Source organism: Pseudomonas sp., assembly GCF_030147005.1.
GTDB lineage: Bacteria > Pseudomonadota > Gammaproteobacteria > Pseudomonadales > Pseudomonadaceae > Aquipseudomonas.
Genome location: NZ_JASLAW010000046.1, coordinates 1 through 55,296, shown reverse-complemented (window position 1 = coordinate 55,296; position 55,296 = coordinate 1). Strand labels below are relative to the sequence as shown.

Below are 55,296 nucleotides of genomic sequence, written 5' to 3'. Positions count from 1 at the left end.
TCGCTGATCGGCCGTGGTAAGAAGCTACTTTCAATAGTGAGGACGGTTCATGAGCAAGGTGCGGGTAGGGATTATTTTTGGCGGCCGTTCGGCCGAGCACGAAGTGTCGTTGCAATCGGCGCGCAACATCGTCGACGCCCTTGACCGTTCGCGCTACGAGCCGATCCTGATCGGTATCGACAAGGCCGGGCACTGGCATCTTAATGACACCTCCAACTTCCTGATCAACCAGGAAAACCCGGCCTTGATTGCCCTCAACCAGTCCAACCGTGAACTGGCGGTGGTGCCCGGCAAAGCCAGCCAGCAGGTGGTTGAGACGTCCGGCCAGGGCTTGCTCGAACACATCGACGTGATCTTTCCCATCGTCCACGGCACCCTCGGCGAAGACGGTTGCCTGCAAGGCATGCTGCGCATGGCTGACCTGCCCTTCGTCGGCTCCGACGTGCTCGGCTCGGCAGTCTGCATGGACAAGGACATCAGCAAACGCCTGTTGCGCGACGCCGGTATTGCCGTCACCCCGTTCATTACGCTGACTCGCAGCAACGCGGCGCGCACGTCCTTTGCGACGGCCGTGGGCAAGCTCGGTTTGCCGATGTTCGTCAAGCCCGCCAACCAGGGGTCTTCCGTGGGCGTCAGCAAAGTCGACAGCGAGGCCCAATACCACAGCGCAGTCGAACTGGCCTTGGGTTTCGATGAAAAAGTGCTGGTTGAAGCCGCCGTTCAAGGCCGCGAAATCGAATGCGCGGTGTTGGGCAATGAGCACCCCATCGCGAGCGGTTGCGGCGAGATCGTGGTCAGCAGCGGGTTCTATTCCTATGACAGCAAATACATCGACGCCGATGCCGCCCAGGTCGTGGTGCCGGCGCCTATCAGCCATGAGGCCAGCGAGAAGATTCGCGGCCTGGCGATCGAGGCGTTCGAGGTGTTGGGGTGCGCAGGGTTGGCGCGGGTCGATGTGTTCCTCACCGACGACGGCGAAGTGCTGATCAACGAAATCAACTCACTGCCCGGTTTTACCCGCATCAGCATGTACCCCAAGTTGTGGCAGGCGGCGGGCATGAGTTATAGCGAACTGGTAAGCCGCTTGATCGAGCTGGCGCTGGAACGGCATGCAGGGCGCAAGGGTTTGAAGATCAACCGCTGAGTCGCCCTGCGTGGCGAGGGAGCAGGCGCCCTCGCCACGCAGGGCGGATCAGTCGCCCAGTGCTTCGCCTTCGCGTCGCGGGTCGGCGCCGCCGCTGAGTGTCACCTTGCCCTGAGCATCACGTGTTCGAATGATCGCCTGGACGCCGCTGGTCATATCGATTTCGCTCAGCTCATGGCCTTGATTCTTCAACGCCTGTTTCACGCCCGGGCTGAACAACCCGGCTTCCAGTTCGGTCGCGCCGTTGCGGCTGCCGAAATTGGGCAGGCCGATGGCCGCTTGCGGATCGAGTTTCCAATCGAGCATGGCCACCAGTGACTTGCTCACGTATTCGATGATCTGCGAGCCGCCCGGCGACCCCACCGTGGCCAGCAATTCACCGCTATGGCGATCGAACACCAGTGTCGGTGCCATCGCCGAACGCGGACGCTTGCCGGGCTGCACACGGTTGGCGACGGGCTGGCCGTTTTCTTCGGGGATGAACGAGAAGTCGGTCATCTGGTTATTGAGCAAAAAGCCCTGGACCATTAAATGCGAGCCGAACGCCGCTTCCACCGTGGTGGTCATCGAGACTGCGCCGCCCTGGTCATCCACGGCCACCACTTGCGAGGTGGAGATGCGCAACGGCGAACGGTCTGGCGCGTAGGCTAGCTGCAGGCCCGCCGGTTGGCCTGGCTTGGCAACACCCATGCTGCGTTCACCGATCAGTGCCGCGCGCTGGGCCAGATAATCGGGCGCGACGAGGCCGGCAACCGGCACCGGCGTGAAGTCCGCATCGGCCACGTAAAGTGCGCGGTCAGCGAAGGCCAGGCGCCCGGCTTCGGCGATCAGGTGCACGGCTTGCGGCGTGGGTTCCAGCCCTGCCGGCGAGGTGCTCCGGATCGGCGTCATCGGCGCGATGGCCAGGCGTGGGTCGCGCGTTTCCAACGCTTGCAACGTGCCGAGGATTTGCGCGACGGCGATCCCACCTGACGATGGCGGCGGCATGCCACACACCTTCCATTGTTTGTAGTCGGTACATAGCGGCGCGCGTTCCTTGGCGGCGTAGCCCTGGAGGTCGGCCTGGGTCAAGCTGCCGGCATTACGATTGCCCTGCACTTTGCGTGCGATTTCATCGGCAATCGGGCCTTGGTACAGCGCGTCCGGCCCTTCCTTGGCGATGCGTTTGAACACCTTCGCCAGCGCCGGGTTTTTCAACAGCGTGCCGGTGGCTTTTGGCGACCCGTCGGCATTCAGAAAGTAAGCGGCCATGTCCGGCGATTGCGCGATGAAGCGGTCCGCAGCGATCAAACTGTGCAAGCGCGGCGAGATCGCGAAGCCCTGTTCGGACAAGCGAATCGCCGGTTCGAACAGCTTGGCCCACTGCAAACGGCCGTTCTTCCTGTGCGCCATTTCCAGTGCCCGCAACACCCCCGGCGTGCCCACCGAACGCCCGCCAATCTGGGCATCGGTGAATGCCATTGGCGTACCGTCGGCGTTCAGGAACAACCGCTCTGTCGCCCCGGCCGGCGCCGTTTCACGGCCGTCATAGGCGTGCACGTTTTTGCCGTCCCACAGCATGATAAATGCGCCTCCGCCGATGCCGGAGGACTGCGGCTCCACCAGCGTCAGCACCGCTTGCATGGCGATCGCCGCGTCGATTGCCGAGCCGCCCTGGCGCAATATCTCGCGCCCGGCTTCGGCGGCCAGCGGGTTGGCGGCGGCAGCCATATGGCGCTCGGCGTGGCGGGGGGTGAGATCGGTGCGATAGCCCGAACCCAACTCCGGTGCGGGCGGTTGTTCATTGATCTTGGTGTGGCAGCCGGCCAGGGCGAGCGTGATGGCCACTAGGGACAGTTGACGGCGGGAAATAAAAAGCACGCTGAACTCCGTTCATTTTGAGAATGATCTGGTCTTCCTGTCGGCAGACTTTAGCGCAGTAGATGAGGGGTGGGGCGGGTTGACTGGTTTTTCCGGTTTTTCCAGCTGCGCCGTACTCAGTCATACGCGAAAGCAGGTCGACGTCGAGTACGGGGTGAATGCGGATGAACTTGAATGATACGTTGAGCGACCTGCCTCGCCACAAGCTGACGATTGACCTGGCGGACCAGCGCATTAGGGCGCCAGCTTCCAACGCGTCAAGGCAAGCCGCAGGGTAAAAAAAGCAGCTTGCCTTCGGGCAAGTCGTTTTTTAAAGGTAAAGCACGCCCTGCATATAGAGCACCGCCTTACCGGCAATAATCACCCGGTCACCCTGAAGCTCACAGCGCAACTGGCCCCTGCGCTTACCCCCTTGCTCAGCGCTCAATTGCGACTTGCCCAGGCGCTCGGCCCAGAACGGCGCCAGCGATGTATGGGCCGAGCCAGTCACCGGGTCTTCATCGACCCCTACATTCGGGCCGAACCAGCGCGAAACAAAATCAAACCGCGTGCTTTTGGCGGTGACTGCAATCCCACGCTTTAGCAGGCCCCTGAGCCGCGCGAAATCCGGTGTAAGCGCGGCCACCTGCGCTTCATCTTCCACCAGCACGATGTAGTCATCGGTGCCGAACACCTCTGCGTGTTCAAGGCCGAGTGCGCTCAACATGCCACTCGGCGGCTCGCAGCGTTCAGGTTGTTTGGCCGGAAAATCCATCGCCAACTCGTCGCCATTGCGCGTCACCCGAAGCTCGCCGCTGCGCGTGGCAAAGCGCAACACTGAAGGCGCGCCCGTCAACTTGTGAATCAACACCCACGCCGCTGCCAATGTGGCGTGGCCGCACAGGTCGACTTCGACTTGCGGGGTAAACCAGCGCAATTCATAACCGTCACCAACGGGTACGAAAAACGCGGTTTCCGAAAGATTGTTTTCAGCGGCGATATGTTGCAGCTGCTCGTCGCTCAGCCACTCGCTGAGCGGGCAGACCGCCGCCGGGTTGCCGCCAAAAGCATGTTCACTGAAGGCGTCGACTTGGTAGATGTCCAGTTGCATCGGGAGCACTCCGTGGTGAGGGAGGCCGGACACTAACAGTGGGTGTGAAGGGCGTCAAAATACAGATGGAGCGTATTTTTGAGCGCATACCTCAGCGGTACTTTCCTGCGGGCATAAAAAAACGGCCTACCTTTCGGTAAGCCGTTTTTAGTACTTGGTGGCTACACAGGGACTTGAACCCCGGACCCCAGCATTATGAATGCTATGCTCTAACCAACTGAGCTATGTAGCCAAGTGGCGCGCATTATTCGCGTAGAACGGGAATGCGTCAAGGGGTTTTGTTAAGTTTTTTTCTACGCTTTCAACTGTTTAACGTAAAACAGGCTAGATCGCGACGAGTGGCGGGGTGCGGCGGGGCGATCTTCAGGCTGCGGGTCTTTTGCCGCGGCGCGCGTAAAGAGTCGATCGCGTTGGGCAGATATCCTTTTTGCCCAACGGTTTTTCTATAGCGGTGTTTAAGGCAACAAAGGGTTGTGAGTCACGCGTTTAAGCTGTTCGCGCGCGCGCGACAAGCGTGAGCGTACCGTGCCGATGGGGATGTCCAACGCATCGGCGGTGTCCTGGTAGCTACCATCGGTCTCGAGCGAAGCGTAGAGCGTTTTGCGCATTTCCACGGGCAGATGGTCGATGGCGCTCAGGGTTTTTTCCAGGCGTCGGTTGACTTCAAACTCCCAGTCCAGGCTGTTGCGTTCTTCCTGGCCATGCCACAACGATTCATCGAACTCGCAATGCACGGGCTTGGAATACATGCGTCTGAAGTGGTTGCGGATCAAGTTCTGAGCAATCCCGCACATCCACGTGCTGAGGGTGGCCTGGCCGCTGAAACGCTCCCTGTTGCGCCATGCTTCCAGGTAGGTCAATTGCAGAAGGTCGTCCGCATCTTCGGGGTTGAGTACGCGTTTATGGATGAAGCGTCGCAGTTTCTTTTGCTGGTCGTCCGTCAGTTGGACCATGAACTGAGGCGAACTGCCGACGAGGTGAGCGAGATCACCAATAGGTATTTTCATGTTGCTTTTCCTCCGGGAGGGCTCTATCGAAATGGTTTCGATAGGGACCCCTTTTGCACTGGCTGTGCCAAATGGGAAAAACACATAACTAATTGATTTATATAAATATATATATTTTTATGAGGCTTCTTTTTGCCGTAATTTGCAAAGACTGCGATGTAGGTGTGCAGGTATTTTCACAGCCGTCGCAGTGAAACGTCTTGATGGAACTGAATCGCAAAGGCTAGCCACATAGGGACACAAACTTCCCATTCTGGCCCGCCCATGAAAGTCGAATCCTTCAACGATGTGCAGCAGATCCAACCTGCGGACAAGCCCATTGTGAGCACTGTCGAGACGCCAGTTCGTTCGCAGGGCTTAGATGACATTGCGCAGATTTTCAGCGAAGAAGTGGCGCTCAACGCGCAGGCCCTGGGCCGGCGATCCATTGGCGCAAAAGTTTCGCCTGTGGCGGAACTCGTGCAGCTTTACGAACAACTCGGTCACCCCGGCCAAGCCACGCTGGAAACCGTCGTTCGTCGGCTTCGGTTCGAGTTGCTGCGCAAGCCCACTGTCGAAAAACTGGTGAGCCTGGCCGACAGTGACCCCGCGCGCGCCTTCGTGGTGCTTCAGTTCATCGCCAACGAAGCGACAACCCATGGGTTAGCGGTGGAAGAGGGGCTGGCACGCGCAGCCCTGAAAGAGCTGAAGCGGGATTTCGGCGGGTCGATCCAGGCAGGTCTGAACATCGCCTTGGCGTTGAAAGAAGCCAGCGCCGACCCGCAGGAGCGTCAGGATGTGCGCGCGCTTTATTACGCCTCCGTGGTCGTTCGCCAATCCTTGGCGTTGATGCTGCAAACGCTGTTAAAGATGTACGGCTTAACGGAGTTTTCCAAAGGCGTTGACCTGATGACTCAGGCGCTGAACGGCGATATCGCGGCGCACACGCAGTCTGTGCCCACGGAAAAATTGCGTCTGTTGCTAAAGGGCTTGGCGGAGTGTCGTGAATTACGTTCGGTGTTGGGCAATTGCGAGGCGTTGATCCTGCGCCTGAACGTCGATCACGACCCGGTGAGTTTGCTGCAGCGTTTTCTAGGTTACGCCAGTACCGGTATCGATGCGGCCGAGGTGCAAAGGCTGGCCAGCGAATTTGGGGGTGCGCTGCTTGCCGCCCGGCTGCGGTCGCTCAATGAATTGTCCACGGAAATAAAAGCACTCCCCAGGGCCTGGTGGCTTGATGCTCAATCCCAGGCTTCTGCCGTGAAAGCTTTCAAGGACGTCATGCTTGAGTGGGCCCGCGAAGAGCGCGGCCACCTGAAGTTTGCCGGCGAGACGAGGACGTTCGGGTGACACTGCTGTCATCGATCAATGGCGTACTGCTCAAGGTGGCGCGGCGTGCCGAAGTGCTCGGCGCGGTGGTGGTCATGGCCATCGTGTTTATCTTCATTGTGCCGCTGCCCACTTGGCTGGTGGACATCCTGATCGCATTGAATATCTGTATTTCCTGCTTATTGATCGTACTGGCGCTCTATCTCCCAGGGCCGTTGGCGTTCTCGTCGTTTCCATCGATTTTGCTGCTGACCACCATGTTTCGCCTGGCCCTGTCGATCGCCACCACGCGCTTGATTCTGCTGGAGCAGGACGCGGGCGACATTGTGGAAGCATTCGGTAATTTCGTGGTGGGCGGCAACCTGGCGGTGGGTCTGGTGATTTTCATGATCCTGACCATCGTCAACTTCCTGGTGATCACTAAAGGTTCGGAGCGGGTCGCCGAAGTGGCTGCCCGCTTCAGTCTGGACGCGATGCCGGGCAAGCAGATGTCGATCGATAGCGACTTGCGCGCCGGGTTGATCGACGGTGTGCAGGCACGGGACAAGCGTGAGCAGTTATCCCGTGAAAGCCAGCTGTTCGGTGCCATGGACGGGGCCATGAAGTTCGTCAAGGGCGACGCCATTGCCGGTTTGATCATCGTGGTCATCAACCTGCTGGGGGGCTTTTCTACCGGCATGTTCCAGCATGGGATGAGCGCGGGTGAGTCGATCGCGTTGTATTCGGTACTGACCATCGGTGACGGCCTGATCGCGCAGATCCCCGCGCTGCTGATCTCCCTGACTGCGGGCATGATCATTACCCGAGTGGCGCCGGACGGGCGCAAGGGCGTCAGCAACATGGGCGCCGAAATAGCCCGGCAGATGACCAGCGAACCCAAGAGCTGGATGATCGCGTCGGTGGGCATGTTGGCCTTTGCCGCGCTTCCGGGCATGCCCACCGTGGTGTTCATTCTGATTTCGCTGATGACCGGCACCCTGGGTTACTACCTTATGCGCCAGCGTCAGCGCGAGGACGCCCCTGAGGCGCCGGACCAGAAAGCGGTACGTCCGGAAGAGAACGGTAATGAAGACCTGCGTGGCTTCGACCCGTCACGGCCCTATCTGCTGCAATTCAACAGTCAGATGTACGGGGCCCCCGAGGTCATCGACATCGTTCAAAAGATTCGTCAGGCCCGAAATGCACTGGTCGCCAATATCGGTTTGACGCTGCCGCCGTTCGAAGCCGAGTTCAATGAGTCGCTGGCTGCCGATGAGATGCGCTTTTGCGTGCATGAAGTACCGGTCGTGACGGCAACCCTCAGCGACCGGGTGGCGGTGGAGTATGCCTCCCTGGCGCAGCCTCCGGACCGTGGGCAAAGAGGGCTGTCTGAGCGCGACGAAGCGGACTGGTTGTGGCTCGCCCCGGACGATCCGTTGCTCGACGACCCTCAAGTCGAATATTTCAGTGCCCAGAGCCTGATCATCGAACGCATGAAGCGGGCAATGCTGCTGAGCGGGCCGCGATTTCTCGGGATCCAGGAAAGCAAGTCGATCCTCAGTTGGCTTGAGCACAACCAGCCGGAATTGGTGCAGGAACTGCAGCGCATCATGCCGCTTTCGCGTTTTTCTTCAGTACTGCAGCGCTTGGCGGCCGAGGGCGTGCCATTGCGTGCCGTACGGTTGATCGTCGAATCGTTGATTGAGTACGGCCAGCATGAACGCGAACCGGATGCCCTGGCCGATTACGCACGTATTGCCCTCAAGTCTCAGATTTTCCACCAGTACAGCGAGCCCGATGGCCTGCACGCTTGGCTATTGTCGCCGCAGACCGAAAACATCCTGCGCGAAGCCTTGCGCCAAACCCAGAGCGGGGTGTTTTTTGCCCTCGATAACGACAGCAGTGCCGCCCTGGTCGGCCTGCTCAATCAGGCGTTTTCGCTGCGGCCGAAAACCAAGAGCGTACTGCTGGTAGCTCAAGACCTGCGCAGTCCCTTGCGCGCTTTGTTGTTGGATGAATTCAACCATGTGCCGGTGATGTCTTTCGCCGAGCTGGGCAGCAATTCCAAGGTCAAGGTGTTGGGCCGTTTCGACTTGGGTCAGGACGAACCGATGCGTGGAGCCGCGGCATGAGCAACTTATTCCGTTCCGGTTCGAGGGAGGCTCCATGATGTTCGAGCTGCGGGTGCTGGATGGTTTGCATCAGGGCGCTGCGCTGCCGTTGTTTGGTGAACAGTGGAGCCTGGGTGCCAACCCGGACGCTGATCTGCTGTTAAACGATCCCGGGGTTCTCGAGCATCACGCACGTTTGCGTTTGGCCGATGGCTGTTGGTCGGTGCAGGCCGAGGCAGGACTGCTTAAAGACAGTGGTGGGCAAGCGTTGGCGCAGATCGGCGACCTTGCGCTCAATACGGTCTTTTTGATTGGCTGCGTTCGCTTGTGCGTCAGCCCGGCCGATCAGCCTTGGCCGCAGGCCCCGGCTCCCGCGCCGGCACCGCCACTCTCCGAACCGGTGGTGCAAGCGCCGCTCGCGTTGAAACTGTCGGCCATTTCATCGTCCCAACAAAAGCGTTTGCTCAGCCTGGTACTCGCGTTTGCCGTGATCATCGCGGCGGCCGGGATTATCTTCAGCGGAGAGCGCAATGCTCAGGCGTCGCTGATGTCGCCGGTGATTCAAAAGCCTGAACTGGGCTCGCCGTTCGAGGTGCGCCAGCAGTTGCTGAAAATGCTCAGCGAACGTGAATTGAGCCAGCGGATCACTTTGCAAGTGATCAATGGGCAAGTTGCGCTCAGTGGCGACGTTTCACAGGATGAAGTGGAGCTGGTCGCGCGCATGCTCAGCCGTTTTGGCGAGCAGTTCGATAGCGCAGTGCCGGTGATAAGTCGTGTGCGCGCACGTGATGGAGCCCTGCCCTTCAAAATTGTGCAGATCGTGGGCGGGCCGAATGGTCACGTGGTTTTGGAGGAGGGGAGCCGACTGTTTGTCGGTGATGAAGTGGACGGCCTGCGCCTGGTGCTGATCGACAACAGCAAAGTGGTCTTCGATGGCGTACAGCGTTATGAGGTGCGCTGGTGAGCGCGGAGCTGCAAGCGCGCCTCGACGCCTGGCAGAAGCGCCAGGCGGGATCGTTGGCCAGTTTCTCGCCCGTGACGATGCGGGGGCGGATCCAGCGCGTAAACGGCATGTTATTGCAATGCCGGCTGCCTCAGGCGCGCATCGGTGATTTGTGTCAGGTAGAAAAAAAGCCAGGCGACTACATGCTGGCGGAAATCATCGGTTTCGATCAACAGGATGCCGTGCTCAGTGCCCTGGGCAACCTTGAAGGGGTGCAGGTGGGGGCTGGCGTGGAGCGTCTCGGGGTCTCGCATCGGGTGCAGGTCAGCGAAGCATTGCTGGGTCAGGTACTGGATGGTTTTGGCCGGCCGATCACCGGAGAGGGTGCCAGTGCGTTTGTCGAGACGCACGTGTCTGACTCGAGCGCAGTGTTGTGCGAGGCGCCGTTGCCCACTGAGCGGCCACGCATCAATCGCGCGCTGGCCACCGGGGTGCGTTCGATCGACGGCTTGCTGACGCTGGGCGAAGGCCAGCGTGTAGGCCTGTTCGCCGGTGCAGGCTGCGGCAAGACCACGCTGTTGGCCGAGATCGCCCGTAACGTTGATTGCGATGTCATCGTGTTCGGCCTGATCGGGGAGCGGGGCCGGGAGCTGCGCGAATTCCTCGATCATGAACTCGACGAGCAACTGCGCTCCAAAGCGGTACTGGTGTGTGCAACGTCCGATCGTTCCAGCATGGAGCGGGCACGTGCAGCCTTTACGGCCACTGCATTGGCTGAAGGCTTTCGGCGCAAGGGGAAACGGGTATTGCTGTTGATTGACTCCCTGACCCGTTTCGCCCGGGCCCAGCGCGAAATCGGCTTGGCCGCCGGCGAGCCCCTGGGCCGCGGCGGCCTGCCGCCTTCGGTGTACAGCCTGTTGCCGCGACTTGTAGAACGCGCGGGGTTGACCCGCGATGGGGTGATCACTGCGATCTATACCGTACTGATCGAGCAGGACTCCATGAACGATCCGGTAGCCGACGAAGTTCGCTCGCTCCTGGACGGGCATATCGTGCTGTCACGTAAGTTGGCCGAGCGTGGGCACTATCCGGCGGTGGATGTACTGGCGAGCCTTTCGCGAATCTTGAGCAACGTCGCCGAGCCTGCGGATATCCACGCGGGTACGGCCTTGCGACGCCTGCTGTCGGCCTATCAGCAGATCGAACTGATGCTCAAGCTGGGGGAATACCAGCCTGGCAGCGACGCGCTGACCGACCTGGCCGTGGACAGTCGCCAGGCTGTCGATGGTTTTTTGCGCCAGGACTTGCGTGAGCCCGCCTCGATGGAAACCACCCTGGAATACCTCAAGGAGCTGACGGCCAATGTCCCATTCGGACGTGCTGCTCGGTGAAGTCGAGACGCTGCGTCGCCTGCGCCGACACCGGGCTGACCGGGCCGAGCGTGCGCTGCGTGAAGCGAAGCGGGCTCAGCAGTCTTTGCTTGCCCATATCCAGCAGGCTCAGGATGCACTCGAGCGCACCCGGCAGGAGGAGGCGCGGCAGAGCGCGCAATTGCTCAACCAGCATCAGGGGCAGGTTATTACCTTGCAGGCCCTGAAATCCTGGGGAAGTCAGGAGCGTTCGTTGTCTGCCAACACCCTGCGCGAAATAGGGCAGTTGGAGGCATTGAATGAGCAGCGGGAAGAAAAGCAGGCCCGCATCGGCAATGCTCAGAAACAAGTCACCGAATGCTTGCGGCAGGTGGAAAAACTCCAGGAGTTATCCCTTTTACTGACGCAGGAGCTGACATGAGCCAGGTTTCCGATAAGCCTTCTGAACGTTCACGTCTGGGTGACACACGAGAGAATCGTGAGCCGGGAACCGCGGGGATGGTGCCCGCGGAGTTGATGCGGGTATTTGCCCAGCTGTGGACGGATGACAGTGATGGCTCAGGTGCGCAGGCTTCGCTGTCGGGCACGAAGGGATCGCACGGTGTTGCGATGATCGAGGCGCTTGCCGAACAACTGGCGCCGCGTATGGACGCAGCCTCGCAGTGGCCGCTTCAGGCGGTGTTGTACTTGCCTCGCCTGGGACGAATCAACGCCCGCGTGCGCCGCGAACACGGCGCCTGGGGCATTGACCTGGAGGCGCAAGAGCACGAGACGGCGCGCTGGCTCAGTGGTATGCGGCAAGCGTGTGAAGATCGATTCGCGATGGTGCTGGGGCAGCCGGTCAGCCTGCACCTGCCCACTGTCGGCGGCCCATGATAATGCGGCTGTTGAGCTTGCGTTCAGTCAGAAGCGACACGGTTGCGGCACGTCATCGACTGGGGCGTGGCCTGTGCCTGCCGTTTCAGGTGGCCGCCCAGCGTGGCGAATTAAGGCTCGAGCCGGGCCGTGCTCCCGCCACTGGCGAGGTGGTGTGCTTTGAAACCTCGTGTGGTGTGCTGGCGCTCGCCGAGGCAGGGCCTTTGCTCAGTCTGTTGGGTGAGTGCCCGGTCACGTTGGCCCCGTCCGGCAACGATCCGGAGTCCTGGTTCTGGGCACTGTTTCAGCATCACCTGAGCCCTCAGGTAAGAACACTGTTGGGGTATGTGCGGTTGCTTGACGTCCCGCGCCCCAAGGCGTTTGGCTGCCGACTCACTGTGGCCCTGGGGGCTGCCCGGGTCGAGGGGTATATGTGGCTGGCCCCCGAGAGCTTCCTGGCGTTGTGCGCTGCCGGGCCATGGCGCGCCACGGCCCGGCCACTGCCAGCGTCGTTTCCACTGGCCATTGCGGTGCCCCTTGGGCGTTTGCAGCTATCGATCGAGCAAACCCGCAGCCTGCGGGCCGGTGATGTGCTGATTCTTGAGCAGACGTTTTTTCGCGGCCAGGGAGATGGCTACCTGCAGGTTGGTACGCAGCGACTGCACGGACGCATTGACGATGACAGCGGGCCGTTGTGCCTGACCCTTACTTCAATCGAGGACGCGTCTTTGGACGAAGAATTCATAGCCCCCCATTACCCTGGGGATGAGGAAGACGAGCCCGTGGTGGATGTGTTCGGCCACGAGCCGTTCGATGAGCTGAGCATGGCCTTGAATGTGCGCTGCGGCACGCTGAACCTGACCCTGGGCGAGTTGCGCAACCTGGCACCCGGTGCGGTGCTGGGCATTGCCGGTTACGCGCCGGGCATGGCCGGTCTCTATTACGGTGACCGGCCTATTGGCCAGGGGCAGTTGGTGGAAATCGACGGGCGCCTGGGTTTGCAGCTGTCCCGTGTGATGTTCGGTCGATGACATTTCAGGGGATAGATCCCCTCATCCTGGCGGTATTCGTTGCCGCGTTGTCGCTGATGCCCATGCTGTTGATCATCTGCACATCGTTCTTGAAGATTGTCATTGTGTTGATGATCACCCGCAATGCCATCGGCGTTCAGCAGGTACCGCCGAGCATGGCCATCAACGGTATTGCGTTGGCGGCCACGCTGTTCATCATGGCGCCGGTCGGTTTCGAAATCTCCGAGGCCGTCAAGGTTACCCCCCTGGACACGAGCAGCCTGACGATGTTTCTGCAGACGGGGCGTGAGGCCATTCAGCCGTTGCGCGCGTTCATGCTGCGTAACGTGGACCCTGACGTGCTCACGCACCTGCTGGAAAATACGGCGCGCCTGTGGCCCGCGAAAATGGCGCAAGAGGTGCAGCGCGAAGACTTGATCCTGTTGATCCCGGCCTTTGTGCTGTCGCAATTGCAGGCGGGGTTCGAGATCGGCTTCCTGATCTATATCCCCTTCATCGTCATCGATCTGATTGTCTCCAATCTGCTGCTCGCGCTGGGCATGCAAATGGTTTCGCCCATGACCATCTCCCTGCCGCTCAAACTGCTGTTGTTCGTTATGGTGTCCGGTTGGTCGCGCTTGCTCGACAGCCTGTTCCTTTCCTATCTCTGAGTGGCTTATGGAACCGATCGTATTGTTCAAGCAAGGCATGTTGCTGGTAGTGGTGCTGTCGGCGCCGCCATTGATTGTGGCGGTAGTGGTGGGTGTCATGACGTCGCTGGTACAGGCGCTGATGCAGGTTCAGGACCAGACGCTGCCCTTTGGCATCAAGTTGATGGCGGTGGGCATCACGCTGATCATGACCGGGCGCTGGATTGGCGTGGAGTTGATCCAGCTGATTAATCTGACCTTCGACATGATCAGCCGCTCGGCCCTGAACTGAGGTATCGCCAGTGCTACTGTACCTCGAGTTCCTGCCCAGCCTGCTCATTGGGATGGCGCGTATTTATCCCTGCGCCATATTTGTGGCTGCGTTCTGTTTTCAACACATACGCGGCAGGCTTCGCGGCACCATTGTGATGGTTATGGCGCTGCTGCCGGCGCCGGGTATCCATGCGGCATTGGAGGGGCAGGATTACTCGGCGCTGATGCTGGGTGGGCTGGTGCTCAAGGAAATTGCCCTGGGATCGTTGCTTGGGGTACTGCTGTCAATGCCGTTCTGGTTGTTCGAGGCCGCAGGAGCGTTGCTGGACAACCAGCGTGGCGCCTTGGCCGGTGGCCAACTCAACCCTTCGCTGGGTCCGGATGCCACACCGATGGGGCATCTGTTCAAGCAATTGGCGATTTTCCTGCTGATGACAACCCTGGGGTTGGGCGCGTTGACTCAAGTGATTTGGGACAGCTACCTGATCTGGCCTGCCACCGTGTGGTTCCCGCTGCCGGCGGCGAATGGCATGAGCCAGTTTGTTGACCTGTTGGGCGATACCTTCACGCACATGATGCTCTATGCCGCACCCTTTATCGCCGTGTTGCTCTTGCTGGAATTCGGCATTGCGCTGTTGGGCGTCTACAGCCAGCAGCTACAGGTCAGCACGTTGGCGCCACCGGTCAAATCTCTGGCGGGCATCGGTATCCTGCTGCTCTACTTTGCGCTGCTGCAGGATCTGATCGTCGGGCGCATGGGCCTGCTGGGCGACCTTAAACACTCGCTCGGGCTTCTATTCAAAGTCCCGTTGCCATGAGCGACTCAGGCGAAAAAAAACACCCGGCGTCAGCCAAGAAGCTGCGTGACCAACGCAAGAAAGGCCAGGTCGCGCAAAGCCAGGATGTTCCAAAGCTGCTGGCGCTGACGGCCATCAGTGAGATTGCCCTGTTCACCGCCGAGACCAGCCTGCAACGCTTCCAGCAATTGATGCTGCTGCCGATGTCGCGCCTGTCCGAGCCCTTCACGCGAGCGTTGGAAGAGGTCCTGTTTGATGGCTTGGGGGTGTTTTTTTCATTCGCCCTGTTGATGGTCGGCGTCGCAATTACCACCAAGCTGATCAGCAGCTGGATGCAGTTTGGCATGCTGTTTGCGCCCGAAGCCTTGAAGTTGGATTTCAATCGACTCAACCCAATGAGCCAGGTCAAGCAGATGTTCTCCGCCCAACAGTTGATGAACCTGTTGATGAGTGTGGCCAAAGCCGGCCTCATTGCGCTGATCTTATATGTAGTGATCCGCCCCTCGTTGGGTACGTTGATCAACCTGGCCACCAGTGATCTGCAGAGTTACATCCTGGCGTTGATTGCGTTGTTCCGCCACCTGTTGCATGTGTGCCTCGGCATGTTGCTGGTGCTGGCCCTCATCGACCTGGTGATGGTGAAGTACTTTTTTGCCAAGCGTATGCGCATGACCCAGGTCGAGGTCGTCAAAGAGTACAAGGACATGGAGGGCGACCCTCACGTCAAGGGCCAGCGGCGTTCGCTGGCCTATCAACTGGCCCAGGAGGAGCCGAAGGTCAAGCTGCCCAAGCTGGAGGAGTCCGACATGCTGGTGGTCAACCCGACGCACTTCGCTGTCGCCCTGTATTACCGCCCGGGTAAAACCCCGTTGCCGTTGCTGGTCAGCAAGGGCACGGATGCCGAAGCCCGCAAGCTGATCCTGCGCGCCAAGGCTGCCGACGTGCCGGTGATCCAGTGCGTCTGGCTGGCACGCACGCTTTACACGAAAAAGCTGGGGGCAAGCATCCCCCGCGAAACCTTGCAGGCGGTGGCACTCATCTACCGTACCCTGCGCGAGCTGGATGATGAAGCCAAGCGCGAAACCCTTGAATTGCCGGAGCTTGAGCAGCGTTGATCAGCGGCTTGAGCCGCTGTCCAAGGCTTGCAGACTGGCCAGCGACAGCATCCGGCTGAGTATCCTGTTGCGCGCGCTGTGTGTTGCAGGCAACGCGTGCCAGATCACCAGCGCGTCCTGAGCGTCGAGGTAGACAAAACAGCCGTCGAACGCCAGCGCCTGCTCAAAGCGTAGCTCCAATGCACGCTGCAATTGCCCGGCCTGCATGGCTTCGCGAGCCACCAGCAGGGCCAGTCCCTGCCGGTTTCCCGCCTGCAATGCGCAGACCTTTATCCCGGGGGCGAGGGACAGCTGAGCGGCAGTGCCGCTCACCAAAGAGTCCAGGAATACCTGGCGTTGATCATCGGGCATGGGTTGAGGCCTCACCGCTCCAGCGATACCGTCTGGTAGTCCGCCCGCTCGCCGGCGGGGCCCGGCTCGACACGCATCTGCGGCGGCCACCAGATCACCATCTTGTCCTGGGTCGATTGCGGGCGCGAGCACGAATCACCTTTGCAGGTGGGAGCGCAGCCGGTGAGGAACATCGCTGTGCCGATCAGGGGCACGCACAAGAATCTGAGTTTCATGGCTTAGCCTTCTGGGCAGGAGTAATCAAGGAAGGGCGGGGCGCGCTGAGGTGCTCGTCCTTCGCCACGGGACGCATGGCGATAAAGACTTCGGCCTCTTCACCCGGCTTGAGCCAGGCGCGCGGCCACACGGTGACCGCCAGGGTCTGCGAGTTGCTGCACTCCTTTTCGTCGATACGTACATTGCGTTTGAACTGATTGCGCAGCACCACGACTGCCACGTTGTACTCCGGACCGGCGAACCACTGGCTGCGTTCGGTATTCAATGCCAGCAAGTCACGGGTGCTGCACAAGGTGTTGAGCCCCAGCGGCATCGGCGCCGCTTTGAAAGCCTTGGGTACTTCCCCGCTGACCAGGCGTGCCAGGGTGCCGATGATGTCACTGCGCTTGATCACCGGCTCGTGTGAGGAATAGCGCTTGGCCAATGGCCTGAGTGCGGCTTGCAGTTCGGCCTGGTCGGCTTGCGGCAAATAGCGCGAAGGATCGTCCTGGTCGCCGATAACCCGTGGTGTGAGGATAAACAAGCGTTCACGCCGGTTGTTCTTGCGTTCGGTCGAAGAAAATAACGCCTTGCCCAACAGCGGAATATCCCCCAGCACAGGTATCTTGTTTTGTTTGTCTGCACTTTCCGTGACATGGAAACCGCCGACAACCAGCGAACGCTTTTCCTGTATCACGGCCTGGGTGCTGACCTTGCCTCGGCGTACATCAAGGTGGTTCGGGTCGGGGTTGCTCTCGTCGAAATTGCCGTCTTCTATATCCACTGCCAGATGCAGCTGGTGGACGCCGCGGCTGGTTGTGACCCTGGGCACGACCTGAAGGCTGGTGCCCACGGTGACCGGCAAAATGGTTGCGTAATCTCTGCCGGGGGTGAGGTATTGGGTGCGGTTGAAGTCGATCACCGCCGGTTGGTTTTCCAGGGTAAGCACCGAAGGGTTTGAAACCATGGTCGCCAGCCCTTTGGCTTCCAGCGCGCGGATATCGGCGTAGAAGCGGTCACGGTTTTCGATCGACAGCTGCGACGAGGTGCCCGGCGCCATGTTCACGCCACCCCGGAAGCGGCTGTTCTGGAAGCCCCAGTTCACCCCGAACTCGCGCAACTGCGTGCGCTCGATGTCGAGAATGATTGCATCGATCTCGATCAGTTTGCGCGCAACGTCAAGCTGGGTGATCAACTCACGGTACATGGCCTGGCGTTCCGGCAAGTCATAGATCAACACGGCGTTATTACGCACATCGGCTTCTACGCGTATCCGGCTGTTGGACACGGGCGCGCGCGCGGTCAGCGTGGGACCTGTGTCCAACTGCCCTGGGTTGCCATTGGCGCCGAGCATCTGGCCCAGCAGCGGGTTGCCCAACCGAGGTACGTTTGGCGTGAGAGGGGCCGGTTGGGAGGCTGGGCGTTGGCTCAGTGCAGAGAGCGACGAGGTGGGACGGGGTTCCAATAGCTGCCGCAAAATGGTGGCGACGCCGGGTACGGTGAGCTTCTCGCCACGATAGTCCACATGACGGTCGGCCGCATTGGCGAACTTCAATGGGTAGCTCAGCACGCTCTGCTTTTCATCCGGCGAGCGGCGTTGGCTGCTGAACTGTTTGATCTGTTCGATATAGCGTTTGGGACCGGACACCAGTACCACACCGTCTTCGGGCAACTCGCCCCAGCCGAAACGGCTATCGAGCAGGCCGATATCGGTCAGCGCCTGCTTGAGATCTGAAATCGTCTCTGATGAGACTTCCAGGCGTGCGGACTCTTGTTGATCCAGCGTGCTGATGTAAAGGGTGTTGTTGTAGAGGTACCACTGAAAACGGTGCTCAACGCCCAGCCGGTCCAGCATGGATTGCGGGGTATTGGCGCGGATCTTGCCGTTGACGTCCCCCTCCAGCAGGCCCTCGATCTGCAGTTGCGTGCCAAAGGTCTGGGCGAAGTCTTCGAGTACATCGCGTAGAGGCTTGTGGTCAGCCTCGTAGGCGTAGGCGGTGTTTTTCCACTCGGCGGGGATGGCGGCAAGGGTACTTTGCACCGGGGCGAGCAAACAGGCGAGCGCGAGCAGGCATCGCAGGTGAGGGCGTCTGGATGAAATTTCAGGCGGGTTAAGGCGCAAGCTGTTGTGCTTGTAGATGTTGTTATACATAGGTATTTCCCTGATTTTGCAACAACGAACGTAGCGAGGTAGGTCTGAGTGGATGTGCCGGCTTGTTCAGGCGCGCGAAGGTGGCACGCCAGGTATCGCGTTGGTTAAGCAGGGCTTCGATATGGCACCGCAGATGCTGTTCGTCGCAGGGCTTATGCAAGCAATGAATCAGCCAGAGTGTGCCACTGGCAGGGCATTGAGCGAGTGCACTCTGAAAGTGAGCCAGGCTGATCGCGCCCAGTCGCATCCAAGTTGCCAGCATTGATTTATTCGGCGCATGGTGGGTCAGTTGAACACTTAGCAGCAGGGCGTTGGAACAGTGACGCAAGACAATTTCGTCATCGTTCTCAAATAACCTGAACTCCCCGGAGCCCGTCCTCACACACTCTATAAGTAACTCTTTCACTTTACTGTGCGCTGTCCAGGCTGGACTTGAGTAACATGAAATTTACGCGGGTTTGCTCATTGACGAGGAATTCGGTTTTACGCTGCTTTGCTAAAAGTTCGTAAAATAAGGCTGTATCTTCCTCTGACCCGGAATAATTTTCTGTTGCATAGTTGACTTCTCTGTCAACGAATTTCGCATCTCTAATAAGCTTGTCTTTAAGGCCATCGAAAAAGTTCATGTGAAGTGCCTTTGTGGGGGGATACTCCTTTATGGCTTTTATTTCGGGATGGTTCCATTTGTAGCTGTTTATATGTAATTAAATGTATCCATGCCGCTTTTTGCTGAAGGGCTTTCATCGTTTTTCATAACGGCGTTGACCATCGATATCCAGTCAATACGAAAATCTCCTTCATCGGTATGCAATATCAACGTTTGGGGCTCGATCGTGTTTTCCGCGCGCAGCGTCCAGTGGCTACCGTCGCTGTCAAGGCATTGCCTCACTGTCTCAAGTTCATAAGGATTACAAACCAGTGTGGCCGTGATCGCAGGAATATGGCAGGCCAGCAGCTGCTTGATCAGGGCTCCAATCCGTTGTGTATGAGGCGTTTCGTCAAGCAAGAGCTGAATAGCTTGGTTGGCAACTGAAGTGGCGTATTGTTCGACGTTGTCACACAAGGCCTGGCGCTCGGCTTCCCAGCGCTTGAGCTGGGCATCGGCACGCTGCCATATTTCAAGCCCCGCTTTTTCAAGCAAGTCTTTGCGTTGTTCGTATGCTTCCCTCAGTAATTGTTGGGCGGCAGCCTTTGCCTGCTCTATCACGTCGCCGGCCTGGTTATAACTTGCCAGGGTTTCGCGAGAGATCAAGCTTCCCGGCAGGGGGGGAGTGCCGCCAGGTGAATTGATTGTGAGTCGACATAACATCGTTAATCTCCCTGCGCCCATGACTCGCATGCGCTGTTGTTGTGGCTCAGCGCGCCTATGCGCCAGACCACTGCATGCCAGAGGGTATCGAGACGGCTACGCGAGCCATTGAGCGTCAGGGGCTTTGCTTCCAAGTCAAGCACGCGTAGGCGAGGGAAGCGCAGCCTGATACGTTGCCAGGTAGCCGGGGCGATCCAGGCGCGGAGCAACTGCAGTGGATCATTGTCAGGCTGCACGATATCCAGGGGCAGAGCCTTGGACAGGCTGTTACACCACAGGAGTTGATGTTCATCCAATGTCGCTGCATAGGCAGGGCGGCAGATTCCGTCAACCAATGCGAGCCCGAGATCAAGTTGGGCAGCTGAAACTATGGCCAGTTGAAGTAAAGCGGGGTCCGGCATAGGAGGAAGGCAGGGGGCAATACCGTAATGCGTCCCCGCTGCTACCTGCCCGCTGCGATGGAGTTCTACGAGCGCCGAATATATATTTGTGCTCTTCCAGTCGTCATGTGCATATAACCAAGGGGCTGCCCACCATTGGGTCCATGCAAGATTACTCATTGCTTGAGTGAGCTGGCGCGTCAAGGGATGACCCCTGTGTGCGAACCAGCATGACGCGTTGTTTTCGCCGTAGCCAGAACAGGGCTGCCGAAACCATAAACACCAAGGCGAGCAGCGAGACAGTCACACTGGTTTGCCAAAAACCGAGATCATCCCCAGGCACCAGAAAAGGCCCGAAGTAAGCCAAGCGTTGCTGCTCCAGATAAGCTGTCGCAGGTACGAACACGACCGTCATTTTTTGTGGGTTATCGACCGCCGTGGCCATGCCTGGAATGCTACTGGCAACCATCCTGCGAACACGTGCCCTGATGTTGTCGGGGTCAAGCCGCGGATCATGTTTGATGAACACCGACGCGGAGGCGGGTTGTACCGGTTCTCCTGGAGCAACGCGTTCAGGCAGAACCACATGTACGCGTGCCACGATGACGCCATCGATGTTCGATAAAGTTGTCTCCAGTTCTTGGGACAAGGCATAAATGTAGCGCGCTCTTTCTTCCAGCGGCGTGGAGATCACGCCTTCTTTACGGAAGGTGTCGCCCAGCGTAGCGCGAGCTGCCCGAGGGAGTCCCACGGCCTCCAGCGTTCGTACGGCGCGCGCAATATCGTTGGCATTGACGACCACGATAACACCATCTTTCGCGGGAGCCTTTGTGGCACGAATATGTTTGTCTGCCAGCTCTGCTATAACTTCATTGGCCTCTTGTTCCGATAATTGGCGATGAAGCTCGACACGATCACTGCAGGCACTCAATAGAAGTGTGAAAGATAGCGTCAATACAGTAAGCAACGTGCGATTCATTTTTACCTACTGGAGGTTGCTGATTTTATCGATGCCCTGAGCGGTTTTGCCAACACACTTCGTCAACATATGCTGAAGCAGCACTGCGTTGGAGAGTTGGAGCGGGTATTTTCGAGCCTCTACGGCCTTATCTTTGTTACCCAATGCGCGCAGGCTCCTGGCCATGCGATGGGTCATGGAGTTCAGCGTGTCTGTCGCCTCGGATAACAAGTTCTGTGAATTTGCAGGGGCGGCAGTACTCATCGCCGATGACGGTAGCATCATCGAGTTGAAAAAATTCATATCCGAGTTCAAGTCGGGCGCGTCATGCGTTGTCTGAAGTGTACCGAGACCCTTGTCGCGTATGCTTTCTACGATCATAGAACTCCCCTTACTACACGTTACGAGCTAACTGACTGTCGTTGGTAATAACATCATGGTTGTCGAAGTGACTGCCCCGATGCTGCGCGCACGGGACAGTGCATAGGCGCTACTTTATTAAAGTCGAATTGCGTCAGTGACCGCTTTTTTACCGTTGGTTTTTTCCGCTTCTGCTTTTTCCAGTGCGTTTTCTAAGCCATCCGCCCGCTTCTTAGCGTCAATTGCCTTAAAGCCAGCTTGTGCTTCCGCGTCAGATGGTCCGACGCCAAAGCCACTGCCGTAGCCGCCGAAAGGAGAGAAGCCGTAGGGGTTAATTGGGGAAGTCATATTTTTCTCCGTATATAACGTTAGTTTCACTGGACCTAGCGATGCTTGGGGTGGTTAGCAACCCTGCCAAAGCCGTTCCGTCATTTATGTGGTTCAAAAAATTTATGCGTTCCATGGGCGTTTAGGCGATAGCTTTAAATATGTAACTACTTATGCCCAGGGGGCGACGGGGGCTCTCAGTTCAGTGATACGCCCAAGTGTTTGATCCGGTGGTAAAGCGTTCTTTTCGCGACTCCCAGCTCTATCGCCACACTGTCGACACAATGGCTGTTTTGTCGAAGAGACTCCTCTATGAGCGACTTCTCCATCTGGTGCAAACGAGCTTTCAGGCTCATTTCTATTTCCTGGTGGTGTATGACTGTCGCTGCCAGCGGTGGCAGACCCAATACAAAACGTTTGGCGGTAGAGCGTAACTCACGGACATTGCCGTTCCAGGCGTGACACAGCAGCTGTTGCAATAACTGCTTGTCAGGAGGGAGAGGAGGGGGGAGTTTGAAGTGGTCAGCCTCTTGCTCAATCATGTCAAGGAACATGGGGATGATCCGCTCACGCCGATCCCGTAAAGCGGGGAGGTGAATGCTGACGACATTCAAGCGAAAGTACAGGTCGCGTCGGAAGGTGCCTTGTTCGACCATTTCGTGCAGCGCGTGCTGCGCAGATGCGATCACTCGCATGTCCACGGGTATGAATCGGGTTGAGCCCAAACGCTCCACCCCACGGGACTCCAGTACGCGCAACAACTTGGCCTGCAGTGTCAGTGGCATGCTGTCTATTTCATCGAGGTACAAGGTGCCCAGGTGGGCTGCCTCAACGAATCCGGCCCGTGATTGCATTGCGCCCGTATACGCACCGCTGTTAACGCCGAACAGCTGGCTTTCGGCAAGACTTTCCGGGATGGCGGCACAGTTAACCGCAACGAAGTCTCCTTTGCGCCGGGACATCTGGTGAATACGTTGTGCCAACGTATCTTTACCGGTTCCCGTTTCTCCCAGTAGTAGAATATCTATATCGAGAGCTGCTGTGCTGTTTACAGTCGCTTCGATGCTCGGGCAATCAGAAAAAATTATATCTGCTATAAGACTTTTCTGACTGAGCGTCGACATAGTATTTTTTGCTCCAGTGCGATGGCCGCTATATGAGGGCATATCTCCATATGTATGCAGTTAAACAGAATTTTTTTAAGTTGTCATGATTTGGACAGGTCTTAAATTCAACTAAGTTATCAGGGTGGGAGTACTTCGGAAGTTGCAAGTGCTGAGAGGGTTTTTTGTACGTGTTCAGTGTAAGAGAATTCTTAAGTTGGCGCGGAATAGTTTTAAGTGTTCCAGGTTTTTCGGGCTGTAGTGGTGAATATGGCTGAGTCTTTATTAAAAATATGTTCGCAAATGGCACAGATATAACGGGTTTAATGTCGTGCAAATAGTGGGCTTTGACGAAGACACAAAAAAGCCGATGCAATGCATCGGCTTTTTCTTACACGTAAATGCAGTTAACGTTTACACGTTGAAACGGAAGTGCATCACATCACCATCCTTGACGATGTATTCCTTGCCTTCCAGGCGCCATTTGCCGGCTTCCTTGGCACCGGCTTCGCCCTTGTACTGGATGAAGTCGTTGTAAGCGATCACTTCGGCGCGGATAAAGCCTTTTTCGAAGTCGGTGTGGATCACGCCGGCGGCTTGTGGCGCGGTGGCGCCGACCTTGACGGTCCAGGCGCGCACTTCTTCGACGCCGGCGGTGAAGTAGGTCTGCAGATTGAGCATTTCGTAGCCGGCGCGGATTACGCGGTTCAGACCCGGTTCTTCCAGGCCCAGGGCTTCCAGGAACATGTCCTTTTCTTCACCGTCATCAAGCTCGGCGATTTCCGCTTCGATCTTGTTGCACACCGGTACCACGATGGCGCCTTCTTCATCGGCGATGGCCTTGACCACGTCGAGCAGCGGGTTGTTCTCGAAGCCGTCTTCAGCGACGTTGGCGATGTACATCACAGGCTTGGTAGTCAGCAGGTGGAAACCTTTGACCACGGCCTTCTCGTCAGCGCCCATGTTCTTCATCAGGCTACGCGCCGGCTTGCCTTCGGTGAAGTGAGCGATCAGCTGTTCCAGCAGGCCCTTCTGAACCACGGCTTCCTTGTCACCGCCTTTGGCATTGCGTGCGACTTTCTGCAGTTGCTTCTCGCAGCTGTCGAGGTCGGCGAAGATCAGTTCCAAGTCGATGATCTCGATGTCGCGCTTAGGGTCGACGCTGTTGGAGACGTGAATCACGTTCTCGTCTTCAAAGCAGCGGACCACGTGGGCGATGGCATCGGTTTCGCGGATGTTGGCCAGGAACTTGTTGCCCAGGCCTTCACCTTTCGAAGCGCCGGCGACCAGGCCCGCGATGTCGACGAATTCCATGGTGGTCGGCAGGATGCGCTTGGGATTGACGATAGCCGCAAGCGCTTCCAGGCGTGGGTCCGGCATCGGCACGATACCGCTGTTGGGTTCGATGGTGCAGAAGGGGAAGTTCTCCGCCGCGATACCGGACTTGGTCAGTGCGTTGAACAGGGTGGATTTGCCGACGTTGGGCAGGCCGACGATGCCGCAATTGAATCCCATGGTGTTTCCCCTCGGTAAGAGTCAGGCCTTCTGGCTGTGCAGGTTTTTCATCGCACGGTTCCATTCACCGGCGAAGATATCCGGCAGCACGCCGAGGGCAAAGTCGATGCTGGCATCGAGTTTTTCCTGTTCGGCGCGTGGCGCACGACCCAGGACGAAATTTGAAACCATACTGGCGACACCTGGGTGGCCAATGCCGAGCCGCAGGCGGTAAAAATTATTCTGATTGCCCAACTGCGCGATGATGTCGCGCAGGCCATTGTGCCCACCATGCCCGCCGCCCAACTTGAGTTTGGCAACGCCGGGTGGCAAGTCCAGTTCGTCATGGGCCACCAGGATTTCTTCGGGCTTGATCCGGAAGAAGCCCGCAAGCGCCGCGACAGCCTGGCCGCTGCGGTTCATGTAGGTGGTGGGAATCAGTAGACGAACATCCTGACCCTGGTGCGAGAAGCGCCCGGTCAGGCCAAAATATTTGCGATCGGCCACAAGATTGATGCCTTGGGCATGGGCGATGCGCTCAACAAAAAGGGCCCCCGCGTTATGCCGGGTCTGTTCGTATTCGGCGCCTGGATTTCCCAGGCCAACGATCAGTTTAATGGCGGTCACGACAGGGGCCCTTCCTTTGGAGTTGTGGATACATCGCCAGACCGGAGTGCGGCGAAAGTGGACGACATTACATCATTTACTCAAGAGTAAACGTCGCGTTATCGCCCGCTTTCTCGCTACGTTTCGGTCCGCGATGTTTTCTCAAGCTCCTTCGTTGCAGAGAAAATTACTCTGCAGCGGGTTCTTCAGCTTCATCTTCAGCTACAACACGTGGCGCGTGGACGTTGGCAACAGCCTTGTCGTCGTTGTGAGCCAGTGCAACGAATTCAACGCCTTTAGGGGCCTTGAGGTCGGACAGGTGAATGATGGTGCCGATTTCAGCGTTCGACAGGTCGACTTCGATGAACTCAGGCAGATCTTTCGGCAGGCAAGTCACTTCCAGCTCGGTAGCGGTGTGGGAAACAATGCCGCCTTTCTTGATCGGAGCTTCTTCACCAACAAAGTGCACAGGCACGATGGCGGTCAGTTTCTGGCCAGCTACAACGCGAACGAAGTCAGCGTGCATGATGAACTGCTTGGCAGGGTGACGCTGCATTGCTTTAACGATCACGTTCTGCTTGGTGCCATCGACGTTCAGTTCGATAACGTGGCTGTAGGCCGCTTCGTTTTCGAACAGCTTGGCGATTTCCTTGGCCAGAATGGTCACGGATTCAGCAGGCTTGCTACCACCGTAAACAACGGCTGGGATGTTGGCGGCGTGACGCAGGCGGCGGCTCGCACCTTTCCCCAGGTCAGTACGCGCTTGGGCGTTCAGAGTAAATTCGTTCATGTTGTATCTCCAAAATAGCCATGATCGAGGGGCGTTTGCGACCAGCGCCGAACTCGATATGGGCAAAAAAGCCCCGCCCCAGCGGAATGCTGGGGCGGGGCGCTTTTCGTCAGTGAGGTGGTCCGCAGGTTTGACCCTTAGCGGAACATCGCGCTGATCGATTCTTCGTTGCTGATGCGGCGAACCGCTTCGGCAACTACCGGTGCGATATCCAGTTGACGGATACGCGAACAGGCTTGAGCTGCAGCGGACAACGGGATGGTGTTAGTCACCACCAGTTCGTCCAGCATGGAGTTCTCGATGTTTTCGATCGCTCGGCCCGACAGCACAGGGTGTGTGCAGTAGGCGAAGACTTTTGCCGCACCGTGCTCTTTCAAGGCTTTCGCCGCATGGCACAAGGTGCCGGCGGTGTCGACCATGTCATCAACCAGAATACAGGTACGCCCTTCGACATCACCGATGATATGCATCACTTCAGAGTGATTGGCTTTCTCGCGGCGTTTGTCGATGATACCGAGGTCCACGCCCAGGGATTTGGCAACAGCCCGTGCACGCACGACGCCACCAATGTCCGGGGACACGATCATCAGGTTTTCAAAGCGCTGGTCTTCGATGTCATCCACCAGAACGGGGGAGCCGTAGATGTTATCTACCGGAATATCGAAGAACCCCTGGATTTGGTCAGCGTGCAGGTCAACCGTGAGAACACGGTCGATACCTACCACGGTCAGCATGTCAGCAACGACTTTCGCGCTGATGGCCACACGTGCGGAACGCGGACGGCGATCCTGACGGGCATAACCAAAGTAAGGGATTACAGCTGTGATTCGAGTCGCTGAGGAGCGGCGGAAGGCATCAGCCATCACGACGAGTTCCATCAGGTTATCGTTGGTCGGAGCGCAGGTCGGCTGAATAATGAATACGTCTTTACCGCGAACGTTTTCATTGATCTCGGCTGTAATTTCGCCGTCGGAGAACTTACCGACAGAGATGTCACCGAGAGGGATATGCAGCTGACGTACGACACGTCGAGCCAGATCGGGGTTGGCATTCCCCGTAAAGACCATCATCTTGGACACGCGCAGTACCTAGAGGCTGAGGGTAACCTGGATGAGTATTAGAAAATGGCAGGGGCGGCTGGATTCGAACCAACGCATGGCAGGATCAAAACCTGCTGCCTTACCGCTTGGCGACGCCCCTGTATCTGTTGCAACGAGTGCCTAACACTCGATTCCTTTTAGAGCAGATTTTGCAGCTTGCGATGCAACATCGAAACGTTGCTTCCTTTCGCTACAAACCCTGTAAGGGTCTCTGTAAGAAGGGCCGAGACTTTATCAGCTTCAGCTTTGCTTGGGAAGCCCCCAAACACACAACTTCCAGTTCCGGTTAATTTTGCTTCGGTAAATTTACCTAGCAAATTCAAAGCGTTACGTACTTCTGGATAACGCCTTGCTACAACCGGTAAGCAGTCATTTCGACTGTTTCCCTTGGGAACGGGGCGCACTTTAATGGGAGAAGAGTTACGTGTCAACAACGGATCTGAAAAAATTTCTGCTGTACTTACAGATACTTGCGGCACCAGCACGAGATACCACGGCTCTTCGGGTTCTACGGGGGTCAGTTTCTCTCCCACGCCCTCAGCAAATGCGGCATGCCCACGCACGAAAACCGGGACGTCCGCGCCCAGCGTAAGGCCCAGCGCGGCCAGGCGATCCTGGTCCCAGCCCAGTTGCCACAAGTGGTTGAGCCCGAGCAATGTGGTCGCGGCATTTGAGCTGCCCCCGCCGATACCGCCGCCCATGGGCAGGATCTTATCGATCCAGATATCGATGCCGAGCGGGCAGTCGGATTGTTGCTGAAGTTTTTTCGCGGCCTTCACGATCAGGTTGCTGTCGTGGGGCACGCCTTCGAAGGGGGTGTGCAGCTTGATCACGCCATCGTCACGCACGGCGAAGGTCAGTTCATCGCCATAGTCGAGAAACTGAAACAGCGTCTGCAACTCGTGATAGCCGTCTTCACGACGGCCCAGAATGTGCAGCATCAGATTGAGTTTGGCGGGGGAGGGCAACGTGAGTTTTGCGACTGTCACGTTATTGCCCCAATTTACGCGGTTGCCAGTCCTTGATCACCAGCGTGACGTCAAGGTCGGTGCCGTGCAGTTTGATGCGCTCGGGCAGCCAGTAACCGTTCTGCTGCACGTAGCTCAGGTATTCGACCTGCCAGCCATCCTGCTCAAGGGAGGCCAGGCGACTGTCGCCATTGAGGCTCAAGCGGCTTTTGCTGTCAGGCGCCGGGAGGCCGCGCACCCACCAGACCAAGTGCGACACGGGCAGCTTCCAGCCGATCTGCTGTTCCAGCAGTTCTTCCGGGGAGGTCGCTTCGTAGCGGCCCTGGTTGGCCACTTCGAGGCTCACTTGCCCCGGTCGGCCGGTCAGGCGAGCGGCACCCCGACCCAGCGGGCCAGAGAGACGAATATCGTAGTAATCCTGGCGTTGCAGCCAGAACAAGGTGCCGCTGCCGGAATCTTTCGGCGCGCGCACCCCGACCTTGCCTTCGATCTGCCAGCCGTCGATGCTGCTGAGCTGGTCCTTGTGCTGCTGCCATTGTGCCGGGTTGCCCTGGCCTTCAACGGATTCGCGGGAGCCAAAACCCGCGCAACCGGCGAGCAGGGCGATGAAGCTGAAAACGATAACGTGGCGCAAGAACATAAGCTTATAGGGTCTCGGATCCGGTCAGGCGCTTGATGGTGCCGCGCAGGATAGGGCTTTCGGGTTGTTCCTTGAGGAACTTCTCCCAGATTTGTCGTGCTTCGCGTTGCTTGCCGTTGGCCCACAACACTTCGCCCAGGTGTGCGGCGACTTCGTGGTCCGGGAAGCGCTCCAGCGCCTGGCGCAGCAGGCGCTCGGCCTCGTCGAGGTTGCCCAGGCGGTAATTGACCCAGCCCAGGCTGTCGAGCACGGCCGGGTCTTCCGGGTTGAGCTTGTGGGCCTGTTCGATCAGCACCTTGGCTTCGTCGTAGCGCGTTGTGCGGTCGGACAGGGTGTAACCCAAGGCGTTGAGGGCCATGGCGTTGTCCGGGTCGCGCTTGATGATCAGGCGCAGGTCTTTTTCCATCTGCGCCAGGTCATTGCGTTTTTCCGCCTGCATGGCGCGGGTGTAGAGCAGGTTCAGGTCGTCGGGGTATTGCAGCAAGGCCTGTTGCAACAGTTTCCAGGCGCGTTCGCTCTGGTTGTTGGCTGACAAGGTTTCGGCCTGGATCAGATATAACTGGATCGCGTAGTCCGGTTCGGCATCGCGGGCCGCGGTCAGGCGTTTCTCCGCTTCGTCCGTACGACCATTACTCATCAGAATATCGGCCTGGCGCAACTGTGCCGGCAGGTAGTCATTGCCCGGGCCGACCTGGGCGTACTCAAGCAGGGCCGCTTGCGGGTCGTTGCGCTCTTCAGCGATGCGGCCCAGGTTCAGGTGCGCCGAGTCCACATGGCTTTCGCGTGCGACCAGCTCTTCCAGATAGCCCTTGGCCTCGTCCCAGGCCTTGGCTTCCAGGCACACCAGTGCGAGGGAATAGCGCAGTTCGTCGTCGTCCGGGTATTGCTGGACCAGATTGGCAAACTGCACTTTGGCGTCTTCCATGCGGTCCTGCTCAACCAGCATCCGCGCGTAAGTCAGGCGCAGGCGCTTGTCTTCTGGATACTTCTTGATACTTTTTTCCAGCAGCGGAATCGCTTCCTTACCGCGGTTGAGGTTCTGCAGCAGGCGCGCGCGCAGCAGGATCGGTGCGATCTCACCCTCTTCCGGCGGGTTCTGCTCCAGCAGCTTAAGGGCGGCGTCGGCTTCATCGTCCTGTTGCAGCAGCAGGGCCTTGCCGAAAATCAGCTGGCTGTTATTCGGATGCTTCTGCAGCAGGCGATCGAAACTCTTCATCAGGCCATTGCGCGTATCCTGATCGGTATCGGCGGCCGACAGCGCAAGGAAGTCGAAGTGTGTGTCGCCCTTGCCCTGCAAGACTTTTTCCATATAGACCATGGAGTCGTCATAGCGCCCGGCGCGTGCCAACTGCACAGCGGCCGCACGTTGAGCTTCCAGGTCGTCCGGGGCGTTTTTCGCCCAGATCATTGAGGCGTCGAGCGCGGCCTGATCCGCCCCCAGGTACTCAGCGATGCGAAACGCCCGCTCCGAAATACCGGGGTCCTGGGTATTGATGGCCTGGGTGACGTAATTATCCAAGGCAATATCGAAGCGATTACGCTGGCCGGCCAGTTCCGCTGTCAGCAGGCCGTAGATCGTTTCTTCGCTGAACGAGGAATAAACCTTGGGTTTTTCAGGGGCTGGGGTGCTGTCTTCAACCGGCGGCGCACCGTCCGGCGACACGGGTGCCATGGACTGGCAGCCGCTTAGGAAGACAAAAGCAAGGAGCAACGCGGAAGATCTATTCATATAGGAAGAGGACGACTAACCTGCGGTCGGATCATCATGACACAAGCCTTCGGCCAAACATAACCGAGTCTCAGTGGATGCCTTCATAGGCACAACGTATAGGGACAATAGACGACGGTGGTTGTTCTGGATCTTTCGAAGTAGGACAATTGTCGGCTTCCCGACATCATCAGCGATATTGAATGGCCTTCCTCGCACTCGGTATTAACCACAAGACTGCCTCAGTAGACGTGCGCGAGCGCGTGGCGTTTACGCCGGAGCAGTTGGTCGAGGCCCTGCAGCAGCTCTGCCGGCTCACCGACAGTCGCGAAGCTGCGATCCTTTCGACCTGCAATCGCAGCGAGCTTTATATAGAGCAGGAGCATCTCTCGGCGGATGTCGTCCTGCGCTGGCTGGCCGATTATCACCATTTGGACCTCGACGACCTGCGCGCAAGCGCTTATGTGCATGAAGAGGATGCGGCAGTTCGTCACATGATGCGCGTGGCCGCCGGTCTGGATTCGCTGGTGTTGGGCGAACCGCAGATCCTGGGCCAGATGAAATCCGCCTACGCCGTGGCGCGTGAGGCTGGAACCGTGGGGCCGCTGCTGGGTCGCCTGTTCCAGGCCACGTTCAATTCCGCCAAGCAGGTGCGCACCGACACCGCCATTGGCGAGAACCCGGTATCCGTGGCATTCGCCGCCGTCAGCCTGGCCAAACAGATTTTCAGTGACTTGCAACGCAGCCAGGCCCTGTTGATCGGCGCCGGTGAAACCATCACCCTGGTTGCCCGCCATCTGCACGACCTGGGCGTGAAGCGCATCGTGGTCGCCAACCGTACCCTGGAGCGTGCCAGTATCCTCGCCGAGCAGTTCGGCGCGCATGCGGTGCTGCTGGCGGATATACCGGCGGAGCTGGTGCGCAGCGACATCGTGATCAGCTCCACGGCCAGCCAGTTGCCTATCCTGGGCAAAGGCGCGGTCGAAAGCGCGCTGAAGCTGCGCAAGCACAAGCCTATTTTTATGGTGGATATCGCCGTTCCTCGGGATATCGAACCCGATGTCGGCGAGTTGGACGACGTTTACCTTTATAGCGTCGATGATTTGCATGAAGTGGTCGCCGAAAACCTGAAGAGTCGCCAGGGCGCCGCTCAGGCCGCTGAAGAAATGGTCAGCATTGGCGCTGACGATTTCATGGTGCGCCTGCGCGAACTGGCGGCGGTGGATGTGCTCAAGGCGTATCGTCAGCAAGGCGAACGCTTGCGCGACGAGGAGCTGATCAAGGCCCAGCGCTTGCTGGCCAACGGCAGCAGCGCTGAAGAAGTGCTGGTGCAACTGGCCCGTGGCCTGACCAACAAGCTGCTCCACGCCCCCAGCGTACAGCTTAAAAAATTGACTGCCGAAGGCCGCCTCGATGCGTTGGCCATGGCTCAGGAACTCTTTGCCCTCGGTGAGGGCGCGTCAGATAGCTCTTCGGATAAAAAACCGCAATGAAAGCGTCACTGCTCAACAAACTGGATGTGCTCCAGGATCGCTTTGAAGAACTGACCGCCTTGCTCGGCGATGGCGAGATCATTTCCGATCAGGCCAAGTTCCGTGCTTATTCCAAGGAATACGCCGAAGTCGAGCCCATCGTGGCCACTTACAAAAGCCTGCTGAAAGTGCAGGCCGACCTTGAGGGCGCCCAGGCGCTGCTCAAGGACAGCGACCCGGACATGCGCGAAATGGCCGCGGAAGAAGTTCGCGAGGCCAAGGAAAAACTCGCCGAACTGGAAGGCGATCTGCAACGCATGTTGCTGCCCAAAGACCCTAACGACGGGCGCAACGTGTTCCTCGAAATCCGCGCCGGCACTGGTGGCGACGAGGCGGCGATTTTCTCCGGCGACCTGTTCCGCATGTATTCGCGTTACGCCGAGCGTCGCGGCTGGCGTGTGGAAATTCTGTCCGAAAACGAAGGTGAGCACGGCGGCTATAAAGAAGTCATCGCACGGGTTGAGGGCGATAACGTCTACGGCAAGTTGAAATTCGAGTCCGGCGCGCACCGTGTGCAGCGCGTCCCGGCAACTGAGTCCCAAGGTCGTATCCACACGTCGGCATGTACCGTGGCTGTGTTGCCCGAGCCGGACGAGCAGGAAGCGATCGAGATCAACCCGGCGGACTTGCGTGTCGACACGTACCGCTCGTCGGGCGCGGGCGGCCAGCACGTCAACAAGACCGACTCGGCGATCCGTATCACTCACTTGCCGTCGGGCATCGTGGTGGAATGTCAGGAAGAACGTTCCCAGCACAAGAACCGTGCGCGGGCGATGTCCTGGCTGTCGGCCAAGTTGAATGACCAGCAGACCAGCGCCGCTGCCAATGCGATTGCCAGCGAGCGCAAGTTGCTGGTGGGCTCGGGCGACCGTTCCGAGCGCATCCGCACCTACAACTTTGCCCAGGGCCGGGTCACCGACCATCGGGTCAACCTCACCCTTTATTCGCTGGATGAAATCCTCGCCGGTGGCATTGACGCGGTGATTGAGCCGCTGCTCGCCGAATACCAGGCCGATCAATTGGCGGCGATAGGTGAATAAATGACCATTATCGCCAGCCTGTTGCGTGCCGCCGACCTGCCCGACTCGCCCACTGCGCGGCTAGATGCCGAATTGCTTCTGGCCGCTGCCTTGGGCAAGTCCCGCAGCTACTTGCACACCTGGCCGGAAAAGATCGTCAGCAGCGAGAACGCCCTGACCTTTGCCGACTACCTGCAACGCCGTCGCGGCGGTGAGCCGGTGGCCTATATCCTTGGCCAGCAAGGCTTCTGGAAGCTCGACCTGGAGGTCGCCCCCCATACTCTGATCCCGCGTCCGGACACCGAGCTGCTGGTGGAAGCCGCCCTGGAACTGTTACCGGCCATGCCCGCCCAGGTCCTGGATTTGGGCACCGGCAGCGGCGCCATCGCTTTGGCCCTGGCCAGTGAACGCCCAATGTGGCGGGTCACGGCCGTCGACCGCGTGTTGGACGCCGTGGCTTTGGCCGAGCGCAACCGCCAGCGGCTGCACCTCAATAATGCGGTGGTGCTCAACAGCCATTGGTTCGACGCGCTGCAAGGCCATACCTATGACCTGATCATCAGCAACCCGCCGTATATCGCTGCCAACGATCCGCACCTGGCCGCGGGCGACGTGCGCTTCGAGCCGGCCAGCGCACTGGTGGCCGGGCATGATGGGCTGGACGACCTGCGCCTGATCATCAAACAGGCCCCGGCCCACTTGAATGCCGGTGGCCGTCTGTTGCTGGAGCATGGTTACGATCAGGCCTCGGCTGTGCGCGACCTGTTGCTCAGCGAAGGCTTTGATGAGGTGCACAGCCGCATCGACCTCGGCGGCCATGAGCGCATCACGTTGGGACGGCGCCCGTGCTGACCGATCATGAACTGTTGCGCTACAGCCGACAGATTCTGTTGCAGCATGTCGACATCGAAGGCCAGTTGCGCCTGAAAAGCAGCCGCGCGTTGATCGTCGGCCTGGGGGGGCTGGGCGCACCGGTTGCGCTGTACTTGGCCGCCGCAGGCGTAGGCGAGTTGCATTTGGCGGATTTTGACACGGTCGATCTGACTAACCTGCAACGCCAGATCATTCACGACACCGACAGCGTCGGCCAGGCCAAGGTCGATTCGGCCATGCGGCGGCTGAGCGCCATCAACCCCGAAACCACGCTGATCGCCCATCGCACCGCGCTGGATGCCGATTCATTGGCGGCGGCAGTCGCCGCAGTCGACGTGGTACTCGATTGCAGTGACAATTTTTCCACCCGCGAAGCGGTCAACGCTGCCTGTGTCGCCGCCGGCAAGCCCTTGGTCAGCGGCGCGGCGATTCGCCTCGAGGGGCAATTGTCGGTCTTCGATCCACGGCGCCCCGAAAGCCCGTGCTACCACTGTTTATACGGGCATGGCAGCGACACCGAACTGACCTGCAGCGAAGCCGGTGTAATCGGCCCTTTGGTGGGACTGGTCGGCAGCCTGCAAGCGTTGGAAGCCCTGAAGCTAATGGCCGGGTTCGGTGAGCCGCTGGTGGGGCGCTTGTTACTGATCGATGCGTTGACCACGCGGTTCCGTGAGTTGCGCGTCAAGCGCGACCCTGGTTGCAGCGTGTGCGGGACGCAACATGGTTAAGGACGCGCCGATCGGTGTGTTCGATTCCGGTGTCGGCGGCTTGTCGGTACTGGACGAAATCCAACAGTTGTTACCCCATGAGTCACTGCTGTACGTGGCCGATTGCGGGCATATCCCCTATGGCGAGAAAACTCCGGCCTTCATTCTCGAGCGCTCGCGCCGGGTTGCCGAGTTTTTTCGCGGGCAGGGGGCCAAGGCCTTTGTGATTGCCTGTAACACCGCGACGGTCGCCGCCGTTGCCGATTTGCGCCAGGACTACCCCGACTGGCCCTTGGTCGGCATGGAGCCCGCGGTAAAACCGGCGGCTGCCGCGACGCGCAGTGGCGTGGTCGGCGTACTCGCCACCACCGGCACCCTGCAAAGCGCCAAGTTCGCCGCCTTGCTCGACCGCTTCGCCACCGACGTGCGGGTGATTACCCAACCGTGTCCGGGGCTGGTGGAGCTGATTGAAACCGGTGACCTGAGCAGCCCGGCCCTGCGCCAGTTATTGCACGGCTACGTCGAACCGTTGCTCGGCGCCGGCTGCGACACCATCATCCTCGGCTGCACCCACTATCCCTTCCTCAAGCCACTGCTGGCGCAGATGTTGCCCCCGAGCATCATCCTGATCGACACCGGCGCCGCCGTCGCGCGCCAGCTCAAGCGCTTATTGGGCGAACGAAGCTTGCTCGCCAGCGGCGCGTCCCCGCAGCCTGCACAGTTCTGGACCAGCGGTGATGTGTCTCACCTCAGAAATATCCTACCGACACTATGGAAACATCCTGGAGTTGTGCGAAACTTCGCCTCGTGAAAATTTCGTGAAATTTCGCTGAACTTCTGGCTCTACGCCAGCTTCTATAGCGAGATGGCCTGTAAATAACTAACAACTTCGTTCGCAAAGGTAGTTTCTATGAAGCGCTTGTTCTGTATGGCTGCTATTGCGGCTGTGATGGTGGGACACTCTATTACCACCCAGGCCGCCGGCCTGGAGTTCGGCCTGGGTAGCACCAGCGATTCAACGCTGACCTACCGTCTGGGCCTGACCTCGGATTGGGACAAAAGCTGGATGCAGAGCAATGTCGGTCGCCTGACAGGCTACTGGAGCGGCGCTTATACGTATTGGGAAGGTGATGACCGTGCAGGCGCCAGCAGCCTGTCGTTCTCGCCCGTATTTGTGTATGAGTTTGCCGGGGAATCGGTCAAACCTTACATCGAGGCCGGGATCGGGGTGGCGTTGTTCTCCCGCACCAAACTGGAAAATAACAACATCGGCCAGTCCTTCCAGTTCGAAGACCGCCTGGGTTTCGGCCTGCGGTTTGCCGGCGGGCATGAGGTGGGCATTCGTGCCACACACTATTCCAACGCCGGCATCAGCAGCAACAACGATGGCGTAGAGAGCTACGCGCTGCACTACACCATGCCGCTGTAATTTTTAAGAACACCGAAAAAACCGATGTGGGTGGGGCAAGCTAATGCCCGTCGGTTAAGGAACAGCGCTGTACTGTGGCGAGGGAGCTTGCTCCCGCTGGACTGCGTAGCCGTCCCATTTTCTGGGGCCGCTTAGCGGCCCAGCGGGAGCAAACTCCCTCGCACAGGTCAACGGTTGTCGGCTCTAGCGCTTGACTGACTGGTACTAGGGCCAGCCCCTCTCACATCTGGTTCTGCATTCATTTCACTATCAGCGGTAGACCGTGGCAATGCCTGCACGCTCTTCAAGGCACTCCGGCGCCCCCATCTCGAATTCCCGGCATATCAAAGGCCTGAGCTCATAGATCGTGCACATCATCGTGTCTCGGTCCAGCGCCGCGCACCAGCCATCATCCAGGCGCAGCATCACTTCGCCGCCCCAGTCATCGGTATCGATATAACGCTGCGGCACGCCGGTGTCGGTGATCAGCATGACTTCCAGCTGGCAGCAGCAGGCCGCACAGGTCGAGCAGGTGACGGCGGGTTCGGTGATTTGGATATGAGGGATGTTAGTCATAGGCGCGCAGTGTAAGCCAAGCAGGCGAAGGGCGTATGAATGCTCGACGGGCGTCAGCGCGCCAGTCGATGCATGCCGACGAACACCGCGGCCCAGAGTACCGCCAGCCCGGCCATTGTCGGGCCCAAGTCATAGCCAAACTGTACGCCGGCCAGTTGGCTGCCGGCGTAGTACGACAGCGGCCCACCCACCGCGCCCAACAGCGCTGCGCGCCACCAGGGGCGGGCGCTCCAGGCCAGGCAATGGCGCAAGGTGGTGGCCAGCAATGCCCACAGCAGCATCAACCAGAACGGAATCAACGGCCCCGGCTCGCTGAAGTGGAAAACCCCCAGCGTGCGCAACAGGGTGTCGAGCACCGTGCCGGCGAGCGTCACGCCGACGATCAGCACACCGTCATCGGCCAGCGAACTTATCCACAGCAGGTTGACCAGCAGTACCGCCAATCCCACCAGCAACCACAGGCTGTCGCCGCCGAGCACACAGGCAAACCAGCCGCATTGAAACAGCGCGGCATTCGCCAGGGATTTAAGCACTGAAGCGCCCAAGCAACGGCGGGTTGATCGCCGCCGGCTTGGCCAGCAGCAATTGCGCGGTACCAATGGTGCGTTCCATGAAGCCGCCTTCGCAGTAGCACAAGTAGAACTCCCACAAGCGCAGAAAGTACTCGTCGTAACCACGTTCGGCGAGGCGACCGTGGGCGCGGCGAAAGTTTTCATGCCAAAGGCGCAGCGTTCGGGCGTAATGCAGGCCGAAATCTTCCATGTGCAGCAGGTTCATATCGGTGTCGCGACAGATGATCTGCAACATGTTCTGCACACTGGGCAGGGCGCCGCCGGGAAAAATGTAGCGCTGAATAAAGTCGACGCTGTTCTTGGCCTGCTCGTAACGTTGTTCGCGGATGGTGATGGCTTGCAGCAGCATCAATCCATCGGGTTTGAGCAAGTGCGCGCACTGTTTGAAATACGTGGGCAGGAAGCGATGGCCGACCGCTTCGATCATTTCGATGGACACCAGCTTGTCGTACTCACCGGTCAGGTCGCGATAGTCCTGCAGCAACAGCGTCACTTGGCCCTGCAGGCCGGCCGCTTCGATGCGTTGCGCGGTGTAAGCGAACTGTTCTTTGGACAACGTGGTGGTGGTCACCTTGCAACCATAATGCTGCGCCGCATACAGCGCCATGCTGCCCCACCCGGTGCCGATTTCCAGCAGGTGGTCGGTGGGCTTGAGCGATAGTTTCTGGCAGATGCGCTCCAGCTTGTTCAGTTGCGCTTGCTCCAGGGTGTCGTCGGCGCTGAGGAATTGCGCTGCCGAATACATCATGGTCGGGTCGAGAAATTCCTCGAACAGGTCGTTGCCCAAGTCGTAATGTGCCGCGATGTTTTTTTGCGAGCCTTTGCGGGTGTTGCGGTTGAGCCAATGCAGGCCCTGGGTGAGCGGCCGCGCCAGACGGGCCAGGCCACCCTCCATCGCATCGAGCACATCCAGGTTTCTGACCATCACCCGCACTACGGCGGTCAGGTCCGGGCTGCTCCAAAAGCCGTGAATAAATGCTTCGCCGGCACCGATCGAACCGTTGGCGGCCACCAGGCCCCACACCGCCGAATCCAGGATCTGGATTTCCCCCAGCAGGTGCGCTTCCCGTGCGCCGAATACTTGTCGTTCGCCGTCCTCGACGATCACCAATTGGCCATGGCGCAATTGGCTGAGTTGGCGCAGCACGCCCTTGCGCAACAGCGCAGCGGTCATGCCGTTGACGTTCAGGCGATTAGCCTTGATCGATAAACTAGGGGGCTTCATGGCGACGATCCTTGGTGTACCCGACTGCTGTGCTGGAGACGCCATCGGCGGCCCGGTGGGGGAAAATCGGTGTGCGTTTGAGCAACAGGCGCAGGGCCTGCCAGTAAATCGCCAGACAAGTCTTGGCGGTCATCCACGGGAAACGCCATAAATAGCGATGCAGGCTGGCCCGGCTGAGGGCTTCTTTCTGCAGGCTCAAGGTTGCGTCGAAAACTTTATGCGCGCCTTGCCAATCGGCCATGTGCACGCCGAGCCTGGCGGCGGGCGGGCTGAAGCTCATGCGGTATTCCAGGTCGCGCGGCAGGAACGGCGACACATGGAACGCCTTGGCCACGGCGAAGTGCTGATGTTCATCGGCGCCCAGCGCCCGGGCCGGCAGCACGTAGTGATAACGCTCACGCCAGGGGGTGTTGGTGACTTCGCACAGGATCGCCGCCAGTTGCCCGTCGGCTTCGAAGCAATAGAAAAAACTCACCGGATTAAACGCCAGGCCCCAGCTGCGGGGCTGGGTCAGCAGGCAGATATTGCCCTGTGGAGTGCGCCCCAGGGCCTTGCCGACTTCATGGCGCACCGCATCGCTCAAGGGCATGCCGTGGCGGGTGAACTCGCGCAGGTAGTCCTGCTGGCGAAAGCCGAACGGCGCCAGGCGACTCGAGCCTGCCAGGGGAGAAAGCCCGAGCACGGCGTCCTGTTCGCTGAGGTCCAGGTACAGCAGGCCGATGCGGTAGCGAAAGGCATGGGCCTTGGGCGAAAACCGACGATGGGCGATCCAGCCGCTGTACAGGGCGCTGTTCACAGGGTTTCCCCGAAGGCCTGGGCCACGCGCAGGGCGCTGACCACGCCGTCTTCATGGAAGCCGTTGGCCCAGTAGGCGCCGCAGTAAAACGTGTTGCGCGCGCCGTGCAATTCTTCCCAGCGCGCCTGTGCGGCCACCGCCGCAAGGCTGTATTGCGGATGGGCGTAGGTGTAGCGCGCCAGGATCTTCAGCGGGTTGATCATCGGCGTCTGGTTGAGGCTGACGCAAAAGGTGGTGTCGCTGTCGATGCCCTGCAATATGTTCATGTCATAGGTGACGGCGGCCTGTTGTTGCTGATTGCCGCCCAGCCTGTAGTTCCAGCTGGCCCAGGCCAGCTTGCGCTCGGGCAGCAAACGCGTGTCGGTGTGCAGCACCACGTCGTTGTCGGCATAGGGCAGGGCGCCGAGGATTTGCTGTTCGGCCTCGCTCGGGTCTGCCAGCAGCGCCAGGGCCTGGTCGCTGTGGCAGGCGAAGATCACGCGGTCGAATGTCTCGCTGCCGGCCTGGCTGTGGATAACTACGCCGTCGTCCGTGCGTTGCACGTTATGCACAGGGCAGTTAAGGCGCACCTGATCGCGAAAGCTGCGGGTCAGCGGTTCGATATAGCTGCTGGAGCCGCCTTCGATCACGCACCATTGCGGGCGGTTGCTCACCGAAAGCAGGCCGTGGTTCTTGAAGAAACGTACGAAGAACTGCAACGGAAACTTGAGCATGTCGGCCAATGACATCGACCAGATCGCCGCGCCCATCGGCACGATGTAGTGTTGGATAAAACGCGGGCCATAGCCGCCGGCTTCGAGATAGTCGCCCAGGGTCATGTCGGCATTGATGCGTTGCTCTTGCAGATCCTGCGGCGCCTGGCGGTTGAAGCGCAAGATATCGCGCAGCATGCCCCAGAACCCCGGCGACAGGATGTTGCGGCGCTGGGCAAACAAACTGTTGAGGTTATTGCCGTTGTATTCGAAGCCGGTGCTCTGGTCGCACACCGAAAAGCTCATTTCGGTGGGTTTGAACGTGACCCCGATCTGCCCCAGCAAGCGGATGAAGTTGGGATAGGTCCAGTCGTTGAACACGATGAAACCGGTGTCTACCGCATAGCTTTCGCCGTCGACCGTCACGTTGGTCGTATGGGTATGCCCGCCCAGACAATCACCCGCTTCGAACAACGTGATGTCGTGGCGACGGCTGAGCAGGTAGGCGCTGGTCAGCCCGGCGATGCCGCTGCCGACAATGGCGATCTTCACAGGTCTTCCTTATGTGGAGGAGGGCTGCGCAGCATGCGTTTGCCGATGATCAGTTGTGCACGGTTAGGCAGCTTCGACAGCGGCCACAAGGTGGCGATGAACAGGGCCGGAAAGGCGATCTCCAGTGGGCGCTTCTCCAGTTTGGCGAAGATATGCCTCGCCGCCTTGTCGGCCGGCCAGCTCAAGGGCATGGGGAAATCATTGCGTTCGGTCAGTGGCGTGTCGACAAAACCCGGGCTGATCACCGTCACGTCGATGTTCTCGGGCGAAAGGCCGATGCGCAGGGATTCAAACAGGTAGCGCAGCCCCGCCTTCGAGGCGCCGTAGGCTTCGGCGCGTGGCATGGGCAGGTAGGTCACGGCGCTCGCCACGCCGACCAGATGTGGGGTACGCCCGGCACGCAACAGCGGCAGCGCAGCCTCTATGCAGTAACTGCTGGCCAGCAGGTTGGTGCGCACCACGTGTTCGATGATCGACGCATCGAATTGCTTGGCGTCGACATATTCACAGGTGCCGGCGTTAAGGATCACGGTATCCAGAGAGCCCCAGGCCTCGCCGATCCGTTCACCGATCTCGCGTACGATCTGGCTGCTGGTCAAGTCGCCGGCCACCACCAGCACTTGCCCCGGATAACGTTGGGCGAGCGCTTCCAGTGGGCCTTTGGTACGCGAGCTGAGCGCCACGTGGGCGCCGCTGTTGAGCAACTCCACGGCCAGCGCGGCACCGATGCCGCTGCTGGCGCCGGTCAACCAATAACGGCGGGGCGGTGTGAGGCTCATCCCATTCTCCTTTTCAGCCAACTGATCACGCCGCCGAGGACCGGCAGGTGTTCATAAAGCAAAGCGCCGGCATCGAAATAATCACGATGTCGGTAAACCTTGTCGCGCCACATCAAGTGGGAACACCCTTGCACCCGGATCAGCTTGCCACCGGACAGGCGCGGGTGACGGAAACTCATGGTCCAGCGCAGGTAGCCTTCGCCTTCGGCGGTTTGGTCGAAACCGTGGAAATCAAAGTTCAGCTGTTCGACGTTGCTGTACAGCTGCGCGAAGTAACGATGCAGTTCGGGCAACCCGTGGACTTCATGCAGCGGGTCGGCAAAAACGATGTCGTCGCTGTACAGACCGTCGAGCAGGCCCAGGTTGTGCTTGTCCAGCGTGGCAAAGGTTTGGCCGAAGCGGCGCAGGAAGTCACTCATGCTCGGCCATCTCTTTACGCGCGGGCAGGCTGCGAAAGGCGGCAAGGGCGCGCTCGCGGGATTTTTTCAGGTCGACAATGGCGCGCGGGTAGTCGGCCACACCGAACAAGCCGCCCGCGGCTTCGGGGTTGTGCACGTCCTTTTTATTCAGCGCGGCCAGCTCCGGCAGCCAGTGCTTGATGAACAGGCCTTCGCTGTCGAATTTTTCCGATTGGCTCAGCGGGCTGAAAATCCGGAAATACGGCGACGAATCGGTGCCTGTCGATGAGCTCCACTGCCAGCCGCCGTTGTTTGCCGCCAGGTCGCCGTCGATCAGGTGCCGCATGAAAAAACGCTCGCCTTCGCGCCAGTCGATCAGCAGGTTCTTGGTCAGGAACATCGCCACCACCATGCGCAGGCGGTTGTGCATCCAGCCGGTATCCAACAGTTGGCGCATGGCCGCATCGATGATCGGCAAGCCGGTGCGCGCTTGTTGCCAGGCGGCCAGGTCCTGGGGGGCGTCGCGCCAGGCCACGGCTTCGGTTTCGGGCCGAAAGGCGCGGTGGCGGGAGACGCGCGGGTAGCCCACCAGAATGTGTTTATAGAACTCGCGCCACAGCAATTCGTTGATCCAGGTGATCGTGCCGATGTCGCCGCTTTCGAACTCGCCCTGGTTGGATTGCAACGCAGCGTGCAGGCACTGGCGTGGCGACACTACCCCGGCGGCCAGGTAGGCGGACAGCTGGCTGGTGCCGGGCTTGGCGGGAAAATCGCGCTCGTCTTTGTAATAGCTGATTTGCGCATCTGCGAAGGCGTCCAGGCGGCGGCGCGCTTCGTCTTCACCGGCGGGCCACAGTGCGCGCAAGGCGTCACTGGGCGGCTCGAAACCCTCAACGGTGGCGGGGATGGCATCGCTTTGCAGGCCAAGCCTGGCCTGGGGCTTGGGAGTTGCCACCAAGGGCGGCAAGGCGCTGTGCAGACGGGTGTAACACACTTTGCGGAACTGACTGAACACCTGGAAGTAGGTGCCGGACTTGGTCAACACACTGCCCGGCTGGAAGAACAACTGGTCCAGATAACGGTGGAAGGTCACGCCGTCTGCTTCCAAGGCCTGGGCCACGGCGTTGTCGCGATGGCTCTCGTGGATACCGTATTCCTCGTTGACGTGTACCGACTCCACGTTGAGCTCCCGGCACAGTTGGCTCACTACGCTTGGCGCCTGGTCCCAGGTGGCGGCGTGGCGGATCAGCAGCGGGATGTTCAGTTCGCCGAGCGCCTGGCTCAGCGCGCGCAAGTTGCGCAGCCAGAAGTCGACCTTGCAGGGCGCGTCATCGTGGGCCAACCATTGCTGCGGCGTGATCAGGTAAATGGCCGCTACCGGGCCTCGCTGGCTCGCGGCAGTCAGGGCAGTGTTGTCGTGAAGGCGCAGGTCGGTGCGCAGCCAGATCAAGTGCATTTAAACAATTCCACGCTGGATCAATATCTGGTGGGCCGACAACGGGTCTTCGGCGACGAACAATTCGGGGATATCGCTGGTTAATACGGCCAACTCGGCGTGGTGGATGCATACCGCTGGTCCGGCGATCAGCATTGGGCAACTCACCCCCGCCAGCAGTTTGGTGAGGGCCGATACCTGCAGCGCTTTGCTTGAATACAGCAGCACGGCGCGCGGTTGCAGATGTTCTACCGCCAGGGCCAGTTCGCCGGCGGGCAGCGGCCAATCAAACACCTCCACCGGGCAGTCGGCGCTGCTGGCCAGCCACGCACTGATCCACAGGTGCGGTTCCAGGGGTAAGTCAGAGTGGTTGACCAGTAGCAGCGGGGCACCGTGGAGTTGGCGATTGTTGTGATAAATCCGCGCGCCGAACTTGCTGCGCAGCCAGGACAGGAAAAATACCCGCTCCATCTGCGCGCCGAATTGGCCTTGCCATTTCTGTTCAAGTTCGCTGAGCAGCGGCAGCATCAATTGCTCGCCCAAGGTACGTGGCGGGTAGAGCGCCATGGCTTGGTTGAAGGCATCGTCGACCCGCCGTTCGGCCAATTCACCGATGGCATTGACCAGGGTTTGGCGCAGGGCGTGCCATTCGTTTTCCATCGGCTCGGGATTGGCTTGGGCGGAGTCGATCAAGCCTTTTACCTGGCTGACCGGCACGCCTCGATTGAGCCAAGTGAGGATCGCATGGATACGCTGCACGTGTAGGGCGCTGAATAACCGATGCCCTTTGGGCGTGCGCTGCGGCACGATCAGGCCGTAACGGCGTTCCCACGCGCGCAGGGTCACGGCGTTGACGCCGGTCTGGCGCGCCACCTCGCGGATCGGCAGCCAGCCGTTTTCCAGGGCTTGGGCGATGTCTTCGCCGGGTTCGTCTTGCAGGGCAGCTTTCATGGCTTAGATCGCATTACGCAGGCTGAGGTTTTCCGGGTGCGGTTGCAGGTAGACCTGCTGGGCGATGTAGCGGTCCGGGTGTTGACGAAAGTGATGCTTGAGCAGAGTGAGCGGCACCACCAGCGGCACGATGCCCTGGCGGTATTGGCCGATGACGGTTTGCATTTCCTGCTTGTCCTCGGCGCTGATCACCTGCTTGAGGTAGCCGCTGATGTGTTGCAGCACGTTGCTGTGAGTGCCGCGGGTGGCGCACTTTTTCAGGCCCGTCATCAGTTCGTTGAAGTAACCGGTGGCCAGTTCGTCGAGGTCGTCATCCTTGCCCATGGTGCCGAGCATCTGGCCCAGGCTCTTGTAGTGCGCCGGGCTGTGGGCCATCAGCAGGTATTTGTAGCGCGAGTGAAACGCCAGCAGGCTATGACGCGTCAGGCCTTCGGCGAGCAATTGTTGCCAACTGGCGTAGACGAAAACGCGGGTGAGGAAGTTTTCTCGCAATACCGGGTCATTCAGCCGACCGTCTTCTTCCACCGGCAGGTTGGGATGGCGCGCGCAGAATGCCTGGGCATAGATACCGCGCCCGCCGCCGTCCACCGGGGCACCGTTTTCACGGTACACCTTGACTCGCTCCAGGCCACAGGACGGCGATTTCTGCATGAAGATGTAGCCGCACAGGTCGGTATGTTCGGCCGCCATCTTCTGCCCGTATTCATCCAGCGGCTCGGTCACGTTCAGTTCGCGGTGTACGGTGCCCACGGCCTGCGGGTTGGCGGCATCGCCGACCAGGCGGATGGTTTCACGCGGGATGCCCAGGCCGATCGCGACTTCAGGGCACAGCGGTACGTAATCGAAGTACTCGGCCAAAGTCTGGCTGCACAACAGGGATTGTTTGTGCCCGCCGTTGAAACGCACGTTCTCGCCCAGCAGGCAGGCACTGATGCCGATCTTGGGTTTCACGGAATTGGACATGGGGCAAACCTCTGCAAAATTCCTGTACAGCTTTTAATTTCTGTACAACTAATCTCATCATAGATTCGATCTTGTACAAGTCAAATATTTTGTACAGGTATTTTGCGCGTGTTTACTGCCAGCCCATCTTCCAGCTTTGCGGGTCCTGCAGGGTCTGCCACTCGAGGCGTTCGCTGCGCCGCGTCATCACCGCTTGCAGTTCTATTTCCAGCACGGTGCCTTCCTCGTCACGGAACAGTTCGGTGACGAGGAAGTGTTTTTCCTTGTTTTTCGGGGATGTCGCGGTCCATTTCGACAGCAGCAATTTGGTCGGGTTGATGCGGTTCATTGCAGGTGCTCGATCAACCGTCGCGCCGCCTCCTGGCCGCTGAGCCAGGCGCCTTCGACGCGCCCTGACAAACACCAGTCGCCGCAGACGAACAGCCCCAGGTCGGCATCGGCCAGTACGCCGAACTCATGACTGCTTGACGGTCGGGCATAAAGCCAGCGGTGTGCCAGGCTGAATGACGGCGCGGGCATGGCGCAGTTCAGCAATTCGGCGAAGGCGCCATGCAGGTGTTCGATCACCGCTTCTTTGGGCAGGTCCAGGTGTGCCTTGCTCCAGGTGCTGGTGGCATGCAGCACCCAGGTGTCGAGCGTAATGTCGCGCCCAGGTTTGCTGCGGTTACGCGCCAGCCAGTCGAGGGCGCTGTCTCGTACGAAACAGCCTTCCATCGGGGTATCCAGGGGCGTGTCGAAGGCCAGGGCGATGGCCCAGGTCGGGTCCATTTTAACCCCGGCCACGGCGCTCGCCAGCTTGGGTGCCGCCGCCAGCAGGGTGGTGGCCTGGGGCGCCGGCGTGGCGATGATTACATGGCTGAACGGGCCGTGATTATCGCCATCGGCGTCAAGCAGGTTCCAATGTTGGGTGCCCTGGAACACCTCGGTAATGCGGCAATCGAATTCCACCGGCAGGTCATCGAGCAGGGCGCGGGTGATGGCGCTCATGCGCGGCGTACCGACCCAGCGGATCTGTTCATCGGGGGAGGGCGTCAGTTGGCCGGACTTGAAGTTGTACAGCTGGGGTTTCCACTGTTGCGCCCAGCCGTGGCTTTGCCAGCGCTGCACTTCGTTGACGAAGCGTCGATCGCGGGCGGTGAAGTACTGCGCGCCCATATCCAGCGCGCCGGCATCGCTGCGCTTGCTGGACATACGGCCGCCGCTGCCGCGGCTTTTATCGAAGAGTTGTACAACGTGCCCCGCGTCTCGTAACGCTCGGGCGGCGGAGAGACCGGCAATGCCGGTACCTATGATCGCTATGGGGACAGTCATGGGAGGCCTCGTTTTACCGTTGGGTACAGACTACGCCGACACCAATAGCTGTACAATATTGTTTTTTGGTATAAGTTTTGGCGTGCCTGATTGTGTGGCGTGACCTATGGTTAAGATCAGGCTTAAACGACCGTCACGCTCGATTATCAAATTGATCCCTGCTTATAAAATAGACCAGTGAGCGGCCGCGAACGTTACATGAGGAGAGTCCCATGCATATTTTGCTGACCGGCGGTACCGGCTTGATCGGCCGTCAACTGTGCCGGCACTGGCTTGCCCAGGGCCATCGCCTGACCGTGTTGAGCCGCACGCCTGCGTCCGTTGCGCGGCTCTGCGGCGAGCACGTGGTGGGTGTCGCGCGCCTGCAAGAAGTGAACGGCGCCGTGGATGCGGTGGTCAACCTGGCCGGCGCGCCGATTGCCGATCGTCCCTGGACCCACAAGCGCAAGGCCCTGTTGTGGAGCAGTCGCATCAGCCTGACCGAAACCTTGCTGGCCTGGCTGGAAAGCCTGGAGCAGAAACCGGCGGTGCTGATTTCCGGGTCTGCGGTGGGCTGGTACGGTGACGGCGGCGAGCGTGAATTGACCGAGGCCAGCGGCCCGGTGCAGGACGATTTCCCCAGCCAGTTGTGTATCGCCTGGGAAGAAACTGCCGCGCGTGCCGAGGCCTTGGGGATTCGCGTGGTGCTGGTGCGCACCGGCCTGGTGCTGGCCGCCGAGGGCGGCTTTTTGTCGCGCCTGTTGCTGCCGTTCAAACTGGCACTGGGCGGGCCGATCGGCAACGGTCGTCAGTGGATGCCGTGGGTGCATATTCAGGATCAAATCGCCCTGATTGATTTTCTTCTGCACAAGGCTGACGCCAACGGTCCTTATAATGCCTGCGCGCCACACCCGGTGCGTAATCGCGAATTTGCCAAGACGTTGGGCCAGGTGCTGCACCGCCCGGCGTTCATGCCGATGCCGGCCTTTGCGCTGAAGGTCGGCTTGGGCGAGTTGTCGGGCTTGTTGCTGGGCGGGCAAAAGGCGCTGCCTGAGCGGCTGCTGGCCGCAGGTTTCACTTTCCAGTTCACTGAATTGCGCGCGGCCTTGGACGACTTGTCCAGCCGCCTCTAGAGATAGGATGTTGCATGACGGATCACGCGTTGTTACTGGTCAACCTGGGCTCGCCAAAGTCCACTTCGGTGGCCGATGTGCGCAGCTACCTCAATCAGTTTTTGATGGACCCTTATGTCATCGACCTGCCGTGGCCGGTGCGTCGTTTGCTGGTGTCGCTGATCCTGATCAAGCGCCCCGACCAGTCGGCCCATGCCTATGCGTCCATCTGGTGGGAGGAGGGCTCGCCGCTGGTGGTCCTCAGCCGTCGCCTGCAACAGCAGATGACCGCGCAGTGGACCCAAGGCCCGGTGGAGCTTGCGATGCGTTACGGCGAGCCTTCGCTTGAAACGGTCCTGACACGATTGGCTGCCCAGGGCGTTCACAAAGTGACCCTGGCGCCGCTGTACCCGCAGTTCGCTGACAGCACCGTGACCACGGTGATAGAGCAAGCCCGGCGGGTGGTGCGTGACAAGAAACTGAAGGTGCAGTTCTCGATCCTGCAGCCGTTCTACGACCAGCCTGAGTACCTCGATGCCTTGGCGGCGAGTGTGCGGCCTTATGTAGAACAGGATTACGATCACCTGCTGTTGAGTTTCCACGGTTTGCCGGAACGCCACCTGACCAAGCTCGACCCCACCGGCCAGCATTGTTTCAAAGATGCCGACTGCTGCAAGAACGCGTCTCCCGAGGTGCTTGCCACGTGTTATCGCGCGCAGTGTTTCAGCGTCGCCCGGGATGTGGCCGAGCGGTTGGGGCTGCCCGATGGCAAGTGGTCGGTGGCGTTCCAATCCCGCCTGGGCCGCGCCAAGTGGATCGAACCCTACACCGAGGCGCGTCTTGAAGCTCTGGCGCAACAAGGCGTGAAAAAACTGCTGGTGATGTGCCCGGCATTTGTCGCCGATTGCATCGAAACCCTGGAGGAAATCGGTGATCGCGGGCTGGAGCAGTTCCGTGAGGCGGGGGGCGAGGAGTTGGTGTTGGTGCCGTGCTTGAATGATGACCCGCAGTGGGCGGCGGCGCTCAATACGTTGTGTGAAAGAGCGCCGGTTTCACTGTAATCAACCCTGCACAAATCCACTAATGTGGGAGCGGGCGTGCTCCCACATTTTTGACGGTGTTACAGGTTCAAGGTCAGGCTGAGCGTGAGGTTGCGCGGCTCGCCGGGGTTGACCCAGTAGCTGCTGTAGGACCGCTCATAGTATTTTTTATCAAACAGGTTGTTGAGGTTCAGGCCCACGGTGACATTCTCCGTCGCCTTGTAATGCGCCAGCAGATCGACGGTGTGGTAGGCGGGCAGTTCGAAACCTGTGCCCGCCTCACCGGAGCGATCACCCACATACGTAAACGCCGCACCCAGGTCCGAGCCGCGCAACGCGCCGTCCTGGAATTCATACACTCCCAACAGACTGCCGCTGCGCTTGGCCACGCCGAGAATGCGGCTGCCGGTTGGAATGGTTTTATCGCCCTTGGTCACTTCGGCATCGATGTAGGCGAAAGCGCCGATCACGCGGATGGCGTCGGTGACTTGCCCGGTCAGTTGCATATCGAAGCCCTGGCTGCGCGCCTTGCCCATGGCACGGTTGGTGTTGGTCGCCGGGTCCAGGGTCAGCACGTTTTCCTTTTCGATATGGAAGGCGGCGAGGGTGACGCTGAGGCGGTCGTCAAACAGCTCGCTCTTGACCCCCACTTCATACCCCACGCCTTCTTCAGGCTTGAATGTCTTGCCGCCGGCATCCAGGCCGCTGTTGGGCTTGAACGAGGTGGAGGCGTTGGCGAATACCCCAACCTGCGGCGTGAGTTGATAGAGCAGGCCGGCGCGCTGGGTAAGGGCGTCGTGGGTTTGCCGGCTTGTGGCGTGGTTGCGGGCGAAGTCGTCGGTGCGCTGTTCGAAATGCTCGAAGCGCGCGCCCACCATGCCGCGCAGGCGGTCGGTGAAGACGATCTGGTCTTGCAGGTTCAGCGCCTGGCTTTTGGTCTGCTCGAAGAAGTCGGTGCCGGAGCGCGTGCCGTTGGGTTTTGGCTGGCCGTAGACCGGGTTGTAGATGTCGATGGGGAAGTCGCTGCCGCCGACGGTCGTCACACGTTCCTTCTTGCGGTAATCCTCGTATTCGGTGCCGACCAGCAATTCATGCTGCCAACTGCCGATGTCGAACAGGCCGCGCAGTTCCAGCTGGGTGATGCTGTCGTGCCACCCGGTGGAGCGCTCGCGGTAGCGACGGTTGACGGTGTGGCCATCGGCGTTCAGCGCGCGGCTTTCCGTAGCGTCGCCCCACAGGCTGCCTTGTTTGTAGTGGCTGGCCAGGCGCAGTTTCCAGGCGTCGTTGAGGTGGTGTTCCAGCGCGGCCTGGATGCGGTTGTTGTGGTTGCGGACATCGCCGTCGTCGGGCTCGCCGAGAAAGGTGGAATGGGACATGCCGGTGTTGGCAACAATGCCTCGGTCGAAGGTGGAGCTGTGGCGCACGAATTCGCTTTCCACCAGCAGGCTGGTGTCGGGGTCCAATTGCCAACTGAAGGAAGGCGCGACGAACACCCGCTTGGCGTCCACGTGATCACGGAAACTGTGGTTGTCTTCAACCGCCAGATTCACGCGCGACAACACGCGGCCTTCACTGTCCAGCGGGGTGTTCACATCCAGCGCCGTGCGGTAGCGGTCCCAGCTGCCTGCGCTGGTTTGCAATGTGGTGAAGGCCTCCGGCTGGGGCTTCTTGCTGACGATATTCACCGTGCCACCAGGGTCGCCACGCCCATACAGGCTCGCAGCGGGGCCCTTGAGCACTTCGATGCGTTCGATGTTCGCCGCGTCCGGCGTGCTCGGGTAGCCCCGGTTGGCGCTGAAGCCGTCCTGGTAGAACTCGGAGGTCGTGAAGCCACGCACGCTGTATTCGTAGAGCGTCAGGCCGCCGAAGTTGTTTTGCTTGGAGACGCCGCCGGCAAATTCCAGGGCGCGTTCCACGCTGGTGCTGCCCAGGTCCTTGAGCACCGTGGCGGGAATCACGCTGATCGATTGCGGGATGTCGCGCAGCGCGGTGTCGGTCTTGGTGGCACTGGCGGAGCGGGTAGCGCGGTAGCCCTGCACCGGGCCGGTCGCCGATTCATAGGCGTCGGTGGTGACGCTGATGGTGTCCAGTTCCAGGGTGTTTTCTTCGGCGTAGGCAGGGTCGAGCAGCAAACCCAGGGCCAGGCCGGCCAGGGGCACAAACTTTCGAGACGGCATGATAGAGCGTTCCAATGTCGGTATTGAAACAATATAACATGACCAATAAGAAAGATTGCTATGTAATGCCGCCTTACAAGTGCCCGCGAACGGGCACGTGCTCGACGTTGCTTATTGCTCTTCTTTTATGGGGGCCGTGGCTGGCGGTGGGCGCAGGCCGATTTCCGCCGACAGCTTGATCTCCTTGCCGTTGCGCATCACCTGGATCGCTACTTTGTCGGTCGGCTTGATCCGTGCCACTTGGTTCATCGACTTGCGGCCATCACCCGCCGGTGCGCCGTCGATGCTGAGAATCACGTCGCCCAGTTGCAAGCCGGCTTTCTGCGCCGGGCCGTCGCGGAAGATCCCGGCGACCACGATGCCAGGGCGCCCGGTCAGGCCAAATGACTCTGCCAGCTCTTTGGTCAAGGGTTGCACTTCAATGCCCAGCCAGCCGCGAATCACCTGGCCGTGTTCAATGATCGACTTCATCACCTCCATCGCCAGCTTTACCGGGATCGCAAAACCGATGCCCTGGGAGCCGCCGGACTTGGAGAAAATCGCCGTGTTGATCCCTGTCAGGTTGCCATTGGCATCCACCAGCGCACCGCCGGAGTTGCCGGGGTTGATCGCCGCATCGGTCTGGATGAAGTCTTCATAGCTATTAAGGCCCAACTGGTTACGCCCGGTGGCGCTGATGATGCCCATGGTCACCGTCTGGCCAACGCCGAACGGGTTGCCGATGGCCAGCGCCACGTCGCCGACGCGCAGGCCATCGGAGCGCCCCAGGGTGATCGAGGGCAAGTTATTCAGGTCGATTTTGAGTACCGCAAGATCGGTTTCCGGATCGCTGCCCACCACGCGGGCCAGGGTTTCGCGACCGTCACGCAGGGCCACCACAATCTGGTCGGCGCCGGTGGTCACGTGATTGTTGGTGAGGATGTAGCCTTCGGGGCTCATGATCACCCCGGAACCGAGGCTGGATTCCATGCGGCGTTGCTTGGGCCCGTTGTCGCCGAAATAGCGGCGAAACTGCGGGTCTTCGAACAAGGGGTGCGCCGGCTTGTTGATGACCTTGGTGGTGTACAGGTTGACCACGGCGGGGGCGGCAATGATCACGGCGTCCGCATAGGTCACCGGGCCTTGCACCACGGTGCTGGTTTGAGGCGCCTGCTGCAGGTTCACATCAAGGCTGGGCAAGCCAACCCACTGTGGATAACGCTGAATGATGAGCGTCGCGATCAGCACGCCAGCCAACAATGGCCATCCAAAAAAACGCAGTGCCTTGAGCATCAAGTAAGTCCTGACAGGTTGCAGGGGGCGCGAGAGCGCCCATAATGTCGCGCATTATACGAGGCTGCGAGGCCTGCGAACGGGATATTTAGGAGTCTTTTATGGCCGTCCCCCTTACCACCCTCGTCGAGGAAGCGGACCGCTACCTCGGCAGCGTAAAAATCGCCGATTATTGCCCCAACGGCCTGCAAGTCGAAGGCCGGCCCCAAGTGATGCGCATCGTCAGCGGCGTCACCGCCAGCCAGGCCCTGCTGGACGCCGCCGTCGAAGCCCAGGCCGACCTGATCCTGGTGCACCACGGGTATTTCTGGAAGGGTGAAAACCCCTGCGTCACCGGCATGAAGCAGCGCCGCCTCAAGACGTTGCTCAAGCACGACATCAGTCTGCTGGCCTACCACTTGCCCCTGGATCTGCACCCCGATGTCGGCAACAACGTGCAGTTGGCCAAGCACCTGGACATCACCGTCGAAGGCCCGCTGGACCCAGGCAACCCCAAGGTCGTCGGCCTGGTCGGCTCGCTCGCCGAACCGCTGTCACCGCGTGATTTTGCCCGTCGCGTGCAGGACGTGATGGGCCGTGAACCCCTGTTGATCGAAGGCAGCGAGATGATCCGCCGCGTCGGCTGGTGCACCGGGGGTGGCCAGGGCTATATCGACCAGGCGGTGGCCGCCGGTGTCGACCTGTACCTGAGCGGCGAAGCGTCCGAGCAGACCTTTCACAGCGCGCGGGAAAACGACATCAGCTTCATCGCCGCCGGCCATCACGCCACCGAGCGCTATGGTGTGCAGGCGCTGGGGGATTACCTGGCGCGGCGCTTTGCGCTTGAACACCTGTTCATCGATTGCCCGAACCCCATCTGAAATCTGCCATCGCGCCAATGTGGAGGCCCAGTTCCGCGCCAAACTCAGCGGTATATTCATATACCGTTTCGATCTAGTTGGCGCCCTGAATAGAAGCAGGTGCTGTGCTAGCATGCCCCGCTCGAACACGGCCCGCAGGCCGTCCACACGATCGTTTTTCCGTGAGTAGCCATGGTCGACAAACTGACGCATCTGAAACAGCTGGAGGCGGAAAGCATCCACATCATCCGCGAGGTCGCCGCCGAGTTCGACAACCCGGTGATGCTCTACTCGATCGGTAAGGACTCCGCCGTGATGCTGCACCTGGCACGCAAGGCCTTCTTCCCGGGCAAGTTGCCGTTTCCGGTGATGCACGTCGACACCCGCTGGAAATTCCAGGAGATGTACACCTTCCGTGACAAAATGGTCGAGGAACTGGGCCTGGACTTGATCACCCACATCAACCCGGACGGTGTTGCGCAGGGCATCAACCCATTCACCCACGGCAGCGCCAAACACACCGACATCATGAAGACCGAGGGCCTCAAGCAGGCCCTGGACAAGCATGGTTTCGACGCGGCCTTCGGCGGCGCCCGTCGCGATGAAGAGAAATCCCGCGCCAAAGAGCGCGTGTACTCATTCCGCGACAGCAAGCACCGCTGGGACCCGAAGAACCAACGCCCGGAGTTGTGGAACGTCTACAACGGCAACGTCAACAAGGGTGAATCCATCCGTGTATTCCCGTTGTCCAACTGGACCGAGCTGGACATCTGGCAGTACATCTACCTGGAAGGCATCCCGATCGTGCCGCTGTACTTCGCCGCCGAGCGCGACGTGATCGAGAAGAACGGCACGCTGATCATGATCGACGACGAGCGCATCCTCGAACACTTGTCCGACGAAGACAAAGCCCGCATTGTCAAAAAGAAAGTACGTTTCCGTACCCTTGGCTGCTACCCGTTGACGGGCGCGGTGGAGTCCGAAGCCGAGACGCTGACGGACATCATTCAGGAAATGCTCCTGACGCGAACTTCCGAGCGCCAGGGCCGTGTCATCGACCACGATGGTGCCGGCTCAATGGAAGATAAAAAACGTCAAGGCTATTTCTAAGGGGCTGTCATGTCGCATCAATCTGATTTGATCAGCGAGGACATCCTCGCCTACCTGGGCCAGCACGAGCGCAAGGAAATGTTGCGCTTCCTGACCTGCGGCAACGTCGACGACGGCAAGAGCACCCTGATCGGGCGCCTGCTGCACGACTCCAAGATGATCTACGAAGATCACCTGGAAGCCATCACCCGCGATTCGAAAAAATCCGGCACCACCGGCGATGACATCGACCTGGCGCTGCTCGTCGACGGCCTGCAGGCCGAGCGTGAGCAGGGCATCACCATCGATGTTGCCTACCGCTACTTTTCCACCGCCAAGCGCAAATTCATCATTGCCGATACCCCTGGCCATGAGCAGTACACCCGCAACATGGCCACCGGTGCGTCCACCTGTGACCTGGCGATCATCCTGATCGACGCCCGCTACGGCGTGCAGACCCAGACTCGTCGCCACAGCTTTATCGCCTCGTTGCTGGGCATCAAACACATCGTGGTGGCCGTCAACAAGATGGACATCAATGGCTTTGACCAGAGCGTGTTCGAGTCGATCAAGGCTGATTACCTGAAGTTCGCCGACGGTATCGCGTTCAAGCCGAGCACCCTGGCCTTCGTGCCCATGTCGGCGCTCAAGGGCGACAACGTGGTGAACAAGAGCGAGCGCTCGCCGTGGTACACCGGGCAGTCGCTGATGGAGATTCTCGAGACCGTCGAGATCGCCAACGACCGCAACTACACCGACCTGCGTTTCCCGGTGCAGTACGTCAACCGTCCGAACCTGAACTTCCGTGGTTTCGCCGGCACCCTGGCCAGCGGCATCGTGCACAAGGGCGATGAAGTGGTGGTGCTGCCGTCGGGCAAGAGCAGCCGCGTCAAATCCATCGTCACGTTCGAGGGCGAGCTGGAGCATGCGGGCCCTGGTCAGGCAGTGACACTGACCATGGAAGACGAAATCGACATCTCCCGTGGCGACCTGCTGGTGCATGCCGACAACGTGCCGCAAGTGACGGACGCCTTCGACGCCATGCTGGTGTGGATGGCCGAGGAGCCGATGCTGCCGGGCAAGAAATACGACATCAAGCGCGCCACCAGCTACGTGCCAGGTTCCATCACCAGCATCGTGCACCGTGTGGACGTGAACACCCTGGCCGAAGGCCCGGCGAGTTCGCTGCAGTTGAACGAGATTGGCCGGGTCAAGGTCAGCCTTGACGCCGCCATTGCGTTGGACGGTTACGACAGCAACCGCACCACCGGCGCGTTTATCGTTATCGACCGGTTGACCAACGGCACCGTCGCGGCGGGCATGATCATCGCCCCGCCCGTGACCCATGGCAGCGCGGCGCAGCACGGCAAGTTGGCCCATGTGGCCACCGAAGAACGTGCCCTGCGCTTCGGCCAGCAGCCGGCGACCGTGTTGTTCAGCGGCCTGTCCGGCGCCGGCAAGAGCACCTTGGCTTATGCGGTCGAGCGCAAGCTGTTCGACATGGGCCGTGCGGTGTTCGTACTGGACGGCCAGAACCTGCGTCACGACCTGAACAAGGGGCTGCCGCAGGACCGCGCCGGGCGTACCGAGAACTGGCGGCGTGCCGCTCACGTGGCGCGCCAGTTCAACGAAGCCGGCCTGCTGACCCTGGCCGCGTTCGTCGCCCCGGATGCCGAAGGCCGCGAACAGGCCAAGGCGCTGATCGGTAGCGACCGCCTGCTGACGGTGTACGTGCAGGCGTCGCCGCTGGTGTGCGCCGAGCGTGATCCGCAAGGGCTGTACGCCGCCGGTGGGGATAACATTCCGGGTGAGTCGTTCCCGTACGACGTGCCGTTGAATGCTGACCTGGTGATCGATACCCAGGTCCTGTCACTGGAAGACAGTGTCAAGCAGGTGCTGGAGTTGTTGCGTAAGCGCGGCGCGATCTAAACGCGTCGCCACAAAAAAGCCCGCCACCGAGTGATCGATGGCGGGCTTTTTCATGGTCTTGAAAACAACTCGGTCAACTGTGGGAGCGAGCGTGCTCGCGAAAGCGGCGTGACCGAC

57 protein-coding genes and 2 tRNA genes (1 of these 59 only partly in view) are annotated in these 55,296 nt (G+C 59.8%); 24 read left to right on the top strand and 35 right to left on the bottom strand.

Annotation, left to right across the window (positions count from 1 at the left end; genetic code table 11):
* Positions 1–7: the 3' portion of a LysE family transporter gene (locus Q1V60_RS03970; RefSeq protein WP_300627596.1), read on the top strand. 632 nt of this gene lie to the left of the window's left edge; the window shows 7 of its 639 coding nt (coding positions 633–639); the start codon falls outside the window, past its left edge; its stop codon occupies positions 5–7.
* Between the two features lie 42 nt (positions 8–49).
* Complete coding sequence (ddlA, locus tag Q1V60_RS03965) at positions 50–1,144, top strand: D-alanine--D-alanine ligase (protein WP_300627595.1); 1,095 nt, start codon at positions 50–52, stop codon at positions 1,142–1,144.
* Between the two features lie 48 nt (positions 1,145–1,192).
* On the opposite strand, the gene ggt is transcribed toward ddlA, so the two are convergent.
* The 4 genes from ggt to Q1V60_RS03945 all read right to left on the bottom strand — a co-directional run bounded on the left by ggt (position 1,193) and on the right by Q1V60_RS03945 (position 5,101).
* Positions 1,193–3,004, bottom strand: coding sequence for a gamma-glutamyltransferase (ggt, locus tag Q1V60_RS03960; RefSeq protein ID WP_300627594.1), 1,812 nt, complete (start codon positions 3,002–3,004; stop codon positions 1,193–1,195).
* A 310-nt stretch (positions 3,005–3,314) separates the two neighbouring features.
* Entirely contained in the window at positions 3,315–4,094 is a 780-nt protein-coding gene (locus Q1V60_RS03955) for a PhzF family phenazine biosynthesis protein (protein ID WP_300627593.1), read from the bottom strand.
* Positions 4,095–4,249: 155 nt separating this feature from the next.
* Positions 4,250–4,326: transfer RNA gene (locus Q1V60_RS03950), tRNA-Met, on the bottom strand.
* Between the two features lie 223 nt (positions 4,327–4,549).
* Complete coding sequence (locus Q1V60_RS03945) at positions 4,550–5,101, bottom strand: RNA polymerase sigma factor (protein WP_300627591.1); 552 nt, start codon at positions 5,099–5,101, stop codon at positions 4,550–4,552.
* Positions 5,102–5,365: 264 nt separating this feature from the next.
* Here Q1V60_RS03945 and Q1V60_RS03940 point away from each other — a divergent pair, with 264 nt between their 5' ends.
* The 11 genes from Q1V60_RS03940 to sctU are packed head-to-tail and all read left to right on the top strand — an operon-like array spanning position 5,366 to position 15,512.
* A complete protein-coding gene (locus tag Q1V60_RS03940) occupies positions 5,366–6,430 on the top strand; it encodes an HrpJ domain-containing protein (protein ID WP_300627589.1) in 1,065 nt (354 codons plus the stop codon).
* Positions 6,427–8,520 carry a type III secretion system export apparatus subunit SctV gene (gene sctV / locus Q1V60_RS03935; protein WP_300627588.1) on the top strand — a complete coding sequence of 698 codons (2,094 nt, stop codon included), beginning with the start codon at positions 6,427–6,429 and terminating at the stop codon, positions 8,518–8,520. The genes Q1V60_RS03940 and sctV overlap by 4 nt, the downstream gene beginning before the upstream one ends.
* A gap of 37 nt (positions 8,521–8,557) precedes the next feature.
* A complete protein-coding gene (locus Q1V60_RS03930) occupies positions 8,558–9,463 on the top strand; it encodes an FHA domain-containing protein (RefSeq protein WP_300627619.1) in 906 nt (301 codons plus the stop codon).
* The gene (locus Q1V60_RS03925) at positions 9,460–10,833 is read left to right on the top strand and encodes a FliI/YscN family ATPase (RefSeq protein WP_300627587.1); all 1,374 of its coding nucleotides are present in this window, start codon (positions 9,460–9,462) and stop codon (positions 10,831–10,833) included. Before Q1V60_RS03930 ends, Q1V60_RS03925 begins: the two co-directional genes overlap by 4 nt.
* Positions 10,805–11,233 (top strand): YscO family type III secretion system apparatus protein, encoded by a 429-nt coding sequence (locus Q1V60_RS03920; RefSeq protein ID WP_300627586.1) that lies wholly within the window; start codon positions 10,805–10,807, stop codon positions 11,231–11,233. Before Q1V60_RS03925 ends, Q1V60_RS03920 begins: the two co-directional genes overlap by 29 nt.
* A complete protein-coding gene (locus Q1V60_RS03915; RefSeq protein WP_300627585.1) occupies positions 11,230–11,688 on the top strand; it encodes a type III secretion system HrpP C-terminal domain-containing protein in 459 nt (152 codons plus the stop codon). Before Q1V60_RS03920 ends, Q1V60_RS03915 begins: the two co-directional genes overlap by 4 nt.
* Positions 11,685–12,698: a FliM/FliN family flagellar motor switch protein gene (locus tag Q1V60_RS03910; RefSeq protein WP_300627584.1), complete on the top strand. Its 1,014-nt coding sequence runs from the start codon at positions 11,685–11,687 to the stop codon at positions 12,696–12,698. Before Q1V60_RS03915 ends, Q1V60_RS03910 begins: the two co-directional genes overlap by 4 nt.
* The gene (gene sctR / locus Q1V60_RS03905) at positions 12,695–13,348 is read left to right on the top strand and encodes a type III secretion system export apparatus subunit SctR (RefSeq protein WP_300627583.1); all 654 of its coding nucleotides are present in this window, start codon (positions 12,695–12,697) and stop codon (positions 13,346–13,348) included. The genes Q1V60_RS03910 and sctR overlap by 4 nt, the downstream gene beginning before the upstream one ends.
* 7 nt (positions 13,349–13,355) lie before the next feature.
* Complete coding sequence (gene sctS / locus Q1V60_RS03900) at positions 13,356–13,619, top strand: type III secretion system export apparatus subunit SctS (RefSeq protein WP_300627581.1); 264 nt, start codon at positions 13,356–13,358, stop codon at positions 13,617–13,619.
* A 10-nt stretch (positions 13,620–13,629) separates the two neighbouring features.
* A complete protein-coding gene (gene sctT / locus Q1V60_RS03895; RefSeq protein WP_300627580.1) occupies positions 13,630–14,418 on the top strand; it encodes a type III secretion system export apparatus subunit SctT in 789 nt (262 codons plus the stop codon).
* A complete protein-coding gene (gene sctU / locus Q1V60_RS03890) occupies positions 14,415–15,512 on the top strand; it encodes a type III secretion system export apparatus subunit SctU (RefSeq protein ID WP_300627579.1) in 1,098 nt (365 codons plus the stop codon). The genes sctT and sctU overlap by 4 nt, the downstream gene beginning before the upstream one ends.
* On the opposite strand, the gene Q1V60_RS03885 is transcribed toward sctU, so the two are convergent.
* From Q1V60_RS03885 to Q1V60_RS03805, 17 genes are all read right to left on the bottom strand, one after another.
* A complete protein-coding gene (locus tag Q1V60_RS03885; RefSeq protein WP_300627578.1) occupies positions 15,513–15,863 on the bottom strand; it encodes a transcriptional regulator in 351 nt (116 codons plus the stop codon).
* A gap of 11 nt (positions 15,864–15,874) precedes the next feature.
* The gene (gene hrpT, locus Q1V60_RS03880) at positions 15,875–16,078 is read right to left on the bottom strand and encodes an HrpT family type III secretion system protein (protein WP_300627577.1); all 204 of its coding nucleotides are present in this window, start codon (positions 16,076–16,078) and stop codon (positions 15,875–15,877) included.
* Positions 16,075–18,210 (bottom strand): type III secretion system outer membrane ring subunit SctC, encoded by a 2,136-nt coding sequence (gene sctC / locus Q1V60_RS03875; RefSeq protein WP_300627576.1) that lies wholly within the window; start codon positions 18,208–18,210, stop codon positions 16,075–16,077. The genes hrpT and sctC overlap by 4 nt, the downstream gene beginning before the upstream one ends.
* 407 nt (positions 18,211–18,617) lie before the next feature.
* Positions 18,618–18,836 (bottom strand): hypothetical protein, encoded by a 219-nt coding sequence (locus Q1V60_RS03870; protein WP_300627575.1) that lies wholly within the window; start codon positions 18,834–18,836, stop codon positions 18,618–18,620.
* A gap of 68 nt (positions 18,837–18,904) precedes the next feature.
* Positions 18,905–19,519, bottom strand: a complete 615-nt coding sequence (gene sctL / locus Q1V60_RS03865) for a type III secretion system stator protein SctL (protein WP_300627574.1) — start codon at positions 19,517–19,519, stop codon at positions 18,905–18,907.
* A 552-nt stretch (positions 19,520–20,071) separates the two neighbouring features.
* On the bottom strand, positions 20,072–20,878 hold the full coding sequence (gene sctJ, locus Q1V60_RS03860) for a type III secretion system inner membrane ring lipoprotein SctJ (protein ID WP_300627572.1): 807 nt from the start codon (positions 20,876–20,878) through the stop codon (positions 20,072–20,074).
* Positions 20,879–20,884: 6 nt separating this feature from the next.
* Positions 20,885–21,238, bottom strand: coding sequence for a hypothetical protein (locus Q1V60_RS03855; RefSeq protein ID WP_300627570.1), 354 nt, complete (start codon positions 21,236–21,238; stop codon positions 20,885–20,887).
* A 117-nt stretch (positions 21,239–21,355) separates the two neighbouring features.
* Entirely contained in the window at positions 21,356–21,565 is a 210-nt protein-coding gene (locus Q1V60_RS03850; protein ID WP_300627569.1) for a hypothetical protein, read from the bottom strand.
* Between the two features lie 176 nt (positions 21,566–21,741).
* Complete coding sequence (locus Q1V60_RS03845) at positions 21,742–22,668, bottom strand: sigma 54-interacting transcriptional regulator (RefSeq protein WP_300627568.1); 927 nt, start codon at positions 22,666–22,668, stop codon at positions 21,742–21,744.
* A 393-nt stretch (positions 22,669–23,061) separates the two neighbouring features.
* Positions 23,062–24,162: a redox-regulated ATPase YchF gene (ychF, locus tag Q1V60_RS03840; RefSeq protein ID WP_300627566.1), complete on the bottom strand. Its 1,101-nt coding sequence runs from the start codon at positions 24,160–24,162 to the stop codon at positions 23,062–23,064.
* A gap of 21 nt (positions 24,163–24,183) precedes the next feature.
* Complete coding sequence (pth, locus tag Q1V60_RS03835) at positions 24,184–24,768, bottom strand: aminoacyl-tRNA hydrolase (protein ID WP_003188350.1); 585 nt, start codon at positions 24,766–24,768, stop codon at positions 24,184–24,186.
* A gap of 166 nt (positions 24,769–24,934) precedes the next feature.
* A complete protein-coding gene (locus Q1V60_RS03830) occupies positions 24,935–25,537 on the bottom strand; it encodes a 50S ribosomal protein L25/general stress protein Ctc (protein ID WP_300627563.1) in 603 nt (200 codons plus the stop codon).
* 137 nt (positions 25,538–25,674) lie between these two features.
* The gene (locus Q1V60_RS03825; RefSeq protein WP_003208392.1) at positions 25,675–26,616 is read right to left on the bottom strand and encodes a ribose-phosphate pyrophosphokinase; all 942 of its coding nucleotides are present in this window, start codon (positions 26,614–26,616) and stop codon (positions 25,675–25,677) included.
* A 46-nt stretch (positions 26,617–26,662) separates the two neighbouring features.
* A tRNA-Gln gene (locus tag Q1V60_RS03820) sits at positions 26,663–26,737 on the bottom strand.
* Positions 26,738–26,774: 37 nt separating this feature from the next.
* On the bottom strand, positions 26,775–27,578 hold the full coding sequence (gene ispE, locus Q1V60_RS03815) for a 4-(cytidine 5'-diphospho)-2-C-methyl-D-erythritol kinase (RefSeq protein ID WP_300627617.1): 804 nt from the start codon (positions 27,576–27,578) through the stop codon (positions 26,775–26,777).
* 49 nt (positions 27,579–27,627) lie between these two features.
* Positions 27,628–28,245 (bottom strand): lipoprotein insertase outer membrane protein LolB, encoded by a 618-nt coding sequence (lolB, locus tag Q1V60_RS03810; RefSeq protein WP_065891723.1) that lies wholly within the window; start codon positions 28,243–28,245, stop codon positions 27,628–27,630.
* A gap of 4 nt (positions 28,246–28,249) precedes the next feature.
* Positions 28,250–29,974, bottom strand: coding sequence for a tetratricopeptide repeat protein (locus Q1V60_RS03805; RefSeq protein ID WP_300627555.1), 1,725 nt, complete (start codon positions 29,972–29,974; stop codon positions 28,250–28,252).
* Positions 29,975–30,156: 182 nt separating this feature from the next.
* On the opposite strand from Q1V60_RS03805, the gene hemA reads away from it, so the two are divergent.
* The 6 genes from hemA (at position 30,157) to Q1V60_RS03775 (ending at position 35,513) form a co-directional block, all read left to right on the top strand.
* Entirely contained in the window at positions 30,157–31,446 is a 1,290-nt protein-coding gene (hemA, locus tag Q1V60_RS03800) for a glutamyl-tRNA reductase (RefSeq protein ID WP_300627553.1), read from the top strand.
* Positions 31,443–32,525: a peptide chain release factor 1 gene (gene prfA, locus Q1V60_RS03795; protein WP_300627551.1), complete on the top strand. Its 1,083-nt coding sequence runs from the start codon at positions 31,443–31,445 to the stop codon at positions 32,523–32,525. Before hemA ends, prfA begins: the two co-directional genes overlap by 4 nt.
* Entirely contained in the window at positions 32,526–33,356 is an 831-nt protein-coding gene (gene prmC, locus Q1V60_RS03790) for a peptide chain release factor N(5)-glutamine methyltransferase (RefSeq protein WP_300627549.1), read from the top strand. It begins immediately after the preceding gene.
* Positions 33,350–34,105 carry a molybdopterin-synthase adenylyltransferase MoeB gene (locus Q1V60_RS03785; RefSeq protein WP_300627547.1) on the top strand — a complete coding sequence of 252 codons (756 nt, stop codon included), beginning with the start codon at positions 33,350–33,352 and terminating at the stop codon, positions 34,103–34,105. Before prmC ends, Q1V60_RS03785 begins: the two co-directional genes overlap by 7 nt.
* Positions 34,098–34,895, top strand: coding sequence for a glutamate racemase (gene murI / locus Q1V60_RS03780; RefSeq protein ID WP_300627546.1), 798 nt, complete (start codon positions 34,098–34,100; stop codon positions 34,893–34,895). The genes Q1V60_RS03785 and murI overlap by 8 nt, the downstream gene beginning before the upstream one ends.
* 99 nt (positions 34,896–34,994) lie before the next feature.
* A complete protein-coding gene (locus Q1V60_RS03775) occupies positions 34,995–35,513 on the top strand; it encodes an acyloxyacyl hydrolase (RefSeq protein WP_300627545.1) in 519 nt (172 codons plus the stop codon).
* Positions 35,514–35,762: 249 nt separating this feature from the next.
* On the opposite strand, the gene Q1V60_RS03770 is transcribed toward Q1V60_RS03775, so the two are convergent.
* From Q1V60_RS03770 to Q1V60_RS03715, 12 genes are all read right to left on the bottom strand, one after another.
* Positions 35,763–36,068, bottom strand: a complete 306-nt coding sequence (locus Q1V60_RS03770; RefSeq protein ID WP_300627543.1) for a YkgJ family cysteine cluster protein — start codon at positions 36,066–36,068, stop codon at positions 35,763–35,765.
* Between the two features lie 53 nt (positions 36,069–36,121).
* Complete coding sequence (locus tag Q1V60_RS03765; protein WP_300627542.1) at positions 36,122–36,601, bottom strand: DUF2878 domain-containing protein; 480 nt, start codon at positions 36,599–36,601, stop codon at positions 36,122–36,124.
* Positions 36,594–37,865, bottom strand: coding sequence for a cyclopropane-fatty-acyl-phospholipid synthase family protein (locus Q1V60_RS03760; protein ID WP_300627541.1), 1,272 nt, complete (start codon positions 37,863–37,865; stop codon positions 36,594–36,596). Before Q1V60_RS03760 ends, Q1V60_RS03765 begins: the two co-directional genes overlap by 8 nt.
* Positions 37,852–38,661 (bottom strand): DUF1365 domain-containing protein, encoded by an 810-nt coding sequence (locus Q1V60_RS03755; RefSeq protein ID WP_300627539.1) that lies wholly within the window; start codon positions 38,659–38,661, stop codon positions 37,852–37,854. The genes Q1V60_RS03760 and Q1V60_RS03755 overlap by 14 nt, the downstream gene beginning before the upstream one ends.
* Entirely contained in the window at positions 38,658–39,905 is a 1,248-nt protein-coding gene (locus Q1V60_RS03750; protein WP_300627538.1) for an FAD-dependent oxidoreductase, read from the bottom strand. Before Q1V60_RS03750 ends, Q1V60_RS03755 begins: the two co-directional genes overlap by 4 nt.
* The gene (locus Q1V60_RS03745; RefSeq protein WP_300627536.1) at positions 39,902–40,684 is read right to left on the bottom strand and encodes an SDR family NAD(P)-dependent oxidoreductase; all 783 of its coding nucleotides are present in this window, start codon (positions 40,682–40,684) and stop codon (positions 39,902–39,904) included. The genes Q1V60_RS03750 and Q1V60_RS03745 overlap by 4 nt, the downstream gene beginning before the upstream one ends.
* The gene (locus Q1V60_RS03740) at positions 40,681–41,103 is read right to left on the bottom strand and encodes a nuclear transport factor 2 family protein (RefSeq protein ID WP_300627534.1); all 423 of its coding nucleotides are present in this window, start codon (positions 41,101–41,103) and stop codon (positions 40,681–40,683) included. The genes Q1V60_RS03745 and Q1V60_RS03740 overlap by 4 nt, the downstream gene beginning before the upstream one ends.
* Entirely contained in the window at positions 41,096–42,538 is a 1,443-nt protein-coding gene (gene phrB, locus Q1V60_RS03735; protein ID WP_300627532.1) for a deoxyribodipyrimidine photo-lyase, read from the bottom strand. The genes Q1V60_RS03740 and phrB overlap by 8 nt, the downstream gene beginning before the upstream one ends.
* Positions 42,539–43,468: a MerR family transcriptional regulator gene (locus Q1V60_RS03730; RefSeq protein ID WP_300627531.1), complete on the bottom strand. Its 930-nt coding sequence runs from the start codon at positions 43,466–43,468 to the stop codon at positions 42,539–42,541.
* A gap of 3 nt (positions 43,469–43,471) precedes the next feature.
* Positions 43,472–44,431 carry a DUF523 and DUF1722 domain-containing protein gene (locus tag Q1V60_RS03725; protein WP_300627529.1) on the bottom strand — a complete coding sequence of 320 codons (960 nt, stop codon included), beginning with the start codon at positions 44,429–44,431 and terminating at the stop codon, positions 43,472–43,474.
* 112 nt (positions 44,432–44,543) lie between these two features.
* Complete coding sequence (locus tag Q1V60_RS03720; RefSeq protein ID WP_300627527.1) at positions 44,544–44,759, bottom strand: TIGR02450 family Trp-rich protein; 216 nt, start codon at positions 44,757–44,759, stop codon at positions 44,544–44,546.
* A complete protein-coding gene (locus Q1V60_RS03715; protein ID WP_300627526.1) occupies positions 44,756–45,742 on the bottom strand; it encodes an NAD(P)/FAD-dependent oxidoreductase in 987 nt (328 codons plus the stop codon). Before Q1V60_RS03715 ends, Q1V60_RS03720 begins: the two co-directional genes overlap by 4 nt.
* Before the next feature lie 212 nt (positions 45,743–45,954).
* Between Q1V60_RS03715 and Q1V60_RS03710 the strand changes: the two genes are divergently transcribed.
* Positions 45,955–46,854, top strand: coding sequence for a TIGR01777 family oxidoreductase (locus Q1V60_RS03710; protein WP_300627524.1), 900 nt, complete (start codon positions 45,955–45,957; stop codon positions 46,852–46,854).
* 14 nt (positions 46,855–46,868) lie between these two features.
* A complete protein-coding gene (gene hemH / locus Q1V60_RS03705; protein ID WP_300627522.1) occupies positions 46,869–47,894 on the top strand; it encodes a ferrochelatase in 1,026 nt (341 codons plus the stop codon).
* A gap of 59 nt (positions 47,895–47,953) precedes the next feature.
* Here hemH and Q1V60_RS03700 read toward each other — a convergent pair whose 3' ends face one another.
* Together Q1V60_RS03700 and algW are read right to left on the bottom strand one after the other, a co-directional pair.
* On the bottom strand, positions 47,954–50,050 hold the full coding sequence (locus Q1V60_RS03700; protein WP_300627520.1) for a TonB-dependent siderophore receptor: 2,097 nt from the start codon (positions 50,048–50,050) through the stop codon (positions 47,954–47,956).
* Positions 50,051–50,161: 111 nt separating this feature from the next.
* Complete coding sequence (gene algW / locus Q1V60_RS03695) at positions 50,162–51,322, bottom strand: Do family serine endopeptidase AlgW (protein ID WP_300627518.1); 1,161 nt, start codon at positions 51,320–51,322, stop codon at positions 50,162–50,164.
* 101 nt (positions 51,323–51,423) lie between these two features.
* On the opposite strand from algW, the gene Q1V60_RS03690 reads away from it, so the two are divergent.
* The 3 genes from Q1V60_RS03690 to cysN all read left to right on the top strand — a co-directional run bounded on the left by Q1V60_RS03690 (position 51,424) and on the right by cysN (position 55,179).
* Positions 51,424–52,182, top strand: a complete 759-nt coding sequence (locus Q1V60_RS03690) for a Nif3-like dinuclear metal center hexameric protein (protein WP_300627517.1) — start codon at positions 51,424–51,426, stop codon at positions 52,180–52,182.
* A gap of 171 nt (positions 52,183–52,353) precedes the next feature.
* The gene (cysD, locus tag Q1V60_RS03685; RefSeq protein WP_300627515.1) at positions 52,354–53,271 is read left to right on the top strand and encodes a sulfate adenylyltransferase subunit CysD; all 918 of its coding nucleotides are present in this window, start codon (positions 52,354–52,356) and stop codon (positions 53,269–53,271) included.
* Between the two features lie 9 nt (positions 53,272–53,280).
* Complete coding sequence (gene cysN, locus Q1V60_RS03680; RefSeq protein WP_300627513.1) at positions 53,281–55,179, top strand: sulfate adenylyltransferase subunit CysN; 1,899 nt, start codon at positions 53,281–53,283, stop codon at positions 55,177–55,179.
* The last annotated feature ends 117 nt before the right edge of the window (positions 55,180–55,296 follow it).

What these genes read in the sequence shown, in the direction of transcription:
- ddlA (WP_300627595.1), top strand. Translation starts at nt 50, where the DNA reads ATGAGCAAGGTGCGGGTAGGGATTATTTTTGGCGGCCGTTCGGCCGAG.
- Q1V60_RS03955 (WP_300627593.1), bottom strand. Translation starts at nt 4,094, where the DNA reads ATGCAACTGGACATCTACCAAGTCGACGCCTTCAGTGAACATGCTTTT.
- Q1V60_RS03945 (WP_300627591.1), bottom strand. Translation starts at nt 5,101, where the DNA reads ATGAAAATACCTATTGGTGATCTCGCTCACCTCGTCGGCAGTTCGCCT.
- Q1V60_RS03940 (WP_300627589.1), top strand. Translation starts at nt 5,366, where the DNA reads ATGAAAGTCGAATCCTTCAACGATGTGCAGCAGATCCAACCTGCGGAC.
- Q1V60_RS03930 (WP_300627619.1), top strand. Translation starts at nt 8,558, where the DNA reads ATGTTCGAGCTGCGGGTGCTGGATGGTTTGCATCAGGGCGCTGCGCTG.
- Q1V60_RS03920 (WP_300627586.1), top strand. Translation starts at nt 10,805, where the DNA reads ATGTCCCATTCGGACGTGCTGCTCGGTGAAGTCGAGACGCTGCGTCGC.
- Q1V60_RS03915 (WP_300627585.1), top strand. Translation starts at nt 11,230, where the DNA reads ATGAGCCAGGTTTCCGATAAGCCTTCTGAACGTTCACGTCTGGGTGAC.
- Q1V60_RS03910 (WP_300627584.1), top strand. Translation starts at nt 11,685, where the DNA reads ATGATAATGCGGCTGTTGAGCTTGCGTTCAGTCAGAAGCGACACGGTT.
- sctR (WP_300627583.1), top strand. Translation starts at nt 12,695, where the DNA reads ATGACATTTCAGGGGATAGATCCCCTCATCCTGGCGGTATTCGTTGCC.
- sctS (WP_300627581.1), top strand. Translation starts at nt 13,356, where the DNA reads ATGGAACCGATCGTATTGTTCAAGCAAGGCATGTTGCTGGTAGTGGTG.
- sctU (WP_300627579.1), top strand. Translation starts at nt 14,415, where the DNA reads ATGAGCGACTCAGGCGAAAAAAAACACCCGGCGTCAGCCAAGAAGCTG.
- Q1V60_RS03885 (WP_300627578.1), bottom strand. Translation starts at nt 15,863, where the DNA reads ATGCCCGATGATCAACGCCAGGTATTCCTGGACTCTTTGGTGAGCGGC.
- hrpT (WP_300627577.1), bottom strand. Translation starts at nt 16,078, where the DNA reads ATGAAACTCAGATTCTTGTGCGTGCCCCTGATCGGCACAGCGATGTTC.
- sctC (WP_300627576.1), bottom strand. Translation starts at nt 18,210, where the DNA reads ATGTATAACAACATCTACAAGCACAACAGCTTGCGCCTTAACCCGCCT.
- Q1V60_RS03870 (WP_300627575.1), bottom strand. Translation starts at nt 18,836, where the DNA reads ATGAACTTTTTCGATGGCCTTAAAGACAAGCTTATTAGAGATGCGAAA.
- sctL (WP_300627574.1), bottom strand. Translation starts at nt 19,519, where the DNA reads ATGTTATGTCGACTCACAATCAATTCACCTGGCGGCACTCCCCCCCTG.
- sctJ (WP_300627572.1), bottom strand. Translation starts at nt 20,878, where the DNA reads ATGAATCGCACGTTGCTTACTGTATTGACGCTATCTTTCACACTTCTA.
- Q1V60_RS03855 (WP_300627570.1), bottom strand. Translation starts at nt 21,238, where the DNA reads ATGATCGTAGAAAGCATACGCGACAAGGGTCTCGGTACACTTCAGACA.
- Q1V60_RS03850 (WP_300627569.1), bottom strand. Translation starts at nt 21,565, where the DNA reads ATGACTTCCCCAATTAACCCCTACGGCTTCTCTCCTTTCGGCGGCTAC.
- Q1V60_RS03845 (WP_300627568.1), bottom strand. Translation starts at nt 22,668, where the DNA reads ATGTCGACGCTCAGTCAGAAAAGTCTTATAGCAGATATAATTTTTTCT.
- ychF (WP_300627566.1), bottom strand. Translation starts at nt 24,162, where the DNA reads ATGGGATTCAATTGCGGCATCGTCGGCCTGCCCAACGTCGGCAAATCC.
- Q1V60_RS03830 (WP_300627563.1), bottom strand. Translation starts at nt 25,537, where the DNA reads ATGAACGAATTTACTCTGAACGCCCAAGCGCGTACTGACCTGGGGAAA.
- ispE (WP_300627617.1), bottom strand. Translation starts at nt 27,578, where the DNA reads ATGCTGCACATTCTGGGCCGTCGTGAAGACGGCTATCACGAGTTGCAG.
- lolB (WP_065891723.1), bottom strand. Translation starts at nt 28,245, where the DNA reads ATGTTCTTGCGCCACGTTATCGTTTTCAGCTTCATCGCCCTGCTCGCC.
- Q1V60_RS03805 (WP_300627555.1), bottom strand. Translation starts at nt 29,974, where the DNA reads ATGAATAGATCTTCCGCGTTGCTCCTTGCTTTTGTCTTCCTAAGCGGC.
- hemA (WP_300627553.1), top strand. Translation starts at nt 30,157, where the DNA reads ATGGCCTTCCTCGCACTCGGTATTAACCACAAGACTGCCTCAGTAGAC.
- prfA (WP_300627551.1), top strand. Translation starts at nt 31,443, where the DNA reads ATGAAAGCGTCACTGCTCAACAAACTGGATGTGCTCCAGGATCGCTTT.
- prmC (WP_300627549.1), top strand. Translation starts at nt 32,526, where the DNA reads ATGACCATTATCGCCAGCCTGTTGCGTGCCGCCGACCTGCCCGACTCG.
- murI (WP_300627546.1), top strand. Translation starts at nt 34,098, where the DNA reads ATGGTTAAGGACGCGCCGATCGGTGTGTTCGATTCCGGTGTCGGCGGC.
- Q1V60_RS03775 (WP_300627545.1), top strand. Translation starts at nt 34,995, where the DNA reads ATGAAGCGCTTGTTCTGTATGGCTGCTATTGCGGCTGTGATGGTGGGA.
- Q1V60_RS03770 (WP_300627543.1), bottom strand. Translation starts at nt 36,068, where the DNA reads ATGACTAACATCCCTCATATCCAAATCACCGAACCCGCCGTCACCTGC.
- Q1V60_RS03760 (WP_300627541.1), bottom strand. Translation starts at nt 37,865, where the DNA reads ATGAAGCCCCCTAGTTTATCGATCAAGGCTAATCGCCTGAACGTCAAC.
- Q1V60_RS03745 (WP_300627536.1), bottom strand. Translation starts at nt 40,684, where the DNA reads ATGAGCCTCACACCGCCCCGCCGTTATTGGTTGACCGGCGCCAGCAGC.
- Q1V60_RS03740 (WP_300627534.1), bottom strand. Translation starts at nt 41,103, where the DNA reads ATGAGTGACTTCCTGCGCCGCTTCGGCCAAACCTTTGCCACGCTGGAC.
- phrB (WP_300627532.1), bottom strand. Translation starts at nt 42,538, where the DNA reads ATGCACTTGATCTGGCTGCGCACCGACCTGCGCCTTCACGACAACACT.
- Q1V60_RS03730 (WP_300627531.1), bottom strand. Translation starts at nt 43,468, where the DNA reads ATGAAAGCTGCCCTGCAAGACGAACCCGGCGAAGACATCGCCCAAGCC.
- Q1V60_RS03725 (WP_300627529.1), bottom strand. Translation starts at nt 44,431, where the DNA reads ATGTCCAATTCCGTGAAACCCAAGATCGGCATCAGTGCCTGCCTGCTG.
- Q1V60_RS03720 (WP_300627527.1), bottom strand. Translation starts at nt 44,759, where the DNA reads ATGAACCGCATCAACCCGACCAAATTGCTGCTGTCGAAATGGACCGCG.
- Q1V60_RS03715 (WP_300627526.1), bottom strand. Translation starts at nt 45,742, where the DNA reads ATGACTGTCCCCATAGCGATCATAGGTACCGGCATTGCCGGTCTCTCC.
- Q1V60_RS03710 (WP_300627524.1), top strand. Translation starts at nt 45,955, where the DNA reads ATGCATATTTTGCTGACCGGCGGTACCGGCTTGATCGGCCGTCAACTG.
- hemH (WP_300627522.1), top strand. Translation starts at nt 46,869, where the DNA reads ATGACGGATCACGCGTTGTTACTGGTCAACCTGGGCTCGCCAAAGTCC.
- Q1V60_RS03700 (WP_300627520.1), bottom strand. Translation starts at nt 50,050, where the DNA reads ATGCCGTCTCGAAAGTTTGTGCCCCTGGCCGGCCTGGCCCTGGGTTTG.
- algW (WP_300627518.1), bottom strand. Translation starts at nt 51,322, where the DNA reads ATGCTCAAGGCACTGCGTTTTTTTGGATGGCCATTGTTGGCTGGCGTG.
- Q1V60_RS03690 (WP_300627517.1), top strand. Translation starts at nt 51,424, where the DNA reads ATGGCCGTCCCCCTTACCACCCTCGTCGAGGAAGCGGACCGCTACCTC.
- cysD (WP_300627515.1), top strand. Translation starts at nt 52,354, where the DNA reads ATGGTCGACAAACTGACGCATCTGAAACAGCTGGAGGCGGAAAGCATC.
- cysN (WP_300627513.1), top strand. Translation starts at nt 53,281, where the DNA reads ATGTCGCATCAATCTGATTTGATCAGCGAGGACATCCTCGCCTACCTG.